Raw genomic sequence first — 57,671 nt, forward strand, 5'->3', positions numbered from 1 at the left:
TGCGACGGCGGGGAAGCTGCTGCTCCTGGTGGTGATCGGGGCCCAGCTGTTCTGCGGGATGGCGTCGGTGACGGCGAACTCCCGCATGATCTACGCGTTCTCGCGCGACGGGGCGCTGCCGTTCTCGCGCGTGTGGCACACGGTCAGCCCGCGCACCCGGACGCCGGTCGCGGCGGTGTGGCTCGCGGCGGCGGGCGCGCTGGTGCTCGGCCTGCCGTACCTGATCAATGTCACGGCGTACGCGGCCGTGACGTCGATCGCCGTGATCGGCCTGTACATCGCGTACGTGATCCCGACGCTGCTGCGACTCCGCAAGGGGGACGCGTTCGAGCGGGGGCCGTGGCACCTGGGCCGCTGGTCGACGGCGATCGGTGTGGTGGCCGTGGCCTGGGTCGGCGTCATCACGATCCTGTTCATGCTGCCGCAGGTCTCCCCGGTCACCTGGGAGACCTTCAACTACGCCCCGATCGCGGTCCTGGTGGTCCTCGGTTTCGCGGGCACGTGGTGGGGGGTGTCGGCCCGGCACTGGTTCCTGCGCTGACGCTCCGCCCGGCGCGCGGGACCCGGTATGCCGATACCCGATCGGCCTCCCGCCCTCCTCGGGCTATGCTCGGGGGTGCGTCGGCCCCCGGCCGGCGTGTGGACCCTTAGCTCAATTGGCAGAGCAGTGGACTTTTAATCCATTGGTTGTGGGTTCGAGTCCCACAGGGTCTACGGGAGACGGGCGGTGCCCGGACCGGCTGATGGTCGGTTCGGGCACCGCCTTTTTGTGTGTGCGGCCTCAGCCCAGGTCCGGCTGTGGGGCCTCGCCGATCAGGCTGGCGATCTGGGCGCGGGAGGAGAAGCCGAGTTTGGTCAGGATGTGTTCGACGTGGGCGTCGGCGGTGCGCTTGGAGATGACGAGGCGTTGGGCGATCTCTCGGTTGGAGAGGCCCTCGGCGACCAGTGCGGCGACCTCGCGTTCCCGGCGGGTGAGGACGCCGAGGGGGGTGACCTGTTCGTCGGGTTCGGTGACGGGGGCGGGGGGTTCGTCGCCGGTGGCGCGGGCCACGATCTGGTCGACCGTGGCGGTGGCGCCCGCCCGGTGCGCGGACTCGTACGCGGTGGGACCGAGGGTCGCGCGGGCCCGTTCCTCGGCGGCGTACTGGAGCTCCTGGAGCATGGGCACGCCGAACATGGGGGCGGCGCCGCACCTGCGGTAGAGGCCGGAGGCCGCGCCGAGCAGCCAGGCCGCGCGGCCGCACTGGGCGGGGTCATCGGCGGCGATCCACGCCAGCGGTTCCAGGCAGTACGCGATGCAGAGGTGGTCCTCGAGGTCGTACTTGCAGCGGGCCCCGATCCGGGCGAGCCGGGCGCACTCCTCGCGCTCGCCCGTGAGCCACAGCGCGACCGCCTTGTGGCCCGCGGCCCAGCCCCGGTTCCAGCGTTCCTCCGGGCCCGCGAGGGACAGCGTGATGTCGCAACTGGCGCAGGCGGCCTCGGGGTCGCCGAGCACCATGTGCAGGAAGGCCAGGTGGTAGGCGTACATGAGGATGCCGGTCGTGTCGCCGAGTTCGTGCAGCGTCACGTGCGCCTTCTCGTACGGGGCGACCGCGTCCTCTGGCCGCCCCGCCGCCATGTGGACGCAGCCGAGGATGGCCAGCGCGTGCGCGTGCAGCCGCTCGTCCCCGAGGCGTACGGCGATGTCGCAGGCCTCGTCCAGCATCAGCGGCAGCCGGGGGGAGTGGTCGCCCTGCACGGCGGCGTACCAGCCCGCGTAGCGCAGGGCCATGGACCGCTCGGCGACCGGTTCGGGCACGAGGTCGAGGCCCTTGTGCAGCCAGTACCGGCCCTCGGAGAGGCGGGCCGAGCAGAACCAGAACGCCCAGAGCGTGGTGGCGAGGGTCAGGCCGGTGTGTGCCTCCTGCGGTGTCGCGTAGGAGAACTCGAGGGCCGCCCGCAGGTTGGCGCGCTCGCGCAGCAGCCGGTGGAAGCGCGGCATCTGCTCGTCGCCCGCCCATTCGGCCTCGAACCAGCGGGCCAGCTCCAGGTAGTGGTCGCGGTGCCGGACGCGTACGGCGTGCCCGTCGGGGTGTTCGGCCAGTCGCTCGGCGCCGTATTCGCGCAGGGTGTCGAGGAGCCGGTATCGGACGCCTGCCGCGTCGTCGGCGCGCAGCACGACGGACTTGTCGACGAGCCCGATGAGCTGCTCGACGATCTCGTCGGCGGGCAGCACGTCGTCGGAGCAGACCTCCTCGACGGACGGCAGGTCGAAGTCGCCCGCGAAGACGGAGAGGCGTGCCCACAGCAGCCGTTCCTGCGGCGAGCACAGGTCGTGGCTCCAGTCGATGGCCGTGCGCAGGGTCTTGTGCCGGGGCAGGGCCACCTTGCTGCCGCCGGTCAGCACCCGGAAGCGGCTGCTGAGCCGGTCCACGATCTGGGTGAGGGAGAGGGCGCGCAGCCGCACCGCCGCGAGCTCGATGGCGAGCGGGATGCCGTCGAGCCGCCGGCACAGGGCGGCGACGGCCTGCCGGTTGTCGTCGTTCAGGACGAACCCGGGGGTCACGGCGGCGGCCCGGTCGGCGAAGAGCCGCATGGCGTCGGTGTCGGTCCGCGGTCCGTCGGGATTGTCCGCGGCGGCGGGCACGGTGAGCGGTGCGATGGGGAAGGTGTGCTCGCCGGGTACGTCGAGGGGTTCGCGGCTGGTCGCCAGGATCCGTACGGCGGGGGCGCTGCGCAGCAGGATGTCGGCGAGCATGCCGCAGGCGTCCACGATGTGTTCGCAGGTGTCGAGGACGAGCAGGAGCTCGCGGCTCTCCAGGTGGTCCACGAGCGCGTCGAGCTGTGAGCGGTTCTCCTGCTCGGGGAGGCCGAGCGCGGTGGAGACGGAGTGGGCCAGCAGGTCGGGGTCGGTGAGCGAGGAGAGGGCCACCATGCAGACGCCGTCGGGCAGTTCCGGGGCGAGGCGGGCGGCGACGCGCTGTGCGGTTCTGGTCTTTCCTACGCCGCCGGGGCCGAGGAAGGTCACGAGGCGTGCCCGGCCCAGGAGTTGGGTGGCGGTCGCGACCTCCTCGGTGCGGCCGACGAAGCTCGTCACCTCGACCGGCAGGTCACCGGGGCGTCGATCGGCCTTCACTGCGATCGCCTCTTCCCGGTGAGGAGGTCGTACGGGAGGTGCAGCACCGTAGTCCGGGCGGCGCGGCGCCGACCCCCGTAGTCCGAAAGCGTCCGAAAGAGTCGGGAAGAGTCGGGAAGAGTCCGAAGACGGCGGCAGAAGCCGACCGGCCGGTCGCACACGACCGGCGCAACAGATACTGCGCCGTCCTCACGGAGGCGTCAGGCTGCCAGTGATCCGACCGGAGGTGTTGCATGGCAGCGGGCGTACTGGTGCGACGCGTGGTTCCGGGGGCCCTGATCCCCCTGCTGATGATGGCCGCGACGGCCTGCGGCGCGTCCGCGGGGAGCGAGGCCGCCGTGGCGGCGAAGCCCGAACACCGGGCCGCCGACGGCGCGTTCGCCCATCCCGGCGTCCTGGTCGGCAAGGACCAGCTGGCGGCAGCCCGGGAGCACGTGCGGCGCAAGCAGGAGCCGTGGATCTCCGCGTACCGTGAGATGAGCCGCAGCAAGTACGCCGACCTCGACTACGAGGCGAAGCCGTACGCGACCGTGCGGTGCCCCTTCGACGCGGAGGCCGGGCAGGGCTGTGTCGAGGAGCGCGAGGACGCCATTGCCGCGTACACGCAGGCCCTGCTCTGGAACATCACCCGCGACCGGGCGCACGCCGCGAAGGCCGTCGAGATCATGAACGCCTGGTCGGACAAGGTCACCGGGCACACCGCCGACAACGCGGGGCTCCAGGCCGCCTGGGCCGGAGCGTCCTGGGCGAAGGCCGGCGAGCTGATGCAGTACACGTACGAGGACTGGCCGGACGGGCAGGAGCTGAAGTTCCAGCGGATGCTGCGCGAGGCGTACCTGCCCGAAGTGCGCGGCGGCTCCGCCGATTTCAACGGCAACTGGGACCTGGTGATGGCCGACGCCACCATGAGCATGGGCGTCTACCTCAACGACAGGTCCGCTTTCGACCAGGCCGTCGGGCACTTCCGCGCCCGCGTCCCCGCGTACTTCTATCTGGCGTCGGACGGGCCGCTGCCGGTGAGGCCGAAGGGCAGCGGCATCGACACCCCGGCGGAACTGCGCACGTACTGGTTCGGGCAGAAGACCTTCAAGGACGGGCTCTCCCAGGAGACATGCCGCAACTTCAAGCACGCCAGCTACTCCCTGGCCGCGACGTCCCACATGGCCGAGACCGCGTGGCACCAGGGCGTCGACCTGTACGGCGAGGTGAAGGACCGGCTCGCCGCGGCGCTCGAACTGCACTCCAAGTACCAGCTCGGCGCGAAGGCCCCGGCGTGGCTGTGCGGCGGGAAGGTGCAGCGCGACATGGGTCCCGACACGGAGGTGGGGCTCCAGCACCTCCAGGGGCGGCTGCGGATGGACCTCCCGCAGACCGAGCGGCTCACCCGCAAGGAGCGTCCGGAGGGGACGGACGACCTGTTCGTGGCGTGGGAGACGCTGACGCACGCCGCCGCGTGAGCCGTCGCGCGCAAGCGATTCGCGTTCACTCCCCCTGATGGCGTACTGTTGTTTTCACCGACGCGGGGTGGAGCAGCTCGGTAGCTCGCTGGGCTCATAACCCAGAGGTCGCAGGTTCAAATCCTGTCCCCGCTACTGAAGGCCGAGGCCGGAATCTCATCGAGATTCCGGCCTCGGTGCTTTTCCGGCGCTGTGGCGCCGATGTTGCGCCCGTCACGTTCCCCACCCGTACGGCCCACCCCTGCTCGCCGCGGCGTCCCCGTGCGGGAACTCTTGGTGAGACGCCGGAAGCGGGCAGGGACGCGGCAGGAGACGACTGGTGGGGCAGCGAGAAGGAGGCAGAGGGGGGAGACGGGGGCGGCGCGAGGCCGAGGCGGCCCCCACCCGGATCTTCGTCCGGCTGCTGCCCTTGCTGCTCGTGATCGGCGGCGCGGTCTACGAGTACTTCACGCCCGCCGGTTACTCCGGCGCCCCGCTGTTCAGCGCGGCCCCGCTGGTGGCCGCCCCGTTCTTCTCGCTCTGCACGACGATCCTGACCGGCGCGGTGTCGATCGGCGCGATCGTCGCGGTGCATCTGTACTTCTGGACCAACATGGGGGTCGCGTTCGTCACCGAGATCGTCACCGTGGCCACCGTCTGCCTGCTGGCCTGTCTGCTCAACCGGATCGTGCGGCGCAGCTACGAGCAGCTGGCCTCCGCCCGCGAGATCGCGCAGGCGGCCCAGCTCGCGGTGCTGCCCGAACCGCCCCGGCGGATCGGCGGGTTCGTGGTCGCGGCGCGCTACGAGGCGGCGCAGGCCGACGCGTTCATCGGCGGTGATCTGTACGCGGTCCAGGACACCCCGCACGGCATCCGGATCATCGTCGGCGACGTACGGGGCAAGGGCATGGGCGCGGTCGCCGCGGTCGCGGTGGTGATCGGAGCGTTCCGGGAGGCCGCCGAGCAGGAGGGCTCGCTGGAGGCGGTCGCACAGCGCCTCGAGCGGGCGCTGGCCAGGGAGGGCGGCCGGCGCAGGGGCATCGACGACTTCGAGGGCTTCACGACCGCGGTGCTGGCCGAGATCCCGCACGGCACCGAGCGGGTACGGGTCCTCAACCGCGGTCATCCGGCGCCGCTGCTGCTGCTCGGCGACGGCACCGTGCGCGAGCTGTACCCGTGTCAGGAGGCGCTGCCGCTCGGCATGAGCGAGCTCGGCAGCTGGCCCGACCGGGGGATCGAGGCGGAGTTCCCGTCCGCGGCGACGCTGCTGCTCTACACCGACGGGCTCTCGGAGGCGCGGGACCCGGGCGGCCGCTTCTACGATCCGGCGGACCGGCTGTCGGGGCGGCTCTTCCCGGGGCCCGACGAGCTGCTCGGGGCGCTCGTGACGGAGGTGCGGGCGCACACCGGGGGCGGTTCGACGGACGACATGGCGCTGCTCGCCGTTCGGCGTGCCTGACCGTCCATGATCGTTGTTACCAAAGGTAGCCGACCGTAGTCGAACGGCGCCGCTCCGCATAACAATTGACGCACTGTCAGAGGGTTGGGTGAGGCGGATGTGGGAACGACCCCCGTTCAACTCGCCCGGTTATGACCGTTCTTGATCCGATAAGTCCTGGCCAGAGTCGTGAACGATCAGTGGGAAGCGCTTGGAATTACTGTCTGCTGTCTATTAACGTTCGATAACGCAGCGCGGTCGTCCCAGCCGTCACAAGCGACGGCTCCGTGCGCACACGCTCAATCCCGAAAGGGAGCCGGGGAACCACCAACTTGGGGTGAATCGGGCGCTCTTCCTGTCCCAGGAGACGTTCGTAGGAGACCTTCCTGCTCCGAACCCGTCAGCTAACCCGGTAGGCGAGAAGGAAGGAAAGGAGAGCGCCCCCGTGGCGTCGAACCGGCCTGCCCCCGACTTCTTCTACGGCCCCGAAGACGACTTCACCGTCGAGCAGGAGCCCTGGGAGGAGTGGAACCCCACCGAGGAGTCCGTCGCTCCCGTCCGCGGCCGGCACCGGGTGGCCCGCCGCCGCGGCGGATTCGCCCGCAGCTCCACGGTCCTCGGCGTCGGTGTCGTCGCCGCAGTCGGCGCGGGCGGCATCGCCACCGCGCAGGGCGGCAAGCCGCCGGTCCACATCTCCATGCCCGACCTGTCGGCGGTCAAGGACTCGCTGCCCGCGGCGAAGTCGCTGCCGGGCGTGGGCTCGCTGATGTCCGACGGTTCGGACTCCGACTCCGGCTCCGGCGCCACGGCCTCCCCGCTGAGCGGCGCCGGTATCACTCAGGCCGACGCCGCCGAGGGGCAGACCGGCGCCGGAGAGGCGCTGCGCGCCCGCATCATGCAGCAGGCCGAGACGCAGCAGGACGCGGCCGACGCCACCGCGAAGCAGGAGGCCGAGGAGGCCGCGGCCCAGAAGGCCGCCGCCGAGGCCGCCGCCAAGCGGGAGGCCGCCGACGCCAAGGCCGCCGCCGAGAAGAAGAAGGCCGAGGAGGAGGCCCGCCGCAAGGCGGAGGAGGAGCGGCTGCGCAAGCTGGCCGCCAGCTTCAAGCTCCCGGTCGCCTCGTACACGCTCTCCGGCACCTTCGGCCAGCCCGGCTCCATGTGGTCCTCCGGGTACCACACGGGCCTCGACTTCGCGGCCTCCACGGGCACGCCGATCCGCGCCATCCACTCCGGTACGGTCACGGAGGCTGGCTGGGCGGGCGCGTACGGGTACCGCACGGTGCTCACCCTCGACGACGGCACCGAGCTGTGGTTCTGCCACCAGTCCTCGATCAACGTCAGCGCGGGCCAGAAGGTCTCCACCGGCGACGTCATCGGCCGCGTGGGCGCCACGGGCAATGTGACCGGGCCGCACCTCCACCTGGAGGTCCACCCCGACGGCCAGTCCACCGGCGTCGACCCGGCGGCCTGGCTGCGCGAAAAGGGCCTGACCCCCTGAACCGGTGAGCCCCGGCGGCCCTGGCGCTGACCCCCCGACGTCAGGGCTGCCGGTTTGCCCCTTCTTGGCGGGATTTCCGGCGTGATCGCGGAATACCGTATTCCGTACGGGTGTTGGAACAGGGCATGACTTCCTCTCGCTCTCTGCGCAAGCTCGGCACCTCCGACCTCGAGGTCTTCCCGCTCTCCCTCGGGGGCAACGTGTTCGGCTGGACCGCCGACGACGCCACGTCCTTCGAGGTGCTCGACGCGTACGTCGCCGCGGGCGGCAACTTCATCGACACCGCCGACGTGTACTCGGCGTGGGTGGACGGCAACAAGGGCGGCGAGTCGGAGACCGTCATCGGCAAGTGGCTCGCCTCGCGCGGCCGCCGCGACGACCTCGTCATCGCCACCAAGGGCGGCCAGCACCCCGAGTACCAGGGCCTGTCCGCGGCGAACATCAAGGCCGCCGTCGACGCCTCCCTCAAGCGCCTCGGCACCGACCACATCGACCTGTACTACACGCACTACGACCGCCCGGACGTGCCGGTCGAGGAGATCATCGGCGGGCTCGACGCGGTGGTGAAGGCCGGCAAGGTGCGGCACATCGCCGCGTCCAACATCTCCGCCGAGCGTCTCCAGGAGTCCCTCGACTTCTCCGAGCGCGAGGGCCTCGCCCGCTACGTCGCGCTCCAGCCGCACTACAACCTCGTCTCCCGCGACACGTACGAGGGCGCGCTCCAGGACGTCGCCGCCCGCGCGGGCCTCGGGGCCGTGCCGTACTACGCGCTCGCCGCCGGCTTCCTGACTGGCAAGTACCGGCCGGGCGTGACCGTCGACAGCGCGCGGGCCGCCGGTGCGGGCAAGCACCTGGAGACCGAGCGCGGGCGGAACGTCCTGGCGGCGCTCGACGACATCGCCCGCGCCCACGACGCCGAGATCGCCACGGTCGCCCTCGCCTGGCTGGCCGCGCAGCCCACGGTGGCCGCGCCGATCGCCTCCGCGCGGATCGTCGACCAGCTGCCCGCGCTGCTCGCGGTGGCGGACCTGGAGCTGACGCGGGCCGAGCTCGACCGCCTGACGGCCGCCTCCGCCTGAGCCCGCGGGACCGGCCGGTTCAGTACCGGTACGGGTTGTACGGCGTGTACGCGGGGCTGTGGGGCACCACGGGGCCCGCGTACATGGCGGGCAGCCACATCGGCGCCGCGATCTGCGAGCCGTACGCGAGCGCCGGCCGCGCGTAGTCCCGGCGCTCCCACAGCGCGTCGAGCAGCTCCCGCTCCCGTACGACGAAGTCCGCGCCCGCCCTGCCCCTGCGGCCGCGGTGGCGAAGGAGCGCGAGGGACGTCGCGTACGCCTCGTACTCGGCGACGGCGGTGGCGGCCGGCCTGCCGCCGTAGTGCGTGGCGAAGTCGCGGGCCAGGCGCCGCGCCTTCAGCGAGCCCAGTGCGAACGGCTCGGGCGGCGTCAGCCAGCCCGCGGCGACGTAGGCCGGCAGCTCCTGGCGGACCGTGCGCAGCTCGCGCTGGCGCAGATACACCGACAGCCAGGTGACCACGCCGAACACCGGCACCATGAACGCCGCGTACACCGCGAAGAAGCCGTACTCGCCGAACGACGACGAGCCGTTCCAGAACGCGTGCATGCCCATCGCGCCGAGCAGCCCGGCGAGCGGCAGCAGCATCCGGCGCAGCCGGCCGCGGCCCGGGGCCATGGCGGCGGCGATGCCGAAGCCGATGCCGGTGAGCACCGTGAACAAGGGGTGCGCGAACGGGGACATCACGACGCGCACGAAGAACGTGGCCGCGGTGACCGAGGTGAGCCCGGGGCCCGTGCCGGAGAGCTGGTCGGTGCCGAAGGCGTTGCCGAGATAGAGGATGTTCTCGGTGAACGCGAAGCCGGTCGCCGTGACCCCGGCGATCACGACGCCGTCGACGACCCCGGTGAAGTCGCGTCTGCGGAAGAGGAAGACGAGCAGCACGGCCGCCGCCTTCGCGGACTCCTCGACGATCGGGGCTATCACGGTGGCGCCGAGGGTGTCGGCACTGGACGGGTCGGCGGTCGCGGTCTCTATCCACCGCGTCGCGAAACTGTTGGCGACGATCGCTATCAGCGCCGCCGCGCACGCTCCCCAGGCGAACGAGAAGATCAGGTTCCGCCAGGGGCCCGGCTGCACGCGGTCCAGCCAGCGGAACGCGGATATGAGCAGCGGGACGGGCAGCACGGCGAGGCCGAGCCCGACCAGGAAGCCCTCCGTGCCGGTCTGCTCGCGGACCAGCGCCAGGATCACGGCGCCGGACACGGCGAGCAGCGTCGCCAGCGCGGCGGCCCGTACGCCCTTCCGCTCCCACCAGCGGGGATGCGGCACCGCACCGTGCGGGACCGCGCCGCCGGGCTGTGCGCCGACGACGTCGCCCTGGTGGTGCGGACGGACGGGATACGAGGCCACGAATTGACCCTAACGAGGGATGCGGGGCGCCGCGACGGGGCCGCGGTGATCAGGCCCTGGCCCGCCCGTCGGACTACCGGCGGCGGAACAGCAGGTCGTGCACCACGTGGCTCTTGTTCAGGCCCTTGCCCTCGAAACGGGTGAGCGGGCGGAAGTCGGGGCGCGGCGCGTAGCCCCCACCCTCGATCGTGTTCTCGTAGTCGGGGTGCGCGGTCAGGACCTCGAGCATCTGCTCCGCGTAGTCCTCCCAGTCGGTCGCGCAGTGCACGCTCGCGCCCGGCTTCAGCGGCCCGGCCACCAGCGTCAGGAAGTCGGCCTGAATCAGCCGCCGCTTGTTGTGCCGCTTCTTCGGCCAGGGGTCGGGGAAGTAGACGCGCAGCCCGTCGAGGCTGTCGTCCGGGAGCATGTCGCGCAGCAGCACGATCGCGTCCCCGTTCGCCACCCGTACGTTGTCGACGCCGGCCTTGTCCGCCAGGTTCAGCAGATTGCCCTGCCCTGGCGTGTGCACGTCGACGGCGAGGATGCCGGTCGACGGGTCGGCCTGTGCCATCTGCGCCGTGGCCTCGCCCATGCCGAAGCCGATCTCCAGGACGATGCGGTCGACGCCGGGGAACAGCGCCGGGAGGTCGAGCTTCCGCTTCCCGTCGATGTCCAGGCCCCACGTGGGCCACAGCCGCTTCAGGGCATCGGCCTGCGCGTCGGTGACCCGGCCGCGGCGGGGCTGGAAGCTCCGGATGCGGTGCTCGTAGTGCGACTGCGCGGGGTCGGGCCGGGGCCCGTCGGGGAACCGCGGCTCGTTGGGGCGGGCGGTGGGTGCGGGGGTTTCAGGCGACTCAGACACAGTGACCCCGATTTTACGGGCGGCCGGGAGGTGCGGTGCCGGGTGCGGTGTCGGGCCCGGCTGCGGCGCCGGGCCCGGCCTCACAGCTGGGCGAGGACGCGCCCCGCGATCTCCCGCCCGATCGGCAGCGAGGCCGTCGCGGCGGGCGACGGAGCGTTCAGCACATGGACCGCGCGCGGGCCCTCACGTATCAGGAAGTCGTCCACGAGCGTCCCGTCCCGCAGCACCGCCTGCGCCCGCACACCCGCAGCGACCGGCACCATGTCCGCCGCCTCGACCGCGGGCACCAGCCTGCGCACCGCCTCCGTGAACGCCGACTTCGACAGCGAGCGGTGGATCTCGCCCGCCCCGTACCGCCAGTGCCGCCGCGCCATCCGCCAGGCACCCGGCCAGGCCAGCGTGCCGCCGACCTCGCGGGGCCGTACGACACCCCATCCGTAGCCCTCGCGGGCGAGCGCCGGCACCGCGTTCGGCCCCACGTGCACGCCGCCGTCCATGCCGCGCGTCAGATGCACCCCGAGGAACGGGAACGCCGGGTCCGGCACCGGATAGACGAGCCCGCGCACCAGCTCGGGGCGCGAAAGCTCGAAGTACTCGCCGCGGAACGGCACGATCCGCATCTCCGGGTCGTCCCCCGCGAGCCGCGCCACCTCGTCGCAGCGCAGCCCCGCGCAGTTGACCAGCACGCGCCCGCGCACGATGTCCCCCGACCGCGTCCGCACCGCGACGCCGCGCTCGGGGCGGCGGTCGATCTGCACGACATCCGCCCCGTACCGGATCTCCGCCCCCGACGCCTCGGCGAACCGCTCGGCGACCGCGCGGTAGTCCACGATCCCCGTCGTCCCCACGTGGATCGCGGCGAGGCCGCGCACCTCCGGCTCGTACTCCTGGATCTGGGCGGGGCCCAGCTCGCGCACCGGTATCCCGTTCTCCCTGCCGCGCTGCACCAGCGCGTGCAGGCGGGGCAGCTCGTCGCGCTCGGTGGCGACGATCAGCTTTCCGGTGACCTCGTGGTCGATCCCGTACTCCGCGCAGAACTTGACCATCTCGGCGGCGCCGCGCACCGCGAACCGTGCCTTGAGCGAGCCGGGCCGGTAGTAGACCCCGCTGTGGATCACCCCGCTGTTCCGCCCCGTCTGGTGCCGGGCCGGGCCCTCCTCCTTCTCCAGGACGACGACCTTGGTCCCCGGCACCGCCCTCGACACGGCATACGCGGTGGAGAGTCCGACGATCCCCCCGCCGACCACCAGCACGTCCCCGTCCAACGCAGCCGCCCCCACGGGCCTCACCTCCACTCCCGACACACCCAGCATCTTGCCCGACCGCACTGACAATCAGGCCTACGCCGGCGCCATCAGCAGCGGCCGGGCCCGCTCGCGCAGCTCCACCACCCGCGGCTCGTCCCCGTACGGCTCCAGCCGGTGCAGCAGATCCTTCACGTACTCGGTGGTGCGCGCGGACGAGATCCGCCCGGCCACCTCGAGCGCCCGCGTCCCCTGCTCGCACGCCGCGTCCAGGTTCCCCGACTCCAGCTCGGCGACCGCCGACACCACGAGCCGCAGCCCGTGCGAGCGCACGAACTCCTCCGTGGGCTTCGACAGCGCCTGCTCCGTGAAGCGCCGCACCTGCCGGGGCGCCTTCAGATCGCGGTAGCACTCGGCCGCGTCCGCCGCGAACCGGTCGTAGGAGTAGAAGCCGAGCCAGGACGGGTCCGTGTCGCCGTCTCGCGCCCGCTCCAGCCAGCCCTCGGCGGCCCGCAGCGCGCCGCCGGCCGCGTGCGCGTCACCGGCGCGCGCGTGCGCGCGTGCCTCGATGAGCCGGAAGAAGCTCATGGTCCGCGCGGTCGCGAGGCCGCGGTTGCGCTCGATGGCGGCCTGCGCGAGGTCGACGCCCTCGTCGCCGAAGCCGCGGTAGGTGGCCTGGAGGGACATGGAGGCGAGCACATAGCCGCCCAGTGGCACGTCGGCCGCCGCGCGGGCGAGGCGCAGCGCCTGGATGTAGTACCGCTGCGCCGCCTCCTGCTGCCCGGTGTCGAACGCCATCCACCCGGCGAGCCGCGTCAGTTCGGCCGCGGCCCCGAACAGCGAGCGCCCCACTTCGTCGGAGTACGAGCCGAGCAGCAGCGGCGCCGCCTCGACCCGCAGGCACTCGGGCACCATCGACGAACGCCAGTCGCCGCCCCCGTACTTGGAGTCCCAGCGCCGCGCGTCCTCGGCGGCCTCGCGCAGCTTCTGCACATCGCTGTGGCCGACCTTCTGCGGGGCGCCCTCCTCCGCTCCGTCGGAGTGGTGCGGCTCGCGCGCCACCGAGGAGTCGGCGGGGGATATCAGCCAGCGCGAGGCGGGCGTCGCGTACGCGCTCACCGCGAACGAGCCGGCCAGCGACTGCCAGATCCCGCCGCTGCCGGCCCGCCGCCCGGCGAGGTCGAGCCGGTACAGCTCCGTCGCGGACTTCACCGCCGCCCGTACGTCGCGCGGGAAGGCGAGGCCCACCTCGGGCGCGGGGTCCGCGTCGGCGAGGCCGATCTCGTGCAGCGGTACGGGGCGGCCGAGCTTCTGGCCGATGGCGGCGGCGATGAGGTGCGGCGCCGCGCCCTGCGGCACCATGCCCTTCGACACCCAGCGCGCCACCGACGTCTTGTCGTAGCGCAGCGTCAGACCTCGTTGCGACCCGAGGTCGTTGACGCGGCGGGCCAGTCCCGCGTTGCTGATTCCCGCGAGGGCGAGAACGGCGCCGAGCTTTTCGTTCGGCCCGCGTTGCTCCCTGGACATGAGCCACCCCTCGACACAGACGGCTGCCGCGCCGGGCACCACACCGACTTTTCGGCCTGGCATAACCGCGCGGCATTCGTACACCCAGCGTAGTTCGCCGCATCCCAAGCGTTAAGGGTCGTCATTCCGGATGGCGGGATTGTTGTCCGTACTGAAGTACGGCGCAGGCCACGCCGTGTGACCGTGTGCTCCGGGCGTGGTGCCGTGCGCCCGTGCGTGCGCTCTTACCGGGAGGCCGTACCGGCGGTTGCATGGGACCTGCGTGGGTCGGCCCGCTGTACTGGATCCAGTGGGCTGGGGGACACCGCCGCCTACATCCCCGCGGGCGGCGGACCGGTCCGGGAGGCGAACCGCGCCTCCCGGACTGTGCGTTGCGCGCTGTGGTTGAAGCGGGGTGGTCAGCTCCGGCCAACGGCGGCCGATTTGGCTGATTCTCGCCCCTGTCATCCTGACTGGCCTGGGTTGTGCCACGGTTCAACCACGGCTCAAATGGGGCGCATTAGGGGGAGCGTACGCCATTTCCCGCTCCCCACTTGCACCCTCTTCGAGGCCTCCTTCGTGGCAGCATGGGTTTCCCTTGTGTTGTCCACAGTCTGTGGAGGCGGCGATGCGCTGGTTGGTGGGGTGGAGCAGTGCCGCCACCGGGCCCGTTGCGCTCGGCTCCGCGGGCGCCATGGGGTCGGAGGGCGAGACCGTCCACCCGGTGGGTTCCCAACTCCTGTGGGGCGACCCGGATCCGCTGTGGGCCGTCGGCGACTGGCGCCCCGACGAAGTGCGCATCGTGAAGGCGGACGAGCAGACCAGGATCGCGGTCCTCGGGGTGTGCGGCGCCACCGACGAACAACTGAGGGTGGGCCTCTTCGCGGCGCGCGGCGGCGCCCTGCGCCACCTCACGGCCTGGCCCGGCAGCTACACGGCGGTCGTCCAGGCGGGCCGCCGCGTCACCGTGGTCGGCGACCTCGCGGGCGCGCGCCCCGTCTTCCACACCCCGTGGGCGGGCGGCACCGCGTACGCGACGGCGGCGCTCCCGCTCGCCGACCTCATCGAGGCCAACCTGGACGTCGGGCACCTGGCCGCGCTCCTCGCCGCGCCCGACGTTCCCGAGGCGCTGCACGACTCGACGCCGTACCAGGGCGTCCACCGCATCCCGCCGGGCCACGCCCTCATCCTGCGCGCCGGGTCCCGCGAGATCGCCGGCTACGAGCCGGTGGCCTCGCTCGCCGTGGGCGCGGGCCCCGTCGACGAGGACCGGGCCGTGGACGAGGTCAGGGACGCCCTCGTGGACGCCGTGCGGACCCGCCTCGCCGCGCCCCGGCACGTGCCGGGCACCGACCTCGACCCGGGGCCCGTGCCCGGCATGGGCCCCGCAGAGCGCAGGGCCGCCCGCGGCATGCCCGTGCCCGGCATCGGGGCCGACGTCTCCGGGGGGCCCGCGTCCGGCACCCTCGCGCTGCTCGCGGCGGGCCTGCCCGGCATGCCCGGCACGGTCCTCGGGCACGGCACGGGCGCGGGCGAGCGCCTGCTGGCCGTCACCTTCAACGACCGCTCGTCCCGCGCCGACCAGCACGAGGCCGAGCTGGAGCGGGCGGGGGCGCTCGCCGCGAACCCGCGCCTGCACCACGTCGTGGTCGCGGCCGGCGAGGAGGCGCTCCCGTACGCCGAGCTGGACGGCCCGCTCACCGACGAGCCGAGCTCCTCCCTGGTCACGGCCGCCCGGCACCGCGCCCGCCTCGCCTCGGGCAGCGCCGACCACTTCACCGGATACGGGGCGCGGCAGGTCCTCGACGCCCACCCCGCGCGCCTGGCCGACCTGTTGATGGACCGGCGCAGACGCCACATGGTGCGCCCCGTCGCCGCCCTCACGAAGGCGGACGGCTCCCTCACGGTCCCGGCACGCGTCTACGGAGCGGCCCGAAAACTTGCCCGTACGCCCTACAAGGCGGGCCTCGAAGGGCTCTCCAGCCGACTCCTCCAGCGCAGCTTCGAGGAGCCGGGCGGCGCCGTCGGCGCGTCCCTCGCCGCCCTCGCGTGGGCCAGACCGGGGCCCGCCGCGCGCTGGCTGACCGGGGAGGCCCTCGCAGAAGTATCGGTTCGCCTGCACGACGGCACGACCCGTCCGGGGCCCGGGCCCGGACAGCGCCCCGGAGAGTTCAGGGCCCGCGCCGGCCTCGCCCGGCACGCCGCCGACCTGCGCATCCTCGAACAGGCCGCGGAGGTCCGCTTCCAGCGGCTGCACGCCCCGTTCCTCGACAACCAGGTGGTGCGCGCCTGCCGCGCCCTGCCCGAGGCGCTGCGCGTCCAGCCGGGCGCCCGCGCCGACATCCTGCGCCGCGTCCTCGAAGGCGCGGGCGTCAGCGAGCTGCCGCCCGGCTGGGGCGCCCCCTCGCACGCCTCCTCCTCGGCGGCCACGCGCGCGGGGCTCCGGCTCGCCGCCGACCACCTGATCGGGCTCTTCGAGACGCCCCTGCTCGCGCAGACCGGGCTCGTCGAGGCCCGCGTCGTCCGCAAGGCCCTGCGCGCGGCGGCCGACGGCGAGCCGCTGCCCCTCGACGGCCTCGCCGACCTCGTCGCCCTCGAACTGTGGCTGCGCCGCCTCCTCGCCCGCCGCGGCACCTGCTGGACCGGCACCCCCGCACGCGCGCGTGCCGTGCCGACCGGCAGCGTCGTCCCGGAGCGCGCCCTGGGGGCCGGGCCCAGGTAGGGCACCGCGCGGAAGGGGCAGCTCCGGGCAAAAAACTGGGCCCTCCCGTCGCCGTCCGGTGACAATGCCTCAGTGCAGTACAAGATCCTGGGAACCACACAGGCATACGACGACGGGGGCGCGCCCGTGCCCGTGGGCGGCGCACGCCTGCGCGCACTGCTCGCCTCCCTGGCGCTGCACACCCCGCACACCGCCCCGACGGACACGCTCATCGACGACGTGTGGGCCGACGACCCGCCCGCCGACGCCGCTGCCGCCCTCCAGGCGCTGGTCGGCAGGCTCCGCCGCGCGCTCGGCAAGGAGGCCGTCACCTCCGAGACCGGCGGCTACCGCCTCGCCGCGACCCGCGACGACGTGGACCTGCACGTCTTCGAGCGCCTGACCCGCGAGGGCACCGCGGCCCTCGCCGCCGACGACCCGGTGACCGCCGCCGACACCCTGCGCGACGCGCTCGCCCTGTGGCGCGGCCCCGCCCTCGCCGACCTCCCCGACCGCACCGCCGCCACCCGCCACGAGGCCCGCCGCCAGGACGCCACCCGCGCGCGCGTGGCGGCGGACCTGCGCCTGGGCCGCGCCGCCGAGCTCGTACCGGAGCTGCGGGAGCTGACCGCCGCCCATCCGTACGACGAGCCGCTGCACGCCCTGCTGATCCGGGCGCTGCGCGACGCGGGCCGCGGCGCGGACGCCCTCGCCGCCTACGAGTCGGCGCGCCGGGAACTGGCGGACGGCCTCGGAGCGGACCCCGGGCCCGAACTCACGGCCCTGCACGCCGAATTGCTGGCGCCGCGGGCCGGGGCGGCGCCCGGGGAACCCGCATCGCAGGTCCTCGACATGCCCACGCCGCGCCCGGCGCCCCGAACCGGCAACCTCCGTCCCCGACTTAACTCCTTCGTGGGCCGGGAACCCGAACTCGCCGCCATCCGTTCCCACTTGCGAGGAGCACGCCTGGTCACCCTCACGGGCCCCGGCGGCTCCGGCAAGACCCGCCTGGCGGAGGAGGCAGCGGCCCCTCTCCCGCACGCCTGGCTGGTCGAGCTGGCGCCGCTCGACGACCCGGAAGCGGTGCCCGGCGCGGTCGTCAGCGCCCTGGACCTGCGCGAGACGGTCCTCAAGACGAACGAGCTGTCGGGCCCGCAGACCGACCCGACCAGCCTCCTCGTAGAGCACTGCGCACACCGCAGCCTGCTCCTGATCCTTGACAACTGCGAACACGTGATCGGCGCGGCCGCCCGGCTCGCCGAGACCCTCCTCACGCGCTGCCCCGGCCTCACGATCCTCGCCACCAGCCGCGAACCCCTCGGAGTACCGGGGGAGTCCGTCCGCCCCGTCGAGCCGCTGCCACCGGACCCCGCCCACCGCCTGTTCGCCGAACGGGCCGCCGCGGTCCGCCCCGGTTTCGACCCCAGCCAGGATCAGCGGGCCGTCGCCGAGATCTGCCGCCGCCTCGACGGGCTGCCGCTCGCCATCGAGCTGGCCGCCGCCCGCCTGAGACTCCTCACGCCCCGCCAGATCGCGGACCGCCTAGACGACCGCTTCCGCCTGCTGACCGGCGGCAGCCGCACCGTACTGCCCCGCCAGCAGACCCTCCGCGCGGTCGTCGACTGGTCCTGGGACCTGCTCGACGAGCGGGAGCGCGGCACCCTGCGCGAGCTGTCGGTGTTCGCCGGCGGCTGGGACCTGGAGGCGGCGGAGGCCGTCTGCTCCACCGAAGAGGTCGCCGACGTCATCGGCTCCCTCCTCGACAAGTCCCTGATCGTCGCCGCGTCCCACGAGGAGCGGCGCGGCGACGGCATGCGCTACCGAATGCTGGAGACCATCCACGAGTACGCCACCGAGCGCGCGGCCGAGACCCCCGAAACCCTGGAGGCGGCCGAGCGGCGGCACATCGCGCACGTACGCGCGCTGGTCGAGGCCGCCGACCCCCGGCTGCGCTCCGCCGAGCAGCTGCCGTGGATCCAGCGTCTGGAGACGGATCTCGACAACATCAGGGCGGCGCTGACCCGCGTCACCTCCGGGAGCACCGCGGACGAGGAGGCGGCGATCGACCTCGCCCTGCACCTCGGCTGGTTCTGGTGGCTGCGCAACTACCGCACGGAGGGCACCGCCTGGGTCGAGCGGGTCGTGGCGCTGCTGCCGGACAGATCGGCGCCCGAAGACCCCGAGGACCCGCTGCACTGGCCCCGGATGAACGTGCGGCTGCTCGCCCTGTTCCTCCAGTCCGAGGTGTACCCGCACAGCACCGTCGCCGCCGAGGAGGACCGGGCGTACGCGCAGCGCGTGCAGGCGGCGTTCGCGCCGCCCAGCCCGCAGGGCGCCCGCTTCCCCGGCATCATCTGGCCGTTCATGCTCTTCCTCCTGGGCGACGAGAGCGGCGAGGACGTGCGCGCCTCCCTGGACGCCGCCGTCGCCAACTGCCGCCGCTTCGGAGGCGACTGGGAGCTCGGCGTCACCCTCATGTTCCGCGCGCACATGGCGGTCGACATGCCGGGCAACATGAGCGGCGTCGACGACGACCTCGCCGAGCTGCGGGGCCTGAGTCGTCGCGTCGGCGACCGCTGGATGCGGGCCCAGGTGTGCAGCGCGGCGGGCGAGGCCGCCATGGGGCGCGGCCGGTTCGAGGACGCCAAGGGCGAGTACGAGGAGGCACTGCTGCTCGCCTACGAGGTGGGGGCGTACGCCGAGTCGCCCTTCCTCATGGCGCGCCTCGCCGAGATCGCGTTCCGCGCGGGCGACCCCGAGACCGCGCGCAAGACGCTCGACATGGCGACCGAGGAGGCCGAGCGGTACGGGGTGGTGGACACGGCGGCGTTCGCCCGGCTGCTGCGCGCGTACCTCGCCCTGTCGGAGGGCGACGTGGCCCGCGCGCGCGAGCACTGCGACGCGTCCCGCGCGGTGGCCGAGGGCGGCACCCCGCCGCCGCAGTTCGTGGCGGCGCTCGGCGTGGTCGAGGCCCGCGTCACGGCGGCCGAGTCGGGCCCGGAGGCGGGTCTGGAGAAGGTGGTCGGGCTGCTGCGCGACGACGTCCTGGGGCAGACCGCCGAGTCGGTGACGGCGGGCCTCGTCGACGTGGGCGCCGAACTGCACGTGCGGGCGGGCGACATGGCGCGCGCGGTGCGCCTGTTCGCCGCCGCCGACGCGCTGCGCGCCGGGCTGCCGAGGTCGATGCCGGAGCGCGAGGAGTACGCGGACGCCGAGGCACGCGCGCGTGCGGAGCTCGGCGAGGCACGGTACGCGGCCGAGCGCGCGGCGGGCGGCGCGCTCACGCACGAGGGGCTGCTCGCGGACCTGGCGGGCGCGACCGGCGTCGACTGAACCGGCGGCGACTGGCCGGCCGCCGCCGCGCGCTCGGCCACGTACCGGTCAGGTGCAGGTGAAGCGGGACTCCGCCCAGTCGGCGACCGCCACCGAGTCCGCCGGGCTGTTCGGCTCGGTGACCAGCCGGATCGACTTCGCCCCCGACACGTTCACATGCACCGGCACCGCCGGCTGGCGGCCCTTGACCACGGAGGAGCTCCAGGCCCGCGCCCCGTCGACGTAGACGGAGAACCGGACCGCGCCGAGGCCCAGCGTCATGTCGTCGATCCCGGCATACGCGTCGTACGTCGTGCAGCTGCGGTTGAGGTCGATGGTGACGGAGGACTTCGAGTGCACCGAGACGCCCTTCGCGTACTGCTTGTCGGCGATCGACATGCCGGAGCGCTGCCACACCCAGCTGGACTCGCCGAGGCGGATCTCCGGCTGCGAGCCGTCGCCCGTGGTGTCGTACCGCAGTTCGTTCACCGGGTAGACCTTCGGGGCCGGCGGGGGCGTCGGCTTCGGGGTCGGCTTGGGCGGCGTCGGCTTGGGGGCAGGGGGCTTCGGCTTCGGGGGCTTCGGCTTGGGCGTCGGGGTCGGTGTCGGCTTCGGGGCAGGGGGCTTCGGCTTCGGAGGCGTCGGCTTGGGCGCCGGGGGCTTGGGCTCCGGCGCAGGCGGCTTCGGCTTCGGCTCGGGCTTCTTCGGCTCGACCGGCTGCGAGGCGGGCGGCGGCGCCTTCTCGTGCGCCTCCGTCTTCGGCTTCGGGTCACCGGCGAGCGCGATCGCCAGCGCGACCGCGGTCCCCGCCGCCACCACACCGGCCGCGATACCGGCCTTCGCGGGCGCCCCGAGTCCCTCGGAGGCCGCGCCGCCCGCGGCGCCGCCCGTGGACCCGCTGCCCGTCGCCGCGGCCGCACCGGCCCCGGCCGCGCCCGCGGCTCCCGCCGCGCCGCCCCCGATGAACGCGGCGGCCTTCGCGTACCCGGCGGCGCCGAACCAACCGATGACCGCGATCGGCACGACGCCCGGGATGCCGCTGGCGACTTCCTTGAGCTGCCCGGCCGCGAGGCGGCACTTGGCGCACTCCTCCATGTGCTTGCGCAGACCCCGCTCCGCCCGGGTGCGCAGGCTGCCCCGCGCGTAGGCGCCGAGCCGGTCCGCGTAGCGGGCGCACTCCTCGGACTGGGTGAGCGTGGTCGAGACGTGGGCCTGGAGGTAGGCCTCCTTCAGGCCCTCGCGGGCCCGCTTGGCGAGCACGCGCGTGCCGTTGGCGTCGAGCCCGAAGAGCGTCGCGACCTCGCTCGGCGACTCCTCCTCGACCTCGGTGTGCCACAGCACGGCCTGCCAGCGCTCGGGCAGCGAGCGGAAGGCCTGCATGGCCATCGACTGCTCGGCCTCGTGCATCGCCCGGACGTCGGCGCCCAGGTCGAGGGTGTCGTCGTCGCTGGCCTCCCGGGAGCGGGCGTCCTGCGTGGCGAACACGGCGAAATCGTCGACGAGGTGCTCGCGCTTGGCCGACTTCGTCCAGCCCGCGGCCACACGGCGCACCGTGGTCAGCAGATAGGCGCGGACGGCGTGCTCGGGGCCGCTGCCGCTGCGGACTGCCTGCAGGGTGCGGGCGAAGACCTCGGCCGTCAGGTCGTCGGCGGTGTGCCCGTCGCGGCAGCAGGTGCGCGCGTAGCGGCGGACGGCGGCGGAGTGGCGGCGGTACAGCTCCTCGTAGGCACTGTCGTCGCCCGCGCGCATACGGCCGATGAGGTCGGCGTCGGACGAGGGCGGCGCCTCGTCGGCACCCGGCGCGGAACCGACCGCGGCGCCCGCGGCGGCCCCCGGAGCCGAGCCGCTCTCGCGCTGGGGCGGCACCGATGCCTGCGTGTCCGGATGCTCGGCCGGCGTCCTTCCCGGACCGCCCTGGCTCGGCACCTGCTGCGGGGGAGGAGTCCCGGCGCTCGTCCCGGCGCCCTCCGGCCGCTGCTCGTCCCGACCGTCAACGCTCATTGCGGAATGCCCCCGACCGCCCACTCTGACCCGATCACCGGGAAAGAGTGCCACACGGGGCGGCCCACGAAGGAGTTGCTGCACGGCAACCACTCATCCGTGGAGATTTCGCGTACTCAACCCCTAAGGATCACCCGTTCGGGGAAGGCTCAACCACCCTGTCGACACCGCGAGTTGACCGCCCGTGACGGCGCGGTCAACCCACGGTTAACGGGTGCGCTTCCGTGAGGATCCCGGAGACCCCGCGAGGGCCCGGCAGGTCACGCGGGACGCGAGCGCAGCCCCTCGAGCAGGATGTCGAGCAGCCGGGCCGAGGCCGCCGCCTGCTGCGCGGCGTCCGGCAGCGAGGGCGCCGCCGTCGCGATCACGAGCAGCACGTCCGACACCGTGACGTCGGTCCGCAGCTCACCGGCCTCCCGCGCGCGGTCCACGAGCCGGCCCACGACCTCCAGGAGCGCCGCGGCTCCCGCGTCGTCCGCGGGCAGCGCCTCCTGCTCGGCCGGCGGCCGCTGCTCGACGAGCCGCAGCTCCGGAGTCGCGGCCCGCTGCTCCGGCACCCGCACCTCCTCGTGCGCCCCGTCGTCGGAGTCGGCGACGCCGACCCGCAGCACCTGCGGAGGCAGCAGCCGGCCGGCCCCGGAGGCCACCGAGGTCCGCAGGAAGCGCGAGAGCGCCGACCACGGCTCGTCCTCCTGACCGAGCGCCGTGCGCGCCTGGTCGGTCAGCCGGGCCGTCTCCTCCTCGGCTATCCGCCGCACCAGTACGTCCTTGCTGGGGAAGCGCCGGTACACCGTGCCCACCCCGACGCGGGCGCGCCGCGCCACGTCCTCCATGGGCGCCCCGTACCCCAGCTCGCCGAAGACCTCCCTGGCCGCACGCAGCACGTGCTCCAGGTTGCGCTGCGCGTCCACGCGCAGCGGCGTGGAACGCGAACCGTCGCCGGCGCCACGCCCGTTGGCACCCGCGGGCGCCACGGCAGAGGCCGAGGTCCAATGAGAGTCCTGAATGTGCATATGTGTTCCCCCGGTAATGACGTCTCCCCCCGGAGACACTCCCCGCCATTGTCTGTCGGAGCCGGAGGAACAGACAGCGATTTCCGGGACCGCGTCCCGGCCCCGCCCGCGTATCCCCCCAGACACCCCGACAGGAGACGAACATAGTTGAGCCGGGAGCAATTCAGAAGAGGCAGGTTCCGCACCGGGGGCCCCTCGAAAGGAGGATGTGCGGGATTCCGCCATGACCGCCGGCCGGCCCGCCACCCCGGCCCACGGCCCCGCTTCGGACGCTGACCTGCATTCCTTGCGCGTACATCGGTCGACAAGCGGTCCAGGACGGGCACTTCTGGTCGTCATACAAATGGTCGGGACTGTGGACAAACGCATGGGCCCGATGCGTCATGGGAGGGTGAGGGAACCTGCGCGCATTCTTGTAGTCGGCGGCGGTTACGTCGGGATGTACACGGCTCTGCGTCTCCAGAAGAAGCTCAAACCGGAGCTCAAGAGCGGGGCCGTGGAGATCGTCGTGATCACCCCCGACCCGTACATGACCTATCAGCCTTTCCTGCCCGAGGCCGCCGCCGGGTCCATCTCTCCGCGCCACGTCGTGGTCTCGCTGCGCCGCGCGCTCGACCAGTGCCAGGTGATCGTCGGCGAGGCGCAGTCCGTCGACCACGCCAAGCGCACGGTCACGTACACCACGCTGGCCAGCGACGAGGAGGGCACGGGCGCGGCCACCCTCACGTACGACGAACTCGTCCTCGCGCCCGGCTCGATCTCCCGCACGCTCCCGGTCCCCGGGCTCGCCGACCACGGCATCGGGTTCAAGACCGTCGAAGAGGCCATCGGCCTGCGCAACCACGTCATCGAACAGCTCGACATCGCCTCCTCCACCCGCGACCCCGCGGTCCGCGACGCGGCGCTGACCTTCGTCTTCGTAGGAGGCGGATACGCGGGCGTGGAGGCGCTCGGCGAGCTGGAGGACATGGCCCGGTACGCGGCGAAGTACTACCACAACGTCAAGGCGGAGGACCTGAAGTGGATCCTCGTGGAGGCGTCCGACCGGATCCTGCCCGAAGTGGGCCCCGAAATGGGCCAGTACACGATCCGTGAACTGCGCGGACGCAATATCGACGTGCGCCTGGAGACCCGCCTCGAATCCTGCGAGCACCGTGTCGCCGTGCTCAGCGACGGCTCCCGCTTCCCCACCCGCACCGTCGTGTGGACCGCGGGCGTCAAACCCAGTCCGCTGCTCGCCGCCACAGACCTGCCGCTGACCGGACGCGGCCGCCTCAAGTGCGCCGCCACCCTCGCCGTCGACGGCGCCCCGCACGCCTGGGGCGCGGGCGACGCCGCCGCCGTCCCCGACATCACGGACCCCGGCAAGGGGTGCGCGCCCAACGCCCAGCACGCGGTTCGCCAGGCCCGCACCCTCGGCGACAACATCGCGGCCTCCCTGCGCGGCGAACCCCTCACCGACTACGAGCACGCGTACGTGGGTTCGGTCGCCTCGCTCGGCCTGCACAAAGGCGTCGCGCACGTCTACGGACGCAAACTGAAGGGCTACCCTGCCTGGTTCATGCACCGCGTCTACCACCTCAGCAGGGTGCCCACCGTGAACCGCAAGGCCCGCGTCCTCACCGAATGGACGCTCACCGGCCTGTTCAAGCGAGAGATCGTCTCGCTGGGCTCGCTGGAACGGCCCCGCGCCGAGTTCGAACTCGCGGCCGGAGCGGTCCCTCCTACGGACCCATCTGGAGGACCCTCGCGCGACACCCCGCACGGGCCGCCGCAGAACCCGAAGGGGTAGCCCTGAGCGCGTTGTTGACGCCCACGGAGCGGCACAGCTGACCGGAGCGCGGAACTCCCGCTCACGGACCGGCGTCTGACGTTTGTCAGTACGGTCCGCCAGACTGGTCCACGACCCTGGGCGGGCCCCTCGCCCGCCCTCGACCCCACGAGGCTTTTCCCCTGTGAACTTCACGCGCTGGAGCGCCCGGCTCCCCGGAACGCAGCGCCGCGCCGCGGCGCGGGCCGACCACGGCGGACCCCAGCGGGGCGACGGCGCGGTCCCCGCGGCCCGCGCCGAGCAGCTGTCCGACGACCCGCCGCGCGAGGACGGCGCCGTCGGCTGCGTCGACGACCTGCCCGTGCGCGAGGTCCTCGACCGCATCCCCGGGCTCGTCGCCCTCGTGCACGGCCCCGAGCACCGCATCGCGTACGTCAACGACGCCTACGTCGCGGCCTTCGGCGAGCGGCAGGCCGGCGAGCCCGCCCACGAGGCGCTGCCCGAGCTGGACGAGCTCAGCCTGCTCCCGCTCCTCGACCAGGTGCTGCGCTCCACCAAGCCCCGCACGGTCAAGTCCCGCAAGACGTCCGGCGGCCGCTCGTACACCGTCACCTGCACCCCGCTGGAGACCGCCGAGGGCCCCGGCGTCCTCGTCTTCGCCGCCGACGTCACCGACCACGCGGAGGCCGCCGAGCGGCTGCGCACCAGCGAACGCGAACAGCGCGAGACCGCCGTCACGCTCCAACGCTCGCTCCTGCCCCAGGAGTTGGAGGAGCCCGACGACCTGCGCATCGCCGCCACCTACCTGCCAGGCGGCACCGAGGCCGCCGTCGGCGGCGACTGGTACGACGTGATCACCCTCGGCGGCGGCCGCACCGCCCTCGTCATCGGCGACGTCATGGGCCGCGGCGTGCGCGCGGCCGCCGTCATGGGCCAGCTCCGCACGGCGGTCCGCGCCTACGCGCGCCTGGACCTGCCCCCGCACGAAGTACTGCAACTGCTGGACGGCCTGGCCACCGAGATCGACCCGCACCAGATCGCCACCTGCGTCTACGCCGTCCACGACCCGAACGAGGGCCGCCTCGTCTACGCGTCCGCCGGCCATCTGCCGATCCTCGTACGCGACGAGAACGGCACGATCCACCGCGCCGACGAACCCACCGGGCCGCCGCTCGGCACCGGCGGCTGGCTGCACACCTCGGGATCGGTGCCGCTCGGCTCGGGCTCCACGGCCGTCCTCTACACCGACGGACTGGTCGAGCGGCGCGACGAGGACATCGACGAGGGGGTGGCCGCGCTCGAGAACGCGCTGGCGGGCGCCACCGGCACCCCCCAGGTGATCTGCGACCGCCTGATCCGCGCGGCGGGCGTCACCGCCGACCACGACGACGACGTCGCCGTCCTCGTCCTCCAGCACCCGGCCCGCAAGGGCACCGACGGCGAGCGCTTCCGCAACGCCGCGCTCGAACTCCTCGGCGGCGTGGAAGCGGCACCACGCGCGCGTGCCTTCGCGTCCGGCGTCCTCACCAGCTGGCGCTTCGCCGACGAACTCCACGACCTCGGCGTCCTCGCCGCCAGCGAACTCGTCGCGAACTCGCTCCAGCACGGCACCCCGCCGATGCGCCTGCGACTGCGCCGCACGGACCGCCGACTGATCATCGAGGTGACCGACGGGGACGACCACCTGCCGCGCCGCCGCCGCGCGGAACCCGCCGACGAGGCGGGACGCGGCATCGCGATCGTCGCCACCATCGCCGCGAACTGGGGATCGCGGCGCACACCGGGCGGCGGCAAGGCGGTCTGGTGCGAGTTCGTCCTGTCGGAGGACGTGGACTGACCTGGGCCGACGAAAGCAGCGAGGCGTGGGCGGGACCCCAGGGCCCACCCACGCCTCACGCCACTTCCGTCGCGCCTACGCCTCAGCGGTCGCCGGCTCCGGCGCACTGCGCATCACCACACGGCTCCCGGCCGTCGCCGGCCGCTCCTGCTCCGGAGTGAGCCGCTTGCCGAGCCGCAGCGCCAGCACCGTGATCGCCAGCGAGAACAGCACGAACGTCACGATGTACGGACCGTGCAGCGCGGCGCCCATCGGCCCGCCCACGGCCGGACCGACCGCCAGGGCCAGCTGCTTCACCAGCGCGAACGCCGAGTTGTACGAGCCGACCATGCCCGCCGGAGCGAGATCGGCGACCAGCGGGGCCACGGTCGGCGACAGCATCGCCTCACCGAGCCCGAACAGCGCGTACGTGGAGATGAACGCGGCCGTCGCCATCGCCTGGCTTCCGTTCCCGAGCCCCGCGTACCCGGCGATCAGCCACGCGACCGTCCAGATGAGGCCCACCGCGGCGATGACCCGCGTACGGTTGCGCCGCTCGACCAGCTTCAGCACCGCGAACTGGGCGACGACGATCATCGCCGTGTTGGCCGCGAGCGCGATGCCGAGCGTGGACGCCGAGATCCCGGCCGCCTCGACGCCGTACGCGCTGAGGCCCGACTCGAACTGCCCGTAGCAGGCGAAGAACAGCACGAACCCGAGCACGCACAGCTGCACCATCGCCCGGTGCCCGAGCAGCGCCCGCATGCCGCCGCCCGCGGCACCGTCCTTGGGAACGGACTCGCCGAGCACGGGGGAGTGCGGCATCCGCACGGTCAGCACGATCCCCGCGAGCACCAGGAACATCACGGCCTCGATGGAGAACAGCAGCAGGAAGCTGTCGGGACGCGACTCGTCGACGAGCTGACCGCCGATGAGCCCGCCGATACCGAGCCCCAGGTTCTGCAGGAAGAACTGCGTCGCGAACGAACGGGTCCGGGTCTCAGGCGCCGAGCACCACACGATCATCGTGGCGAGCGCCGGCTGAAGCACCGCCGTACCGGCTCCGAGCACCGCGGCGGCCACGATCGCGGCCGACTCGACGGTCGCCACCCCGAGACCGACCGCGCCCACGGCCGCCACGACCGAGGCCGCGACCAGTACGGGGAGCGGGCCGCGCCGGTCGATGGCGCGCCCGGTGAAGGGCAGGACGACGAGGGCGGCCATGGCGAACGCGGCCAGCACGATGCCCGCCGCACCGGCCCCGAGACCACGGACCTCCGCCACGTACACATAGAGGAACGGAACCGTGAAGCCGATCCCGAACGCGCTCAGCGCGCTGCCCACCTGAATCCGGCGCATCGCCGCGCCCATCGCCCTGGTCACTTTCACCTGCCCTTTCACGGGCCCGGTCACCGACCGGGCCTTAGCACTGAAGACTTAGAAGCTAAAGTTCGAAGCTAAAGAGTACACAGGCAAGGACTTCAACGCCAATCACACCCGTGCCATACTTCGCGCCATGGCGGACACCCAAGGCGCGCCGGCCGCCGAGCCGACGCTCGAAGAGCAGATCGCCGCGTACCAGCGCGAGTTCCAGGCCCTCGACCCCCAGGTCGAGCAGATCGTCTCGGCGCTCGGCAGACTCAACCGCCGCATGAACGTGGCGTACGGCCGCCAGACGGCGGAGATCGGGATCAGCAACACCGACTGGGAGGTCCTCAAGGCCCTCGTCCTCTCCGGCACCCCGTACCGCCTGGGCCCCGGCGACCTCGCCAAGCGCCTCGGCCTCACGCCCGCCGCGATGACCCACCGGATCGACCGCATGGTCCAGGAAGGTCTGGTCACCCGTGACCGGGACGAGAACAACCGCGTCCGCGTCATCGTCGAGCTGACCGAGGAGGGCCGCGAGAAGTGGATGGAAGCGATGCGCCTCGCCACGGTCTTCGAGGAGGACCTCCTCCAGGACCTCTCCCCGGCGGAGCGCGGCGCCCTGGGCGAGGTCCTCACCCGTCTTCTACGTCGGGTGGAAGACGCCCAGCCGGACGCCGGCGGCCGCCTCACGGACCTCGACGGATGACCTTGCCGGGCGGGGTTGACACGGGCCCGCCCGATCCGTAAAGTTCTTCGGGTTGCCACGGAGCCGTAACGGTTCTGCGACAGCACTTTCGCCGCTCGAAGCGGCACCCAACCTCAGCACGATCTCCCAACCGGGATTCTATTCGGCATGCCCGAATTCAATTCCGAACCCCCGATTAGCTCGGGGGCCGGGAATCCGCTAAAGTCTGGGACGTCGGAACGGCCCAACAGCCGCGAGGACAAGCCCCCCTGACTGGGAATCAGGCCCGAAAGGATCTGATAGAGTCGGAACCGCCGGAAGGTCGAAAGGCCGGAAAGCACCGAGGAAATCGGACCGGAAACGATCTGATAGAGTCGGAAACACGAAATACCGAAGGGAAGCGCCCGGAGGAAAGCCCGAGAGGGTGAGTACGAAGGAAGCGTCCGTTCCTTGAGAACTCAACAGCGTGCCAAAAATCAACGCCAGATATGTTGATACCCCGTCTCCAGCATCCGCTGGGACGAGGTTCCTTTGAAAAAGTCCATCCCTTTGGGATGGCGCACAGCGAGGACGCTGTGAACGGTCGGATTATTCCTCCGACTGTTCCGCTCTCGTGGTGTCACCCCGATTACGGGGAAGCATTCACGGAGAGTTTGATCCTGGCTCAGGACGAACGCTGGCGGCGTGCTTAACACATGCAAGTCGAACGATGAAGCCCTTCGGGGTGGATTAGTGGCGAACGGGTGAGTAACACGTGGGCAATCTGCCCTGCACTCTGGGACAAGCCCTGGAAACGGGGTCTAATACCGGATGACACTCCTTCAGGCATCTGGAGGGGTTGAAAGCTCCGGCGGTGCAGGATGAGCCCGCGGCCTATCAGCTTGTTGGTGAGGTAGTGGCTCACCAAGGCGACGACGGGTAGCCGGCCTGAGAGGGCGACCGGCCACACTGGGACTGAGACACGGCCCAGACTCCTACGGGAGGCAGCAGTGGGGAATATTGCACAATGGGCGCAAGCCTGATGCAGCGACGCCGCGTGAGGGATGACGGCCTTCGGGTTGTAAACCTCTTTCAGCAGGGAAGAAGCGAAAGTGACGGTACCTGCAGAAGAAGCGCCGGCTAACTACGTGCCAGCAGCCGCGGTAATACGTAGGGCGCAAGCGTTGTCCGGAATTATTGGGCGTAAAGAGCTCGTAGGCGGCTTGTCGCGTCGGTTGTGAAAGCCCGGGGCTTAACCCCGGGTCTGCAGTCGATACGGGCAGGCTAGAGTTCGGTAGGGGAGATCGGAATTCCTGGTGTAGCGGTGAAATGCGCAGATATCAGGAGGAACACCGGTGGCGAAGGCGGATCTCTGGGCCGATACTGACGCTGAGGAGCGAAAGCGTGGGGAGCGAACAGGATTAGATACCCTGGTAGTCCACGCCGTAAACGGTGGGCACTAGGTGTGGGCAACATTCCACGTTGTCCGTGCCGCAGCTAACGCATTAAGTGCCCCGCCTGGGGAGTACGGCCGCAAGGCTAAAACTCAAAGGAATTGACGGGGGCCCGCACAAGCAGCGGAGCATGTGGCTTAATTCGACGCAACGCGAAGAACCTTACCAAGGCTTGACATACACCGGAAACGTCCAGAGATGGGCGCCCCCTTGTGGTCGGTGTACAGGTGGTGCATGGCTGTCGTCAGCTCGTGTCGTGAGATGTTGGGTTAAGTCCCGCAACGAGCGCAACCCTTGTTCTGTGTTGCCAGCATGCCCTTCGGGGTGATGGGGACTCACAGGAGACCGCCGGGGTCAACTCGGAGGAAGGTGGGGACGACGTCAAGTCATCATGCCCCTTATGTCTTGGGCTGCACACGTGCTACAATGGCCGATACAATGAGCTGCGATACCGCAAGGTGGAGCGAATCTCAAAAAGTCGGTCTCAGTTCGGATTGGGGTCTGCAACTCGACCCCATGAAGTTGGAGTTGCTAGTAATCGCAGATCAGCATTGCTGCGGTGAATACGTTCCCGGGCCTTGTACACACCGCCCGTCACGTCACGAAAGTCGGTAACACCCGAAGCCGGTGGCCCAACCCCTTGTGGGAGGGAGCTGTCGAAGGTGGGACTGGCGATTGGGACGAAGTCGTAACAAGGTAGCCGTACCGGAAGGTGCGGCTGGATCACCTCCTTTCTAAGGAGCACTTCTAAGCCAAGCTTGCTTGGTTCAGAGGCCAGCATGCGAGCGAACGTCTCGCACTGGTTGCTCATGGGTGGAACGTTGATTATTCGGCACGCTCAGGATGAGGGCTGTTAGTACTGCTTCGGCGTGGAACGCAGATCGTCAACTGGGCGTGTTGGGCACGTTGTTGGGTGTCTGAGGGTACGGACTTGTTCCCGACCTCAATGCCGGCCCCAGTGCACTCGAGCCGTATGGCTTGGGGTGATGGGTGGTTGGTCGTTGTTTGAGAACTGCACAGTGGACGCGAGCATCTGTGGCCAAGTTTTTAAGGGCGCACGGTGGATGCCTTGGCACCAGGAACCGATGAAGGACGTGGGAGGCCACGATAGTCCCCGGGGAGTCGTCAACCAGGCTTTGATCCGGGGGTTTCCGAATGGGGAAACCCGGCAGTCGTCATGGGCTGTCACCCGCTGCTGAATATATAGGCAGTGTGGAGGGAACGCGGGGAAGTGAAACATCTCAGTACCCGCAGGAAGAGAAAACAACCGTGATTCCGGGAGTAGTGGCGAGCGAAACTGGATGAGGCCAAACCGTATACGTGTGAGACCCGGCAGGGGTTGCGTGTGCGGGGTTGTGGGATCTCTCTTCCATCGTCTGCCGGCGATGGGACGAGTGAGAAACCGTTGATGTAGGCGAAGGACATGCGAAAGGTCCGGCGTAGAGGGTAAGACCCCCGTAGCTGAAACGTTAGCGGCTCGTTTGAGAGACACCCAAGTAGCACGGGGCCCGAGAAATCCTGTGTGAATCTGGCGGGACCACCCGTTAAGCCTAAATATTCCCTGGTGACCGATAGCGGATAGTACCGTGAGGGAATGGTGAAAAGTACCGCGGGAGCGGAGTGAAATAGTACCTGAAACCGTGTGCCTACAAGCCGTGGGAGCGTCGGAACCAAGCTTGCTTGGTTCTCGTGACTGCGTGCCTTTTGAAGAATGAGCCTGCGAGTTTGCGGTGTGTTGCGAGGTTAACCCGTGTGGGGAAGCCGTAGCGAAAGCGAGTCCGAATAGGGCGATGTAGTAGCGCGCTCAAGACCCGAAGCGGAGTGATCTAGCCATGGGCAGGTTGAAGCGGAGGTAAGACTTCGTGGAGGACCGAACCCACCAGGGTTGAAAACCTGGGGGATGACCTGTGGTTAGGGGTGAAAGGCCAATCAAACTCCGTGATAGCTGGTTCTCCCCGAAATGCATTTAGGTGCAGCGTCGTGTGTTTCTTGCCGGAGGTAGAGCACTGGATAGGCGATGGGCCCTACCGGGTTACTGACCTTAGCCAAACTCCGAATGCCGGTAAGTGAGAGCGCGGCAGTGAGACTGTGGGGGATAAGCTCCATGGTCGAGAGGGAAACAGCCCAGAGCATCGACTAAGGCCCCTAAGCGTACGCTAAGTGGGAAAGGATGTGGAGTCGCAGAGACAACCAGGAGGTTGGCTTAGAAGCAGCCACCCTTGAAAGAGTGCGTAATAGCTCACTGGTCAAGTGATTCCGCGCCGACAATGTAGCGGGGCTCAAGCGTACCGCCGAAGTCGTGTCATTGCAGCATTACGCCCAACGGCGGCTGTGATGGGTAGGGGAGCGTCGTGTGCCGGGTGAAGCAGCGCCGGAAGGTAGTTGTGGACGGTTCACGAGTGAGAATGCAGGCATGAGTAGCGATTCACACGTGAGAAACGTGTGCGCCGATTGACTAAGGGTTCCTGGGTCAAGCTGATCTGCCCAGGGTAAGTCGGGACCTAAGGCGAGGCCGACAGGCGTAGTCGATGGATAACCGGTTGATATTCCGGTACCCGCTGTGACGCGAAAGACATCGAATCCAGTGATGCTAAGGCCGTGAAGCCGTTCCGGACCCTTCGGGGAAAGGAAAGTGGTGGAGCCGCTGACCCAAGTTGGTAGTAGGTGAGTGATGGGGTGACGCAGGAAGGTAGTCCAGCCCGGGCGGTGGTTGTCCCGGGGTAAGGGTGTAGCCCGTCATCTAGGTAAATCCGGATGACATTGAGGGTGAGACCTGATGCCGAGCCGATTGTGGTGAAGTGGATGATCCTATGCTGTCGAGAAAAGCCTCTAGCGAGTTTCATGGCGGCCCGTACCCTAAACCGACTCAGGTGGTCAGGTAGAGAATACCGAGGCGTTCGGGTGAACTATGGTTAAGGAACTCGGCAAAATGCCCCCGTAACTTCGGGAGAAGGGGGGCCACTTCTGGTGATCACTCTTGCAGTGTGAGCTGGGGGTGGCCGCAGAGACCAGCGAGAAGCGACTGTTTACTAAAAACACAGGTCCGTGCGAAGCCGTAAGGCGATGTATACGGACTGACGCCTGCCCGGTGCTGGAACGTTAAGGGGACCGGTTAGTCACATTTCGGTGTGGCGAAGCTGAGAACTTAAGCGCCAGTAAACGGCGGTGGTAACTATAACCATCCTAAGGTAGCGAAATTCCTTGTCGGGTAAGTTCCGACCTGCACGAATGGCGTAACGACTTCTCGACTGTCTCAACCATAGGCCCGGTGAAATTGCACTACGAGTAAAGATGCTCGTTTCGCGCAGAAGGACGGAAAGACCCCGGGACCTTTACTACAGTTTGATATTGGTGTTCGGTTCGGCTTGTGTAGGATAGGTGGGAGACTTTGAACCCGGTACGCCAGTATCGGGGGAGTCGTCGTTGAAATACCACTCTGGTCGTGCTGGATGTCTAACCTGGGTCCGTGATCCGGATCAGGGACAGTGTCTGATGGGTAGTTTAACTGGGGCGGTTGCCTCCCAAAGGGTAACGGAGGCGCCCAAAGGTTCCCTCAGCCTGGTTGGTAATCAGGTGTTGAGTGTAAGTGCACAAGGGAGCTTGACTGTGAGACCGACGGGTCGAGCAGGGACGAAAGTCGGGACTAGTGATCCGGCGGTGGCTTGTGGAAGCGCCGTCGCTCAACGGATAAAAGGTACCCCGGGGATAACAGGCTGATCTTCCCCAAGAGTCCATATCGACGGGATGGTTTGGCACCTCGATGTCGGCTCGTCGCATCCTGGGGCTGGAGTCGGTCCCAAGGGTTGGGCTGTTCGCCCATTAAAGCGGTACGCGAGCTGGGTTTAGAACGTCGTGAGACAGTTCGGTCCCTATCCTCTGTGCGCGTAGGAATATTGAGAAGGGCTGTCCCTAGTACGAGAGGACCGGGACGGACGAACCTCTGGTGTGCCAGTTGTTCTGCCAAGGGCATGGCTGGTTGGCTACGTTCGGGAGGGATAACCGCTGAAAGCATCTAAGCGGGAAGCCTGCTTCGAGATGAATATTCCCACCCCCTTTGAGGGGTTAAGGCTCCCAGTAGACGACTGGGTTGATAGGCCGGATCTGGAAGCACCGTGAGGTGTGGAGGTGACCGGTACTAATAGGCCGAGGGCTTGTCCTCAGTTGCTCGCGTCCACTGTGTTGGTTCTGAAACCACGAACAACCGTCGAAGCCGTCAAAGGCTGCGGCTCCGGTTGTCAGTTTCATAGTGTTTCGGTGGTCATAGCGTGAGGGAAACGCCCGGTTACATTCCGAACCCGGAAGCTAAGCCTCACAGCGCCGATGGTACTGCAGGGGGGACCCTGTGGGAGAGTAGGACGCCGCCGAACTCATATTGAAGAAAACCCCCGTGCCATTCGGCACGGGGGTTTTCTGCGTTCTGGCTGCGTTTCTACGACGGTTTCACCAGACGCGTGTCGTACGCCAGGATCACCGCCTGCACCCGGTCCCGTACCCCCGTCTTCGCCAGGATGCGGCCCACGTGGGTCTTCACGGTCGACTCCGCGAGGTGGAGGCGTTCCGCGATCTCCGTGTTGGTCCAGCCCTGGCCGATGACCGTGAGGATCTCCCGTTCGCGTTCGGTGAGTTGGGCGAGGCGGGGGTCGTGGGCCGGGTCCGTGGATTCGCCGGGGGCCGGGAGCCGGTCGGCGTACGTGTCGAGGAGGCGGCGGGTGAGGCTCGGGGCGACCACCGCGTCTCCCGAGGCCACGGCCCTGATGCCGGCGAGGAGCTCCTCCGGCTGGGCGTCCTTGACCAGGAAACCGGAGGCTCCTGCGCGTAGACCCGCGTACGCGTACTCGTCGAGGTCGAACGTCGTGAGGATGAGGACCTTGGTGCGGTCGCCCGCGGCGATGATGCGGCGGGTCGCCTCGATGCCGTCCATGCCGGGCATGCGGATGTCCATGAGGGCGACGTCGGGGGCGAGTTCGGCGGTCAGACGGACGGCGTCCGTGCCGGTACCGGCCTCGCCCGCGACCCGTAGGTCGTCCTGGCTCTCCAGGAGCATGCGGAAGCCGAAGCGCTGCATCGGCTGGTCGTCGATGATCAGGACGCTCGTCACGGGGTGGTGGGCCCTTCCGGGATCGGGATGCGGAGGCGTACCCGCCAGCCGCCGGCCGGTCGTGGGCCGGCCTCAAGTGTGCCTCGGTAGAGGGCGGTTCGCTCGCGCATGCCGGCGAGGCCGCGGCCGGTCGGGTCGGGAGGAGCCGGGGAGCCGGTGCCGGTGTCCGTGATCGTGGCGGCCACGCCGTCGGCCGCGTACGCGATCAGCACCTCGGAGGTCGCCGAAGGGCCGCCGTGCTTCAGGGTGTTGGTGAGGGCCTCCTGGATCACGCGGTACACGGTGAGTTCGAGGCCCGGCGGCAGCGGTACCGGTTCGCCCTCCACCGTCGTACGGACCGGGAGTCCCGCCGCACGTACGCCGTCGATCAGGGAGTCGAGGTCGGCGAGGGCGGGGGCCGGGGCGAGGTCCGCGGTGGCGGTGTCCTCGCCCAGCACGTCCAGGAGGCGGCGGAGTTCCGTGAGGGCCTGGCGGCTGGTGGTGGCGATGGCGGTGAGGGCCTGGGCCGCGCGGTCGGGGTTCTTGCGCGCGGCGTAGGCGCCGCCGTCCGCGAGGCCCGTGATGACGGAGAGGTTGTGGCCGATGATGTCGTGCATCTCGCGGGCGATGCGGGCGCGTTCGGCGGCCGCGGCGAGGCGGGCCTGCTGGTCGCGTTCGACCTCGAGCCTGCGGGCGCGTTCGACGAGGGCGCCGGTGTAGTCCTGGCGGGAGCGGACCGCGATGCCCGCGAGGACGGCGAGGGCGAGGGACCACAACTGCGGCACGATGAGCTGGTCCCAACTGCCGTGCGGGAACCGGAAGAAGCTCACGAACATCGGCAGTACGGTCAGGGCCGCCGCCCCGCCGAGCGTCCGCAGGGACCGGCGCAGCGCGATGTTGAACACCACGACGAACTGGGCGAAGGCGATCTGGAGCCAGGCGCCCGTCCAGTTGCTGACCAGCGCCGTCGCCGTCATGACCGCGAGGGCGGGGAGCGGGTGGCCGCGGCGCCACAGCAAGGGGAAGGACAGGCCGAGGCTCAGGACCAGGACCAGGCCCTCCGCGACCCGCGGGTCGGCGGCCGTGGTGCGCCAACCGCCGGCGCCGTCGGTGAGGGCGGCCGTCACGAAGACCGCCGTCACCAGGGCGTCCCAGACCAGCGGGTGGCGCCTGTCATAGGCACGCACCCGCTGGGTGCCGCGGTGCAGGAACCGGCTCGTACGGGGCTGGGGTGGCGTCACGTGGTCATCCTGGTCATACGTCGCGGCGCTTGAGAAGCAGACCGGCGGCGGCGAGGACCAGGGCGGCCCACACGATCAGGGAGACGAGGCCGGTGGCCGCCGAGTTGTGGTCGGCGACCGGGATGATCGAGCCGAGGGACTCCGCCGACTTGGAGGGGAAGTACGCGACGGCGCTCCGCACGGTGTCGTTGTCGATCATCTGGAGCACCTCGGGGAGGATCATCACGGTGCCGACGAAGGCGCCGATCGCGGCCGGCACGGAGCGGCACAGGGCGCCGAGGCCGAGGGCGATGAGGCTGAGCAGGGTGATGCCCGCGGCGTTCCCCGCGAGGGCGCCGAGGACGCCGGAGTCCGTGAGGGTGAGGGCCTTGTCGGTGTCCGAAAGCCAGATCTGGGCGAGCAGGAACGTGACGACGTTCGTGGCGAAGGTGACCGTGAAGGCGGACGCGGTGAAGACGGCGGCCTTGGCCCAGAGGACCGGGAGGCGGCGTGGCACCGCCGTCATCGTGGCGCGGACCAGGCCCGTCGAGTACTCGCTCGCCGTGATCAGGATGCCGAGGACGGCGACGCAGATCTGGGAGAGCTGGGTGCCGAAGAGGGTGAACACGACCGTGTCGATGTTCGCGTCGTCGCCGTCGTAGGTCGAGCCCATCATCAGGCCCACGCCGACGACCAGGGCGATCGAGAGGCCGAGCGTCCACCAGGTGCTGCGCAGGGTGCGGAGCTTGTGCCATTCGGCGTGCAGGACGCGGGCGGGGGTCAGGCCGGGGGATGCGGTGGGAATTGCGGTGGTCGTGGTCATGCTGCGGCTCCTGCCTCTGCCTTGTACTCGACGGCGTCGTGGGTGAGGTCCATGAAGGCCTGCTCGAGGGACGCGGTGCGCGGGGTGAGTTCGAAGAGGGGGAGGGCCTCGGCCGCGGCGATGCGGCCGATGGCGGGGGCGTCCAGGCCGCGTACGTGGAGGGTGTCGGGGGTCTCCCCGGCCGTGACGTCGACGTCGGGGGCGGTCAGGAGGGCGCGCAGGCGGGGCGCCTCCGGCGTCGTCACGTGGACGTAGGCCGCGCCCGATTCCCGTACGAGGTCGGCGACCGTGGTGTCCGCGAGGAGACGGCCGCGGCCGATGACGACGAGGTGGTCGGCGGTCAGGGCCATCTCGCTCATCAGGTGCGAGGACACCAGGACCGTGCGGCCCTGCTGGGCGAGGGACTTGAGGAGGGTGCGGATCCAGAGGACGCCCTCGGGGTCGAGGCCGTTGACCGGCTCGTCGAGGATGATCGTGGCCGGGTCGCCGAGGAGGGCGGCGGCGATGCCGAGGCGTTGGCCCATGCCGAGGGAGAAGCCCTTGACGCGTTTGCCCGCCACGTCCGTGAGGCCGGCGAGGTCGAGGACGTGGTCGACGCGGGAGCGGGGGATGCCGTGGGTGAGGGCGAGCGCCGTGAGGTGGTGGAAGGCCGTTCGGCCCGGGTGCACGGCCTTCGCCTCCAGGAGGGCGCCGACCTCGGTGAGGGGCGCGGGGTGGGTGGCGTAGGCGCGGCCGCCGATCGTGGCGCGGCCGGAGGTGGGGGTGTCCAGCCCCAGCAGCATGCGCATGGTGGTGGACTTGCCCGCGCCGTTGGGGCCGAGGAAGCCGGTGACGGTGCCGGGTTCGACGACGAAGCTGAGGTCGTCGACGACGGTCTTCCGCGTCCTGGCTCCGCCGTAGGTCTTGGTGAGTCCGTGAGCTCGGATGGTCATGCGGCTACGGTGCCGTGGGCGGGGGTGCGGGGGCGTCGGGCCGGGGGACCGACCTGTGGAAACGCGCTAGTACCCGGGTACTACGGGCACCTAGGGTGCGGGTGCATGGACTACGTGATCAGGGCCGTCCGGGGCGACGAGTGGCGGGCTGTGAAGGAGTTGCGGCTCGCCGCGCTGCGGGACCCGGCGGCGCCCCTCGCGTTCCAGGAGACCTACGAGGACGTGGCGGCGCGGCCCGACGCGTTCTGGCAGGCGCGGACCGAGCGCTCCGTGCGTGGGACGACGGCCAGGCAGTTCGTGGCGGAGGCCGTACCGAGCGGCCGTTGGGACGGCGGTGTCGTGGTGCTCGTGGAGGAGGCCGGTGCCGAGGACTTCACCGGAGCGGTCGTGGAGCGGCGGCAGGCGCAGCTCGTGGCCGTGTTCGTACGGCCCGAGGCGCGGGGGACCGGGGTCGCTCGGGCGATGTTCTCGGCGGCAGTGGAGTGGGCCTTCGGCCTGGACGGTGTGACCCGGGTGCGGTTGTACGTCCACGAGGACAACCGACGGGCCGAGAGCTTCTACCGGAAGTTCGGCTTCGCGCACACGGGAGGGGCCGCCCCGAAACCGGGCGACCCCTCCAAGGTGGAGCGCGAGATGGAGCTCAAGCCGCCTCAGGAGTAGGGGCGTTCGGCGCGGGCCGTGCGCAGGGCGTGGGCCCACCATGTGAGTTGGTCGAGCATCACCTTCGTCGCGCCGGCCGCGCCCTCCTCGTCGTGGGCGGGGCCGTCCTCGACGAAGAGGCCGCCGTGTGCCTGGTGGAAGCTCACGCCGTCGCGGATTGTGGCGCAGTGGAGTTCCGCGAAGACGAGGCGGAGTTGTTCCACTGCGCGCAGGCCGCCGCCCACGCCGCCGTACGACACGAAGCCGACCGGCTTGGCCTTCCACTCGTCGCGGTGCAGGTCGATGAAGTGCTTCAGGTGGGCGGGGAAGCTGTGGTTGTACTCGGGGGTGATCACCACGTAGGCGTCCGCCGCGTCCACGCGGGACGACAACTCGGCCTGCGCCGTGGTCGGTTCGTGGCCCCACGCGGGGTGGGTCTCCGGGAGGTCCAGGTCCGTGAGGTCGATGACGTCGAAGTGGGAGTCGGGGGCGTGGCGCGTGGCCTGGGTCATGAACCAGGTGCTCACCGTGGGGGCGAGGCGGCCGTCGCGGGTCGAGCCGACGATGACGGCGATGCGGAGCGGGGTCGTGGTCATGGTGTGGTCCTCCGTGGGTGGGATTGATGGGGGTCAGGTCGTCTTGATGGGTGTTGCCGTTTCGGTGCGCTGCGCAGGGGGCTGTGACCGCCTGCCCACAGCCGTGAGGAGCGCGTACGTCAGGGCGGCCAGGGCTGTCAGCAGGGCCGTCACCGACCAGAGCGTCACCCGCCACGCCTCCGTGAACTGCGGGGCGTGGCCGCCCAGGCCAGCCGTGACGTGGGCCGCCACCGTCGAGGAGGCGACGCGGGGTTCGAGGGCCGCGAGGAGCAGCGCCCCGAAGAGGGTGAGGATCACCGCGCCCGTGCCGCCCCGCACCGTGTTCAGGAAGCCGGAGGCCATGCCGACCTCGGACGGGGCGACCATCGACATGGCCTGCGCGTCGACGAGGCCGATGGAGAGGCCCTGGCCCGTGCCGATCGTGAGCAGCGGGCCCGCGAGGCCCAGGACGTCGATGCCGGGGTGGAGCGTCGTCAGCCACGCGTTGCCCGCGGCCAGCAGGAGCAGCGAGAGGACGAGGAGGTGGCGGGCGGGCACGCCCCGGTTGACGAGGCGGGCGCCGAGCGGGGGCAGGGCCAGGACCGGCACCGTCATCAGGAGGAGCGTGAGCCCGGCGGCGCGGGCCGACGTGCCGCCCGCGCCCTGGAGGTAGGTCGGCAGGAAGGTCAGGACGCCGGTCGTGCCTGAGCCGAGGCCGAAGGAGCCGACCGCCCAGCCGAAGAACGCCGGGTTGCGGGCGAGGCGCAGGTCGAGGATCGGTCGGCCGGAACCGGTGCGGACGAGGCGGCGTTCGGTGCGTACGAAGGTGTGGAGGAGGGCGATCGACAGGGCCGCCGGGAGCAGGGTGCCGGGGGACGTCCAGCCGGACTTCGAGCCCTGGGTGATCGCGTAGAGGGCGAGGGCCAGGCCGCCGATGAACGTCGCCGCGCCCGTCTTGTCGACGCTCGGCCGGGTGTCCGCCCGGGACTCCGCCATCAGCCGGGTGCCGGCGAGGATGACCGCGCCCACGGCGACGTACGACAGGAAGGTGGCGCGCCAGCCGACCGCGTCGACCAGCCAGCCGGAGAAGGTCGGGCCGAAGGCGAGGCCTAGGCCCGCGGTCGTACCGAGCGAGGCGAAGACGCGGGTGCGGGCGGGGCCCGTGAACGTCGCCGCGAGCAGGGAGCTGCCGCTGGCCATCACGCCCGCCGCGCCGATGCCGGACAGGATCCGGGCCGCGTCGAGAAGCAGGATGTTCTGCGCGAGGGCCGAGGCGAGCGTGCCGGCCGTGTAGAGCGCGGCGCCCGCCGTGAGGATCCGGCGGCGGCCGTAGAGGTCGCCGAGCGAGCCCGCGACCAGCATGAACGAGGACGCGGCCAGGAAGTAGCCGACGACCACCCACTGGAGCGCGGCGCCGGAGGCGTCGAGATCGGCGCCGATGCGGGGGAGCGCGACCGTGGTGCCGGACATGGCCATCGGCAGCGTGAGCATGCCGAGGAGGACGACGAGAAGGGTGAACGTGGAGCGGCTGCCGCCGACTTCGCGGGCCGCCGAAGCCTGGGGTTCGGTTGCCATGCCGGTAAAGTACAACGGTGGTTGTAAGAAGTGCAACCGTCGTTGTACCTAGGTCTTCGTGCCTAGGCTGTACGTGAGCGGAGGAGAGCGGGCATGGCGCAGCAGCAACGGCAGCAGCAAGAGGTGCGGCGGGAACGCAAGGGCACCGTCGAGAAGCGGCAGGCGCTGTTGCGCGGCGCGCGGACGGTGTTCGGGCGCGAGGGGTACGCGCGCGCGGGCATCGACGAGATCGCCGCCGAGGCGGGCGTCTCCACCCGCACGCTCTACAACCACTTCGGCGGCAAGGAGAACCTCTTCCGCGAGGTGCTGATGGACAGCGCGCGGCAGGTGACGGACGCGCACATCGCGCTGATCGAGCGCCACTTGGGCAAGGTCACCGACGTCGAGAAGGACCTGCTCGCGCTCGCCCGCGAGTGGATGGGGCGGCGCGGCGACCACGAGCCCCACATGCTCCTCGTACGGCACATCATCTCGGAGGGGGCGCATCTGCCCGCCGACGTCATCGAGGAGTGGCAGCGGATCGGGCCGCGGGCGACCGCCGACGCCGTGCGCACGGCGTTGCTCGGCCTCGGCGAGCGGGGGCTCCTCGCGGTCGACGCCGACAACTCCGCCGAGGCCGCGCGCCACTTCCTGCTGCTGATCCCGGGGTCCGTCACCGTGGACACGTTCTTCGGCGTCGTGCCGATGGCGGCCGACGAGGTCGACGCGCGGGTGGCCGGCGGTCTCTCGGTGTTCCTGAAGCTGTACGGGCGGTAGGGCGCGGAGGCGTCAGGGCAGCGGCAGTTCGGCGTCGGGCCAGCGGGTGCGGCCCTGTTCCCTGGACCGGAGCAGGGCCAGGGTGACCAGGCCCCGGTCCGCTCCGGTGGACAGCAGCTCCGGCAGCTGGGGAAGCGGAGCGACCGCCGCGACGTCGTCGAGGACGAACGTCATTGGTGGGTCGAGCCGGCCGGCAGGTGACCGTTCGGCCACGCGGCGGCCGTGCTCGACCACGCTCGAGGCGAGGGCCGTGAGCAGGGGCATCGCGCCGGGCTGCCCCTTCGGGTCCTCGATGGGTTCACCCACCACATACAGCGTGCCCCCTTCGTTCACGAAGGAATCCAGGGTGAGCGCATCCGTTCGGTTCGGCGTGCAGGCCTCCCGGATGTGCACCGAGAACAGGGCGGACAGGGCGCGCGCCGTCAGCTCCTGCGCCATGTCGCGGCGCTCCGGGTGTGAGGTGAGCGCCGCCTCCAGCTCGCCGCCGGTGCCGGAGGCCGCCTTCGGGTTCGTACGGAGGATGCGTACGGCGTCCTGGACCTGGCTGCCCTGGGCCCAGCGGTGGACGTGGCGGAACGGTTTTCCGTCGACGGCGGCGGCGTGCAGGTAGCTGCGCAGCAGGGTGTCGGCGGTCTCGGCGAGGGCCGAGTCCAGTTTCGCCGTGGGCCGTATCGGGGCGAGGAGGGCCTGGGCGCGTTGGGCGGCGACGTCCTTGTCGGTGCAGCCGGCGGCCGGGTTCCAGTGCATGCGGGCGGGGGTGTCGCAGCGGTGCGTGGGGTCGTAGAGGAGGACGGGGCCGAGCTTGGCGCGGGCGTCCTTGGTCTCCTCCCACACGTCGGGGGACGACGTGATCACGAGGACCGGGCCCTCGGCGTCCTGGATCGCCTCTATGGCGACGGGGTGGCGGTCGGCCGGGGGGCCGAGGTGGACGGGGCCGCGTTGCGCGGGAACGGGTGTGGTTGCGGGTACCGGTTCCGTTGCGGGCACCGGGGTCGCGGCCTCGGTGCTCTGCCCCGGACCCCGCGCCTCCATCGCCGGCGGGGCTTGAAATACCGGCACTTCGTGCTCGACAGGCGGAGGGGCTTGATCTGCCGACACCTCCGGTTCGACGCGCCGCTTCCTGACCGCCCGCCACCGGGCGACCGTTCCCGCCACGAAGACCGTGAGGACCACCAGGACCATCAGCTGGCCGATGACCAGGCCCCAGACGAGGCCGTAGCCCGAGAGTTCGGCGGCGGGGGTGTTCGGCCAGGCGCCGGGGATGTCGTGCGGGCGGGTGATCAAGGAGCGCAGGGCCAGCGGCGTATGACCGAACGTCACGCCGGTCGGCCACGCGCCCTTCGCGAAGAGCCCCGCGAGGCCCGTCGCCGTCCACACCAGGATCGTCATGCCGAGCAGGAACGCCAGGACCCCGACGAGCAGCCCGTCCGGTACCCCCCGACCGCGCTCCTGCCCCTGCTCCCGGTAACCCCGCTCCATCCGGCGCCCCCGCTCGTCCCGCATCTCCGTCATGCCACCGTTCACGCCACCGTGGACTCGGACCCGCCGAGGCGCTGCTCGACGAACGCCGCCGCCCGCTCCTCGGCCTCCAGCTCCGCCGCGTGCAGCGCGTCGTCCACGAACGGCTCCGCCGAGGACTCCGTCATGGCGCGGTCCGTGAAGACCAGCGGCCGTTCGGTCTCGGTGACGAGGTGCTTGACCACCTGTACGTTGCCGTTGACGTCCCAGACGGCGATGCCCGGCGAGAGCGTGGGGATGATCTCGACCGCCCAGCGGGGCAGACCGAGCACCCGGCCCGTGGCTCTCGCCTCGTCGGCCTTCTGGGCGTAGATCGTTCTCGTGGAGGCCATCTTGAGGATGGCCGCCGCCTCCTTCGCCGCCGCGCCGTCGACCACGTCCGACAGGTGGTGCACGACCGCCACGAAGGACAGGCCGAGCCGCCGGCCGAACTTCAGCAGGCGCTGGAACAGCTGGGCCACGAAGGGGCTGTTGATGATGTGCCAGGCCTCCTCGACCAGGAAGATGCGCTTCTTCCGGTCGGGGCGGATCCAGGTGTGCTCCAGCCACACGCCGACGATCGCCATCAGGATCGGCATCGCGATCGAGTTCCGGTCGATGTGGGAGAGGTCGAAGACGATCAGCGGGGCGTCCAGGTCGATGCCGACCGTCGTCGGGCCGTCGAACATGCCGCGCAGGTCGCCGTCGACGAGCCGGTCGAGGACGAGCGCCACGTCGAGGCCCCAGGCGCGGACGTCCTCCAGGGCCACGTTCATGGCCTCCGCCGACTCCGGCTCCGGGTGGCGGAGCTGCTCGACGATGTCGGTGAGCACCGGCTGCCGCTCGACGATGGTCTCGTTGACGTAGGCGTGCGCGACCTTCAGCGCGAAGCCGGAGCGCTCGTCGAGGCCGTGCCCGAGCGCCACCTCGATGATGGTGCGCAGCAGCGCCAGCTGGCCGGTCGAGGTGATCGCCGGGTCCAGCGGGTTCAGCCTGATGCCCATGTCGAGGGCGGCCGTCGGGTCGAGGCGGATGGGAGTTATGCCCAGCTCCTCGGCGATGAGGTTCCACTCGCCGACGCCGTCCTCGCCCTGCGCGTCGAGGACGACGACCTGGCGGTCCTTGAACCGCAACTGCCGCAGCACGTACGTCTTCTCGAGCGCGGACTTGCCGTTCCCGGACTCGCCGAGCACCAGCCAGTGGGGGGCCGGGAGCTGCTGGCCGTAGAGCTGGAACGGGTCGTAGATGTAGCCCTTGCCGGAGTAGACCTCGCGGCCGATGATCACGCCGGAGTCGCCGAGGCCGGGCGCGGCCGTCGGGAGGTAGACGGCCTGCGCCTGCCCCGTCGACGTACGCACCGGAAGCCGGGTCGTCTCCACCTTCCCGAACAGGAACGCGGTGAAGGCATCGGTGAGAGCGGACAGCGGATCCCGCATAGTGCAGCGCCTACCTTCCGGCCGTGTCGGCGGACATCAGGAACATCGGGATCATCGGAGTCGTCGGGACGGTCGGGGTCATCGGCGGATGCCGGTGGCGAACGGCAGGGTGTTCACGAACGCCCGGTGGTGCTCGCGGTCGCACCACTCCAGCTTCAGGTACGACTTGCCCGCCGAGGCGCGGATCGTGCGCTTGTCGCGGGCGAGCGCGTCCGGATTGCGGGAGGAGACCGTGATGTAGCCGACGAGGTTCACGCCCGCCGCGCCGCTCGCCAGGTCCTCGCCGCGCTGGTCGAGGCGGCCGTGGGCGGCGATGTCGCGGGGGTCGACGGTCCGGTTCATCTTGGCGGCGCGCGACGCCTCCGCCTCGTCGTTCGTCTTCTCCGTCAGCATCCGCTCGATGGCGACCTCGGTGGGTTCGAGGTCCATCGTGACGGCGACGGTCCTGATCACGTCGGGGGTGTGGACGAGGAGCGGCGCCAGGAAGTTCACGCCGACCGGCGTCATCGGCCACTCCTTCACCCAGGCCGTGGCGTGGCACCAGGGCGCGCGGGTCGCCGACTCGCGGGTCTTCGCCTGGAGGAACGTCGGCTCCATGGCGTCGAGCTCGGCCGGCCAGGCGTTCCGCTTCGACATCGCCTGGATGTGGTCGATGGGGTGGTCCGGGTCGTACATGGAGTGGATGAGGGAGGCGAGCCGGCCCTGGCCGAGCGGCTGCCGCACCCGGATGTCCGCCTCCTGCAGGCGGGAGCAGATGTCGGTCAGTTCGCGCGCCATGACGACCGCGAGACCGGCGTCCCTGTCGACCTTCTTGCCGCCCTTGGGGCGGGTGGCGCGGGCCATCGCGTTGGCCTCCGCGGCCAGGTCGCGGGTGTAGTGCATGCAGGCCACGAGGTACGCGCGGTGCTGCTCGCTGCTCGTCGACACCATCGACTGGAGCTGGTCGTACGACTTCTGCAGCCAGCCGAGCGAGCGGTCGTCGCCGCGCACCGCGACGTCCTTGGCGTGCGCGTCTGGGTCGGCGGGCAGGGTGCGGGCGAGCATCTGGAGCCGGGTCACGAACCCGTCGCCGTTCGCCACGTGCTTGAGGAGCGTGCCGAACCGGTCGACCAGCGCTTCCTGGTCCTCCGAGTCCCGCAGGCCGACACCGGGGCCCTCGATCTCGATGGCGGCGGTGACGGTGCGCCGGTCGGCGTGCAGCAGGACCGCGATCTCGTCGGGCCCGAACGGCGCGGCGAGCCACGTCAGCCGGCCGATGCCGGGCGGCGGGCCGATCTCGACCTCGCGCCCGTCGAGCCGGGTGCCGGCCTCCATGGTGGAGGAGCGGTAGGTGGTGCCGCGCTTGAGCTGACGCTTGTAGCTGCGGTTGATCTCAAACCATTTGTAGAAGGTGCGGCCCTTGTACGGGACGTAGACCGCGGCCAGCGCGAGCATCGGGAAGCCCGTAAGGAGCACGATGCGCAGCGAGAGCACGGGGACGAGCAGTCCGCACATCATGCCGAGGAACGCGCCGACGACGATCATCGCGATCTCGCCGGACTCGCGGTTCTTGCCGACGATCGCGTTCGGCCGGGCCCGGCCGATCAGATATGTACGGCGGGGCGTGACCGGAGGGGACACGTGGGACTGGGTCGTCAACGCCCTGCACCTCCTTGCCAGTTGCCGTTCTTGCCGGTGTTACCGCTGTTGCTCCCGCGATCGTTGCTCGCGTGCGGGGTCTTCGTGGGGCTCGTACGAGGCGGGGGTGCGGCGGAGGGGACAGTTCCGCCGCCTCCCCCTGACGCGGCCGAGCGCGTGCTGTGCGCGGCCACACCGCCGGACGCGGGGTTGGCGGGCCGGGCCTGGGAGGCCCCGCCGCCCGCCGAACCACCGCTGTCCTGGCGGCTGCTGTGGGTCTTGATGCCCTGCGAGACGAGCGCGGCGGGCGAGGAGATGACGGCGGCGGCCTTGCCCTCCGCGCCCTGCATCAGCCGGTTCTTCCGTACGTTGGCCATCTCGTCGCCGAAGCCGGGCACGAAGCGGTAGATCATGCCGCTCGCGAAGATGGCGAGCAGGACGATGGCGAGGCCGGAGACCACGGCGGCGAGCGAGTCCGGGCCCTTGTCGCTGCTCGACAGGGCGCCGGCGAGGCCCAGCACTATGACGATGACCGGCTTCACGAGGATGACCGCGACCATGATCCCGGCCCAGCGGCGGACGTGGCCCCACAGGTTCTTGTCCACGAGCCCGGCGTAGACGACGACGCCGAGCAGCGCGCCGACGTACAGCAGGACGGCGCGCAGATACAGCTCCAGGTAGAGCACGCCCGCGGCGACGATCGACACGAGCGAGACGACGATCAGCATGATCGGGCCGCCGCCGATGCCGTCGCCCTTCTTCAGGGCCTCGGAGAACGTCCCGAAGAACGTGTCGGTCTGATTCCCCGTCGCTTTCGCCAGCACGTCGCTGACGCCGTCGGCGGCCGACACCACGGTGTAGAGGATCAGCGGCGTGAACGCGGACGCGAGGACGGTCAGCCACAGGAAGCCGACGGCCTCCGAGATCGCGGTCATCAGCGGTACGCCGCGGACGGCGCGCTTGGCGACGGCGAGCAGCCACAGCAGCAGCGTGAGGATCGTCGACGCGGCGAACACCACGGCGTACTGCTGGAGGAACTTCGGGTTCGTGAAGTCGACGTTGGCCGTCTTCTGCACGGCGTCACTGAGCTGATCCACGGTCCAGGAGGCAGCCTCGGCACACCCCTTGGCGAGACTGGAGAGGGGGTCGAGCGGGTTGGTGACGTCGCCGCCGCCCCCGGTTCCGCCTGTGGTGCCGGCCTTGTCGTCGCCGCGTTCGCAGATGTCCTTGGCGCGCCCGACGATCAGGTCGCAGGGGTTGCTGGTCGGCTCGGGGGCCGCGAAGGCACGGCCGGCCGCGAGGACGACCGTGGTCTGGACGGCGGCGACGAGACCGGTGAGCTTGAGCGCACGGCGCGGGCTACCGGGCATACGAGAACCCTCCGTACTCCTCGATGGCCTTGCTGATGTCGTCGGAGTTGGAGGCACGGTCGTCACCCGGGACGGGGGTCGGTCCGTTCTTCTGCGAGTCCGAGGAGATCTTCCAGTCGCCGTCGGTCCACTGCAGCTGGAACGTCCAGGTCTGCCACGACGTGGCGACCGGGTTGGTCGAGTGCGTGCCGGAGATGCCGAGCAGCCCCATGTACCAGACCGACACCTTGGCGGAGTCGTCCTTGTACTGGACCGTCTTGGTGCCGACCGGCACGGTCCGGGAGACGAAGGTGCTGCCCTTGGGCGCGTTCCCGTCCGCGTCGAGGCCCAGCTTGCCCAGGAACTCCGTGGAGTAGGCGTCGTCCATCGGCGCCTTGAGCCTGGCGGCCGCCGCGGACGTGTAGAGCTCGTCCACGATGTCGTGCCGCCGGTCGGCGTTGAACATGTCCGCCCCACCCAGCCGCACCGCATAATTCGCCGCCGCGGACTGCGCGCCCTGTTCGTCGTGGGCGAAGCCCGAGGAGACCGGCTTCGTCCCGGAGGGAGCCGTGGGGGCCGCCTCCGGTTTCGCGCCGCCGCTCCCGCTCCCGCCGGAGGCATCGCCCCCGCGGTTCGCGAACGCGATCGCCGCGATGAGCAGCACCACCACGCCGACCACGGTCACGAGCGACCGGGACGGCGAACGTCCCGGTCTGCGGGCGCCCCCGTAGACGTCGGGCCCCTCGGGGAGCCGCGTCCGGGTCTGCCCGGTGCCCCCGTAGAGCTCGTCGTCCTGCGGACCGTCCGGACTCATTGCGCGCACGCCCCCTCAACCTTTCGCCGAACCACCGCATATGACGGTAGCCGTGCTGGTTCCCGCGCGGGCGCGGTGTGGTGACTCGACATCAGGGAGACGCAACCTCAGCCGGGAGCTAGACAGCCATGCCGTACACGATGGTGAAGAGCGTGCCTAGTGAGCCGATGATGAACACTCCGGTCAGGCCCGCGATGATGAGGCCCTTGCCTTGTTCGGCGCTGAAGGTGTCGCGCAGGGCCGTCGCCCCGATCCGTTGCTTGGCGGCGCCCCAGATCGCGATCCCGAGGCACAACAGGATGGCGACCGCCATCACGACCTCGATCATCACGCGTGCCTCGTTGCCCAGGCTCCCGAACGGGCCCCAGTCCGGGGCGATCCCGCCGATGATGGTCGAGATGTCGCCCTTTTCGGCTGCCAGCAGCATGTGTAACTCACCGCCCCATGTGGGTAGTTCTGTCGCCCCTGCCGCAGCGCAGAGGTCAGACCCATTCTTGCCCAGATTGGCTCCGATGCCTGCACGCTTGGCGCCATTCCTTGGCCGAGTTCCTACGCTCCCATGCCTGAGGAGCCGCCCCGAGAGGCGGTTCCGGATGCGCAGGAACGTATGGTCACTCTGTGTATCATGCCTGGTCACGCCGGGCAATGACGCTCCGTCGCGGATAGTTCGGCGCAGTCGCCGACGGGGCGGCGGGGGCGCCCGTAAACTGGGCGCTCGTGTGTCCGGCCAGTGGTCGTGCCCGGACTTCCCCGTGGCGAAGGGCGGTTGACGGTGCGTAAGGCATGGATGCTCGCGGGTTCGGCCGTCGCCGGGGGCACCGCCTTCGTGGCGCTGCTCGTCGTCGGCACGTACATGGCGGCCGGGAGCCTGAGCAGCGGGGTCGGGCAGGGGGCCGTGGGGCTCGCCAAGGGCGCCGTGCCGGCCGCGTACCAGCCGCTCGTGCAGAAGTGGGGCAATCTCTGCCCCGCCATCAATCCGGCGCTGCTCGCCGCACAGCTCTACCAGGAGAGCGGCTTCAACCCGAAGGCCTCGTCGCCGGCGAAGGCGTACGGCATCGCGCAGTTCATCAGCGGGACGTGGGCGGCGCACGGGGTGGACGGGGACGGTGACGGGGACAAGGACATCTGGGACCCGAACGACGCGATCCCCTCGGCCGCCTCGTACGACTGCAAGCTCGCCTCGTACGTGAAGGACGCGCCGGGCGATCCGACGAAGAACATGCTCGCCGCCTACAACGCGGGGGCGTACGCCGTCATCAAGTACGGGGGAGTGCCGCCGTACCGCGAGACGCAGAACTACGTGAAGGTCATCACGACCCTGGAGAAGTCCTTCGCCAAGCCGGTCGGCCGGGTGCAGCCCTCGCAGCAGGCGGCGGGCGCGATCTACTTCGCGCAGAAGAAGCTCGGCACCCCTTATCTGTGGGGCGGCAACGGTACGCCGGAGCAAGATGGCCGATTTGATTGCTCCGGTCTGACCAAGGCGGCGTACGAGACGGTGGGCATCGAGCTGCCGCGCGTGGCCAACGACCAGTACAACGCGGGGCCGCATCCGAAGCGGGACGAGCTGCTGCCGGGGGACCTCGTGTTCTTCTCGCACGACCTCAGCAACAGCCGGGCCATCCACCACGTGGGCATTTACGTGGGCGGCGGGTACATGATCGACGCGCCGCGGACCGGAGCCGTCATCCGCTTCGACCCGATCGACACCGCCGACTACTTCGGGGCGACCCGGGTCACCGAGGACGGCGCGAAGGCGCTGCCGACGAAGTCCCCGGAGGTCTGAGTCCGGCCGAACGCGCCGCGGGTTGGCTGGAACTCTCTGTTATTCCATGGCCCTGAGCTGCGGGTTTGTATCTCTCTTCGATAACGTCTGGGTGATCGTTCGGTGGATTGTGGAACGTGGACGGTGGGACCGTGCGTTCCTCTACCTGAATCGAAAACAACCACGGGGGTGGCTGAAGACGAAGGGGCCGCTGAACTATGGCTGGACTCGTGGCACTGGAAGCGCCCGCGACATCCGGGTCCAACCCCGACGTCTCGCTGCTCTACGACATCAACGGGCTCGCTGACGACGCCCCGCGCTGGTTCGACAGGACCATGGAGTTCGTCGGCGAGTACGGGATCCTGCTGGCGCTGGTGCTCGTCGTGCTGTGGTGCTGGTGGGGCGCGCGCAAGCGCGGCTCGCTCGACGACGCGGCGTCCTCCGTGGCCGCCGTCGTGTGGGCGCCGCTCGCGGCCGGCGTCGCCGTCCTCGTCAATGTGCCGATCCGCTCCTTCGTGGAGCGGCCGCGGCCCTTCATGGACCACGACGGGCTCGAGGTCCTGGTCAAGGGCAAGACCGACTTCTCGTTCGTCAGCGACCACGCGACGCTGGCGATGGCCATCGGGGCGGCCCTCTTCATCGCCCACCGCAAGCTGGGGCTCGCCGCCATAGGGCTCGCGGTCCTGGAGGGCTTCTGCCGGGTCTTCATGGGCGTGCACTACCCGACGGACGTCGTCGGCGGGTTCGCGCTCGGCACGGCCGTGGCGCTGCTCCTGTCGCCGCTGGCCGCCGCGCTCCTGACGCCGCTGACGCGGGCGATCGGCCGCTCGTCGGGCTGGGTGGCGCGCCTCGTGTGGGCGCCGAAGTCGGTGCCGTCGGCCGTGGAGTTCCCGGAGTCGCAGGACCCGGCCGAGCAGAACGAGGAGCGGGACCTGGCGGCCTAGCCGGTCCTTCGGGTGACCCGGCGGCCCGTCAGGAGGCCTACAGGGCCTGCGGGAAGGCGAAGAACCCCGTCGGGTCGTACGTGCGCTTCACCTTCGTCAGACGGGCCGTGGCGGGCCCGTAGTAGGCCTGCTTCCAGTTCTTCAGGGTGGCGTCCGCGTAGTTCTGGTACGCCGCGCCCGACGCGTACGGGCGCATCGCCGCGTGGGCCGAAGAGAGCCAGCGGCGGGCGCTCGCGCCCGAGGTGCCGGGGCGCCACGACACGATGTACTGCGCGAGCATCCGCGAGCGGCGGTGGACGAACGCGGTCGCGGTCGGGTCCACGCGGTTTATGGCGCCGCCGAGCGCCGTGAGCGCCACCGAACCGGCCCCCGCCGTGATGCCTTCCATCTGCTTGAGCAGCGCCCGCACGCCCGCGTCCGAGAGGTCCCGGTCGAAGAAGTCGGAGGCCGCCGCGTACGTCTCGCGCTGGAGCGCGCCCTGCCCGGAGCGGCCCGGCACGGCGCCCGGCAGATGGCACTGGGCGTCCTCCGCGAAGGCCGAGCAGCCCGCGTACACCTCCATGGACTCCTCGTACGAGCGGCGCTTGAGGGAGACCGAGGCGGCGGGTCCCGGGCCGCCGGGGCCGTCGGCGAGACGGTCCACCGCGTTCTGGAGCTCGGTGTACGTGCCGAGCGAGAAGGCCGCGACCGAGATCGTCGGCGCGGCGCCGGGAGCCCCGGCGATGTGCAGCGACGACCAGATCTCGTCGGGCTGGTCCGGGCCCCACTTCTGCCACGCCTTGAGCACCGTCGCCGCCTTGGACCACGGCCAGGTCATGTACGCGGAGACGCCCTGCGGCGCCGGGTGCGTCCGGTAGCGCAGCTCCGTCACGACGCCGAACTGGCCGTTGCCCGCGCCCCGCAGCGCCCAGAAGAGGTCCTTGTGCGTGTCGGCGTCCGCGGTGATCTCCTTGCCGTCCGCCGTGATCAGCGTCGCCTGCGTGAGGCTGTCGCACGTGAGGCCGTACGCCCGCGAGACGACGCCGTGGCCGCCGCCGAGGGTGAGGCCCGAGACGCCGACGGTGGGGCAGGAGCCCGCCGGGATCGTGACGCCCTTGGCGGCGAGGCCCCGGTAGACGTCGATGAGCTTGGCGCCCGCGCCGACCACCGCCCCGTTCCCCGAGGCGCGGACGGACTTCATGCGGGAGACGTCGAGTATCAGGTGGCCGTCGCCCGAGGACCAACCGGCGTACGAGTGGCCGCCGTTGCGTATCGACAGCGGGACCTTGCGGGCGCGGGCGTACGCGAGGGTGGTGCGGATGTCGTCGGCGCCCGCCACGTACGCGACGGCGCGCGGCTTCAGGGAGTCGTAGCGGGTGTTGTAGAGCTGCCGTGCGGCGGCCCAGGAGGACTGTCCCGGGCGCACGAGGGAGCCGTCGAGGTCCTTCGCGAGGCCGTCGAGGTCCGCCGCGGCCCGCACCGCGGAGGACGCGCTCGCGCTCGTGGACCGGATCGGGGCCGAGGAGCCGGACGACGCCGAGGGGTCGCCGCCCGCCGAGCCCCCGCCGGAGCAGGCACTCAGCACGCCCGTCGTGAGCGCGGCGGCCGATGCCGTGATGAACGTGCGCCGTTCCATGCGGTCGTCTCCCTCGGCCACCAGTTCGCTTCCCGAGGTACGAGACGTCGTCAGGGGGCCGCGGGTTCCGTCAGGCCGCCGTGCCCGCGGAGCCGATGTGTTCGTCCGCGTCGGAACGGGCCTTGCTGCGGGCGCGCCGGGCCGGTCCCCGCCAGCCGCAGGTGCAGCGGGCCAGGCAGAAGCGGCCCTGTTCCACGACGGTCGTCGAATGCGCGTGCTGTTGTGCCACCCGGCCACCGTAGCGACCCGATGTAAACCCCCCGTTCGCGTGACGGTCGACCCTACTCGTCGTTAACCCCGTCGACAGCGGCCGCACACGCACGGAAAGGCTTGGGGGCGGACCAGCGATGGTGGTGCAGCAGCACGGGAGCACGTCGGGTCCTCGGGTGCGGGCGGCGGTGGTGTCGGTTGCTGTGGCCACGGTGGTGACCGGCGTCGGCGGCTGCGGGGGCGGCGCGGCCGGCGGGGAGCGGAACGGGGATCCGACGCAGTCCGTGCGCGGCGCCGCCGAGCGGTTGGTCCGCGAGGGCAGTTCACGGGCGCGTACGTCGATGGAGATGGCCAGCGGCGGGACCCGCGTCACCATCCACGGCGACGGGGGCTACGACTACCGCGAGGGCGTGGGCGAGCTACGGGTGCGGCTCCCGCAGGACGCGGCGGGCGACGAGGAGCACCGGCCGATCACCGAACTGCTCGCGCCCGGCGCGCTCTACATGAAGAACCGGGGCGCCGGAGTGCCGGCCGACAAGTGGGTCCGCGTCGACGTCACGGCGTTGACGGACGGGAACCTGGTCACCGGCGGCGCCACCGATCCGCTCGCGGCGGCGGAACTGCTGCGGGGCGCGCGGGAGGTGACGGAGCGGCCGGAGACCGAGGTCGCGGGCGTGCCCACCCGGCACTTCGAGGGGGTGGTGGACCTCGCCGCCGCCGCGAAGGCCGCGTCGCCGGAGCAGAAGGGGGCGCTCGCCGCGGCGGCGAAAGGGTTCCGCAAGCGGCAGGTGCCGTTCGACGTCTACCTCGACGAGGCCGGCCTGATCCGCAAGGTCGTGCACCGCTTCAGCTTCGCCAACGGGGAGCGGAAGAAGGACGTGGCCGTGACGTCGACCACGCTGTACCGGGCGTTCGGGAAGCCGGTCGAGGTCCGGCTGCCCGCCAAGCGGGACATCTTCGCGGGGAAGGTCGCCGAGACCCGTCCGTAGGCCCCTCGGGGGCCGGAAATGGTTCTTCCGTGCCATGCGCGGGGCGTGAGCCGGTCCCTACTCTAGGAAGTCGGCCATCGGCTGTAGGTCACGCGGCAGGAAGAGGTGATGGACGTGGCTCCCGTGGGTGGTACGGCGGTGCAGGACCACGTCGCCCTCGACGAGATCGAGCTGTGCGGTGAGTTGATCATCGCGGCGTCCGCCGTCTCCGAGGGGCGGCTCAGCGTGGACCGGATCGACGAGGTGCTGCGGGTCGCCGAGACGTCGCCGGGCGGCCCGGACGACGACCGGGACTGAGACGACGAGAAGGTGGTGCGCCCCCGCTGGGGCGCACCACCTTCTCGTAGCGGCGTCGGGGCGATCAGGTGCGCAGCAGGCGCGCGATCGCCTTCGTGGCCTCCTCGACCTTCTCGTCGATCTCGTCCCCGCCCTTGAGCGCGGCGTCGGCGACGCAGTGCCGCAGGTGCTCCTCCAGGAGTTGCAGCGCGAAGGACTGGAGGCCCTTCGTGGAGGCCGACACCTGCGTGAGTATGTCGATGCAGTAGACGTCCTCCTCCACCATCCGCTGGAGGCCGCGGATCTGCCCCTCGATCCGGCGCAGCCGCTTGAGGTGCTCGTCCTTCTGATGGTGGTACCCGTGGATGCCGCGGTCGTGGTCGGTCACGATCTCGGCCGTTTCCGGCACAGCAGGCTTTTCCGTCTGTGTCGCGTCAGTCGTCATCGCGTCCGTCCTCCCGTGGCTTCCTATACCCCCTGCGGGTATATGGTACCGGATTTTCCGTGGATCGACCCGGTTCGTCCCGGCTCGGCAGGGCCCAGTGCTGATCACTGTGCCCGATGGGCGACACTGGGGAGACGCCGGTTAGCCGTGGCCGGATGATGCGCCTAGCATCAGCCTGACCCAATCCAGAGCACCCCGAGGACCCCACGTGCGTTTTCGTCTGACCCCCAGGGAGACGAGCTTCTACGACATGTTCGCCGCGTCCGCGGACAACATCGTCACGGGCTCGAAGCTCCTGATGGAACTGCTCGGGGCGGATTCCTCCGCCCGGGCCGAGATCGCGGAGCGGATGCGGGCAGCCGAACACGCCGGTGACGACGCCACCCACGCGATCTTCCACCAGCTCAACTCCTCGTTCATCACGCCGTTCGACCGCGAGGACATCTACAACCTCGCGTCGTCCCTGGACGACATCATGGACTTCATGGAGGAGGCCGTCGACCTCGTCGTGCTGTACCAGGTCGAGGAGCTCCCCAAGGGCGTGGAGCAGCAGATCGAGGTGCTGTCCCGGGCGGCCGAGCTGACCGCCGAGGCCATGCCCAATCTGCGCACCATGGACAACCTCACCGAGTACTGGATCGAGGTCAACCGTCTGGAGAACCAGGCCGACCAGATCCACCGCAAGCTGCTCGCGACGCTCTTCAACGGCAAGTACGACGCCATCGAGGTGCTGAAGCTCAAGCAGATCGTCGATGTGCTGGAAGAGGCGGCCGACGCCTTCGAGCACGTGGCCAACACGGTGGAGACCATCGCCGTGAAGGAGTCCTGAGGCCGGCTCATGGACACGTTCTCCCTGATCGTGACGATCGGCGTCGCGCTTGGATTCACGTATACGAACGGTTTCCACGACTCCGCGAACGCCATCGCCACTTCCGTCTCCACGCGCGCCCTCACGCCCCGTGCGGCGCTCGCCATGGCCGCCGTCATGAACCTCGCCGGTGCCTTCCTGGGCAGCGGCGTGGCCAAGACGGTGAGCGAGGGGATCATCGCGACCCCCGTCGGCGACAAGGGGATGGGCATTCTCTTCGCCGCGCTCGCGGGCGCGATCGTCTGGAACCTCATCACCTGGTACTTCGGGCTTCCCTCCTCGTCCTCGCACGCCCTGTTCGGTGGAATGGTCGGTGCCGCCCTCGCGGGCGGCACCTCCGTCTACTGGTCCGGGGTGTGGGAGAAGATCGTCATCCCGATGTTCACCTCGCCGGTGATCGGCCTCGTCGTCGGCTACCTGGTGATGACGATCATCATGTGGATCTTCCGGCGCGCCAACCCGCACAAGGCCAAGCGCGGCTTCCGGATCGCGCAGACCGTCTCGGCGGCCGGCATGGCGCTCGGGCACGGCCTCCAGGACGCGCAGAAGACCATGGGCATCGTGGTCATGGCGCTCGTCATCGGCGGCCACGAGTCGTTCGACGACCCGATCCCGGTCTGGGTGAAGATCGTCTGTGCCGTGATGCTGTCGGCCGGTACGTACGCCGGTGGGTGGCGGATCATGCGGACGCTCGGGCGCAAGATCATCGAGCTGGATCCGCCGCAGGGCTTCGCGGCCGAGACCACGGGTGCGTCGATCATGTTCGGTTCGGCGTTCCTGTTCCACGCGCCGATCTCGACGACGCATGTGATCACCTCGGCGATCATGGGTGTGGGCGCCACGAAGCGGGTCAACGCGGTTCGCTGGGGTGTCGCCAAGAACATCGTCGTGGGCTGGTTCATCACGATGCCGGCCGCGGCGCTTGTCGCTGCCGCGGCGTACGGGGTGGTGTGGCTGGCGTTCGGCTAGGCGGTGGTGCCGGTGGCGGTCGTCGCCGGGTTTCGCTCCGCCGTGGCTGAGGTTGCGCAGTTACCCGCGCCCCCGAAGAACATGAAAGGGCCCGCCCCCCAACCGGGGGGCGGGCCCTTTCCGGTCCCCGTGGTGGCACCGCCATGCAGCACCGCGGGGAGATCGGATGTCAGCCGAAGCGGCCGGAGATGTAGTCCTCCGTGGCCTGGACGGACGGGTTGGAGAAGATGCGCTCCGTCTCGTCGATCTCGACCAGCTTTCCGGGCTGGCCGACCGCGGCGAGGTTGAAGAACGCGGTGCGGTCGGAGACGCGCGCCGCCTGCTGCATGTTGTGCGTCACGATGACGATCGTGAAGCGCTCCTTCAGCTCCCCGATCAGGTCCTCGATGGCGAGGGTCGAGATCGGGTCGAGGGCGGAGCAGGGCTCGTCCATGAGCAGGACGTCCGGCTCGACCGCGATGGCGCGGGCGATGCACAGGCGCTGCTGCTGACCGCCGGAGAGGCCGGAGCCGGGCTTGTTGAGGCGGTCCTTGACCTCGTTCCAGAGGTTGGCGCCCTTGAGGGACTTCTCGACGATGTCGGCCAGCTCGGACTTCTTGTAGCTGCCGTTGAGCCGCAGGCCCGCCGCCACATTGTCGAAGATCGACATGGTGGGGAACGGGTTGGGGCGCTGGAACACCATGCCGACCGTGCGGCGCACGGCGACCGGGTCCACGTGGGAGCCGTACAGGTCCTCGTCGTCCAGGAGCACCTTGCCCTCGACGCGGCCGCCGGGGGTGACCTCGTGCATCCGGTTGAGGGTGCGCAGGAACGTCGACTTGCCGCAGCCGGAGGGGCCGATGAAGGCCGTCACCGAGCGGGGCTCGACGGTCATCGAGATGTCTTCGATCGCCTTGTGGGCGCTGTAGTAGGCGGTGAGTCCGCTTACGTCGATTCGCTTGGCCATGACTAGTACTTCACTTCCGATACGTCGCTGAGTTGGTGGGGGCCGCGTCAGCGACCGGCCTTCGGGGCCTTCCAGCGGGCTACGCCGCGGGCCGCGAGGTTGAGGATCATGATGAAGGCGATCAGCACCAGGGCCGCGGCCCAGGCGCGGTCGTACGCCGCCTGGCTGCCGCCGCTGCTCGCGTACTGCTGGTAGATGTACAGCGGCAGCGAGGCCTGCGGGCCTTCGAAGGGGTTCCCGTTGATCAGCGGGTTGCCGAAGACCAGGAGCAGGACCGGGGCGGTCTCTCCCGCGATACGGGCGATGGCCAGCATCACGCCGGTCGTGATGCCGCCGATCGACGTCGGCAGGACGACCTTGAGGATCGTGCGCCACTTCGGGACGCCGAGGGCGAGGGAGGCCTCGCGCAGCTCGTTCGGGACGAGCTTGAGCATCTCCTCGGTGGAGCGGACCACGACCGGGATCATCAGGATGGACAGCGCCATCGAGCCTGCGAAGCCGGAGAAGCCGAAGCCGAGGATCAGGATCCAGAAGGACAGGATGAACAGGCCCGCGACGATCGACGGGATGCCGGTCATCACGTCGACGAAGAACGTGACGGCCTTCGCGAGCTTCCCGCGGCCGTACTCGACCAGGTAGATCGCCGTGAGGATGCCGATCGGCACCGAGATCACGGTGGCGATGCCGACCTGCTCGAGCGTGCCGAGGATGGCGTGGTAGATGCCGCCG

General features: G+C 70.6%; 43 protein-coding genes, 2 tRNA genes, 3 rRNA genes and 1 riboswitch (2 of these 49 running past the window's edge). Of the genes, 23 read left to right on the forward strand and 25 right to left on the reverse strand.

The annotated features are described in order from the left end of the window. Both ACTWJ8_RS21015 and ACTWJ8_RS21020 read left to right on the forward strand, forming a co-directional pair. Nucleotides 1–541, forward strand: the final stretch of a protein-coding gene (locus ACTWJ8_RS21015; RefSeq protein WP_356389783.1) for an amino acid permease. 956 nt of this gene lie to the left of the window's left edge; the window shows 541 of its 1,497 coding nt (coding positions 957–1,497); its start codon lies beyond the left edge, outside the window; it ends in the stop codon at nt 539–541. 100 nt (nt 542–641) lie between these two features. Further along, nucleotides 642–714: transfer RNA gene (locus tag ACTWJ8_RS21020), tRNA-Lys, on the forward strand. Between the two features lie 67 nt (nt 715–781). Here the strand turns inward: ACTWJ8_RS21020 and ACTWJ8_RS21025 are convergent. After that, nucleotides 782–3,115: a LuxR C-terminal-related transcriptional regulator gene (locus ACTWJ8_RS21025; protein ID WP_443260004.1), complete on the reverse strand. Its 2,334-nt coding sequence runs from the start codon at nt 3,113–3,115 to the stop codon at nt 782–784. Between the two features lie 233 nt (nt 3,116–3,348). On the opposite strand from ACTWJ8_RS21025, the gene ACTWJ8_RS21030 reads away from it, so the two are divergent. The 5 genes from ACTWJ8_RS21030 (at nt 3,349) to ACTWJ8_RS21050 (ending at nt 8,566) form a co-directional block, all read left to right on the forward strand. Beyond that, on the forward strand, nt 3,349–4,572 hold the full coding sequence (locus ACTWJ8_RS21030; RefSeq protein WP_443260005.1) for an alginate lyase family protein: 1,224 nt from the start codon (nt 3,349–3,351) through the stop codon (nt 4,570–4,572). A gap of 61 nt (nt 4,573–4,633) precedes the next feature. Then, nucleotides 4,634–4,707 (forward strand) — tRNA-Met (locus ACTWJ8_RS21035). 184 nt (nt 4,708–4,891) lie between these two features. After that, the gene (locus ACTWJ8_RS21040) at nt 4,892–6,010 is read left to right on the forward strand and encodes a PP2C family protein-serine/threonine phosphatase (RefSeq protein ID WP_356389789.1); all 1,119 of its coding nucleotides are present in this window, start codon (nt 4,892–4,894) and stop codon (nt 6,008–6,010) included. A gap of 265 nt (nt 6,011–6,275) precedes the next feature. Then, a riboswitch (cyclic di-AMP (ydaO/yuaA leader) is annotated at nt 6,276–6,423 on the forward strand. A gap of 11 nt (nt 6,424–6,434) precedes the next feature. Next, nucleotides 6,435–7,487 carry a M23 family metallopeptidase gene (locus ACTWJ8_RS21045; protein WP_356389791.1) on the forward strand — a complete coding sequence of 351 codons (1,053 nt, stop codon included), beginning with the start codon at nt 6,435–6,437 and terminating at the stop codon, nt 7,485–7,487. 125 nt (nt 7,488–7,612) lie between these two features. Then, nucleotides 7,613–8,566, forward strand: a complete 954-nt coding sequence (locus ACTWJ8_RS21050; RefSeq protein WP_356389793.1) for an aldo/keto reductase — start codon at nt 7,613–7,615, stop codon at nt 8,564–8,566. Nucleotides 8,567–8,585: 19 nt separating this feature from the next. Here ACTWJ8_RS21050 and ACTWJ8_RS21055 read toward each other — a convergent pair whose 3' ends face one another. The 4 genes from ACTWJ8_RS21055 to ACTWJ8_RS21070 all read right to left on the reverse strand — a co-directional run bounded on the left by ACTWJ8_RS21055 (nt 8,586) and on the right by ACTWJ8_RS21070 (nt 13,529). Then, on the reverse strand, nt 8,586–9,917 hold the full coding sequence (locus tag ACTWJ8_RS21055; protein WP_443260006.1) for a PrsW family intramembrane metalloprotease: 1,332 nt from the start codon (nt 9,915–9,917) through the stop codon (nt 8,586–8,588). Nucleotides 9,918–9,990: 73 nt separating this feature from the next. Further along, nucleotides 9,991–10,758, reverse strand: coding sequence for a tRNA (guanosine(46)-N7)-methyltransferase TrmB (gene trmB / locus ACTWJ8_RS21060; RefSeq protein ID WP_443260007.1), 768 nt, complete (start codon nt 10,756–10,758; stop codon nt 9,991–9,993). A gap of 80 nt (nt 10,759–10,838) precedes the next feature. Next, nucleotides 10,839–12,071 carry an L-2-hydroxyglutarate oxidase gene (gene lhgO, locus ACTWJ8_RS21065; protein WP_443260008.1) on the reverse strand — a complete coding sequence of 411 codons (1,233 nt, stop codon included), beginning with the start codon at nt 12,069–12,071 and terminating at the stop codon, nt 10,839–10,841. A 27-nt stretch (nt 12,072–12,098) separates the two neighbouring features. Then, nucleotides 12,099–13,529 (reverse strand): MFS transporter, encoded by a 1,431-nt coding sequence (locus ACTWJ8_RS21070; protein ID WP_356389799.1) that lies wholly within the window; start codon nt 13,527–13,529, stop codon nt 12,099–12,101. 607 nt (nt 13,530–14,136) lie between these two features. Here ACTWJ8_RS21070 and ACTWJ8_RS21075 point away from each other — a divergent pair. Continuing rightward, nucleotides 14,137–16,230, forward strand: a complete 2,094-nt coding sequence (locus ACTWJ8_RS21075; RefSeq protein ID WP_356389801.1) for an asparagine synthase-related protein — start codon at nt 14,137–14,139, stop codon at nt 16,228–16,230. A gap of 72 nt (nt 16,231–16,302) precedes the next feature. Beyond that, nucleotides 16,303–19,542 (forward strand): ATP-binding protein, encoded by a 3,240-nt coding sequence (locus tag ACTWJ8_RS21080; RefSeq protein ID WP_443260009.1) that lies wholly within the window; start codon nt 16,303–16,305, stop codon nt 19,540–19,542. A gap of 48 nt (nt 19,543–19,590) precedes the next feature. Here ACTWJ8_RS21080 and ACTWJ8_RS21085 read toward each other — a convergent pair whose 3' ends face one another. Then, the gene (locus ACTWJ8_RS21085) at nt 19,591–21,522 is read right to left on the reverse strand and encodes a sigma-70 family RNA polymerase sigma factor (RefSeq protein WP_443260010.1); all 1,932 of its coding nucleotides are present in this window, start codon (nt 21,520–21,522) and stop codon (nt 19,591–19,593) included. Between the two features lie 260 nt (nt 21,523–21,782). Next, nucleotides 21,783–22,535 (reverse strand): TetR/AcrR family transcriptional regulator, encoded by a 753-nt coding sequence (locus ACTWJ8_RS21090; protein WP_356389807.1) that lies wholly within the window; start codon nt 22,533–22,535, stop codon nt 21,783–21,785. 376 nt (nt 22,536–22,911) lie between these two features. Here ACTWJ8_RS21090 and ACTWJ8_RS21095 point away from each other — a divergent pair, with 376 nt between their 5' ends. Together ACTWJ8_RS21095 and ACTWJ8_RS21100 are read left to right on the forward strand one after the other, a co-directional pair. Then, nucleotides 22,912–24,327 carry an NAD(P)/FAD-dependent oxidoreductase gene (locus ACTWJ8_RS21095; protein ID WP_443264950.1) on the forward strand — a complete coding sequence of 472 codons (1,416 nt, stop codon included), beginning with the start codon at nt 22,912–22,914 and terminating at the stop codon, nt 24,325–24,327. Nucleotides 24,328–24,490: 163 nt separating this feature from the next. After that, nucleotides 24,491–26,143 (forward strand): ATP-binding SpoIIE family protein phosphatase, encoded by a 1,653-nt coding sequence (locus tag ACTWJ8_RS21100; RefSeq protein WP_443260011.1) that lies wholly within the window; start codon nt 24,491–24,493, stop codon nt 26,141–26,143. A gap of 75 nt (nt 26,144–26,218) precedes the next feature. Here ACTWJ8_RS21100 and ACTWJ8_RS21105 read toward each other — a convergent pair whose 3' ends face one another. Beyond that, entirely contained in the window at nt 26,219–27,493 is a 1,275-nt protein-coding gene (locus ACTWJ8_RS21105; protein WP_443264952.1) for an MFS transporter, read from the reverse strand. Nucleotides 27,494–27,638: 145 nt separating this feature from the next. Here ACTWJ8_RS21105 and ACTWJ8_RS21110 point away from each other — a divergent pair, with 145 nt between their 5' ends. The 4 genes from ACTWJ8_RS21110 to rrf all read left to right on the forward strand — a co-directional run bounded on the left by ACTWJ8_RS21110 (nt 27,639) and on the right by rrf (nt 33,975). Next, nucleotides 27,639–28,196 carry a MarR family winged helix-turn-helix transcriptional regulator gene (locus ACTWJ8_RS21110; RefSeq protein WP_356389811.1) on the forward strand — a complete coding sequence of 186 codons (558 nt, stop codon included), beginning with the start codon at nt 27,639–27,641 and terminating at the stop codon, nt 28,194–28,196. Between the two features lie 620 nt (nt 28,197–28,816). Further along, nucleotides 28,817–30,342 (forward strand): 16S ribosomal RNA (locus ACTWJ8_RS21115). Nucleotides 30,343–30,645: 303 nt separating this feature from the next. Continuing rightward, nucleotides 30,646–33,767, forward strand: a 23S ribosomal RNA gene (locus ACTWJ8_RS21120). A 91-nt stretch (nt 33,768–33,858) separates the two neighbouring features. Next, nucleotides 33,859–33,975: ribosomal RNA gene (rrf, locus tag ACTWJ8_RS21125) — 5S ribosomal RNA — on the forward strand. Together the 16S, 23S and 5S rRNA genes form the textbook arrangement of a ribosomal RNA operon. Nucleotides 33,976–34,037: 62 nt before the next feature. Here rrf and ACTWJ8_RS21130 read toward each other — a convergent pair. The 4 genes from ACTWJ8_RS21130 to ACTWJ8_RS21145 are packed head-to-tail and all read right to left on the reverse strand — an operon-like array spanning nt 34,038 to nt 37,660. Further along, complete coding sequence (locus ACTWJ8_RS21130; protein WP_443260012.1) at nt 34,038–34,706, reverse strand: response regulator; 669 nt, start codon at nt 34,704–34,706, stop codon at nt 34,038–34,040. Beyond that, nucleotides 34,703–35,926 carry a sensor histidine kinase gene (locus ACTWJ8_RS21135; protein WP_443260013.1) on the reverse strand — a complete coding sequence of 408 codons (1,224 nt, stop codon included), beginning with the start codon at nt 35,924–35,926 and terminating at the stop codon, nt 34,703–34,705. Before ACTWJ8_RS21135 ends, ACTWJ8_RS21130 begins: the two co-directional genes overlap by 4 nt. A 13-nt stretch (nt 35,927–35,939) precedes the next feature. Further along, complete coding sequence (locus ACTWJ8_RS21140) at nt 35,940–36,728, reverse strand: ABC transporter permease (protein ID WP_443260014.1); 789 nt, start codon at nt 36,726–36,728, stop codon at nt 35,940–35,942. Beyond that, complete coding sequence (locus tag ACTWJ8_RS21145; RefSeq protein ID WP_356389905.1) at nt 36,725–37,660, reverse strand: ABC transporter ATP-binding protein; 936 nt, start codon at nt 37,658–37,660, stop codon at nt 36,725–36,727. The genes ACTWJ8_RS21140 and ACTWJ8_RS21145 overlap by 4 nt, the downstream gene beginning before the upstream one ends. Before the next feature lie 105 nt (nt 37,661–37,765). Between ACTWJ8_RS21145 and ACTWJ8_RS21150 the strand changes: the two genes are divergently transcribed. Further along, nucleotides 37,766–38,320, forward strand: a complete 555-nt coding sequence (locus ACTWJ8_RS21150) for a GNAT family N-acetyltransferase (RefSeq protein WP_443260015.1) — start codon at nt 37,766–37,768, stop codon at nt 38,318–38,320. Here the strand turns inward: ACTWJ8_RS21150 and ACTWJ8_RS21155 are convergent. Together ACTWJ8_RS21155 and ACTWJ8_RS21160 are read right to left on the reverse strand one after the other, a co-directional pair. Continuing rightward, nucleotides 38,311–38,895, reverse strand: coding sequence for an NADPH-dependent FMN reductase (locus ACTWJ8_RS21155; protein WP_443260016.1), 585 nt, complete (start codon nt 38,893–38,895; stop codon nt 38,311–38,313). The two genes, ACTWJ8_RS21150 and ACTWJ8_RS21155, sit on opposite strands and share 10 nt — an antisense overlap. A 33-nt stretch (nt 38,896–38,928) precedes the next feature. Next, nucleotides 38,929–40,449 carry an MFS transporter gene (locus tag ACTWJ8_RS21160; protein WP_356389911.1) on the reverse strand — a complete coding sequence of 507 codons (1,521 nt, stop codon included), beginning with the start codon at nt 40,447–40,449 and terminating at the stop codon, nt 38,929–38,931. Between the two features lie 93 nt (nt 40,450–40,542). Here ACTWJ8_RS21160 and ACTWJ8_RS21165 point away from each other — a divergent pair, with 93 nt between their 5' ends. Continuing rightward, a complete protein-coding gene (locus tag ACTWJ8_RS21165) occupies nt 40,543–41,205 on the forward strand; it encodes a TetR/AcrR family transcriptional regulator (RefSeq protein ID WP_356389913.1) in 663 nt (220 codons plus the stop codon). A 12-nt stretch (nt 41,206–41,217) separates the two neighbouring features. Here ACTWJ8_RS21165 and ACTWJ8_RS21170 read toward each other — a convergent pair whose 3' ends face one another. From ACTWJ8_RS21170 to ACTWJ8_RS21195, 6 genes are all read right to left on the reverse strand, one after another. Then, the gene (locus tag ACTWJ8_RS21170) at nt 41,218–42,708 is read right to left on the reverse strand and encodes a TraM recognition domain-containing protein (RefSeq protein WP_443264954.1); all 1,491 of its coding nucleotides are present in this window, start codon (nt 42,706–42,708) and stop codon (nt 41,218–41,220) included. Nucleotides 42,709–42,725: 17 nt separating this feature from the next. Continuing rightward, a complete protein-coding gene (locus ACTWJ8_RS21175; RefSeq protein ID WP_356389915.1) occupies nt 42,726–44,138 on the reverse strand; it encodes an ATP-binding protein in 1,413 nt (470 codons plus the stop codon). A 78-nt stretch (nt 44,139–44,216) separates the two neighbouring features. Continuing rightward, complete coding sequence (locus ACTWJ8_RS21180; protein WP_356389917.1) at nt 44,217–45,776, reverse strand: SCO6880 family protein; 1,560 nt, start codon at nt 45,774–45,776, stop codon at nt 44,217–44,219. Further along, complete coding sequence (locus tag ACTWJ8_RS21185) at nt 45,773–47,125, reverse strand: hypothetical protein (RefSeq protein WP_443260017.1); 1,353 nt, start codon at nt 47,123–47,125, stop codon at nt 45,773–45,775. Before ACTWJ8_RS21185 ends, ACTWJ8_RS21180 begins: the two co-directional genes overlap by 4 nt. Continuing rightward, nucleotides 47,115–47,918 (reverse strand): hypothetical protein, encoded by an 804-nt coding sequence (locus ACTWJ8_RS21190; RefSeq protein WP_443264955.1) that lies wholly within the window; start codon nt 47,916–47,918, stop codon nt 47,115–47,117. The genes ACTWJ8_RS21185 and ACTWJ8_RS21190 overlap by 11 nt, the downstream gene beginning before the upstream one ends. Before the next feature lie 118 nt (nt 47,919–48,036). Next, nucleotides 48,037–48,345, reverse strand: coding sequence for a hypothetical protein (locus ACTWJ8_RS21195; protein WP_327662290.1), 309 nt, complete (start codon nt 48,343–48,345; stop codon nt 48,037–48,039). Between the two features lie 339 nt (nt 48,346–48,684). On the opposite strand from ACTWJ8_RS21195, the gene ACTWJ8_RS21200 reads away from it, so the two are divergent. Both ACTWJ8_RS21200 and ACTWJ8_RS21205 read left to right on the forward strand, forming a co-directional pair. Next, nucleotides 48,685–49,701, forward strand: a complete 1,017-nt coding sequence (locus ACTWJ8_RS21200) for a C40 family peptidase (RefSeq protein WP_356389921.1) — start codon at nt 48,685–48,687, stop codon at nt 49,699–49,701. Between the two features lie 197 nt (nt 49,702–49,898). Beyond that, the gene (locus ACTWJ8_RS21205; RefSeq protein ID WP_356389923.1) at nt 49,899–50,624 is read left to right on the forward strand and encodes a phosphatase PAP2 family protein; all 726 of its coding nucleotides are present in this window, start codon (nt 49,899–49,901) and stop codon (nt 50,622–50,624) included. Nucleotides 50,625–50,661: 37 nt separating this feature from the next. On the opposite strand, the gene ACTWJ8_RS21210 is transcribed toward ACTWJ8_RS21205, so the two are convergent. Both ACTWJ8_RS21210 and ACTWJ8_RS21215 read right to left on the reverse strand, forming a co-directional pair. Next, nucleotides 50,662–52,239, reverse strand: a complete 1,578-nt coding sequence (locus ACTWJ8_RS21210; protein WP_443260018.1) for an FAD-binding oxidoreductase — start codon at nt 52,237–52,239, stop codon at nt 50,662–50,664. Nucleotides 52,240–52,309: 70 nt separating this feature from the next. Next, entirely contained in the window at nt 52,310–52,468 is a 159-nt protein-coding gene (locus tag ACTWJ8_RS21215) for a hypothetical protein (protein WP_356389927.1), read from the reverse strand. 118 nt (nt 52,469–52,586) lie between these two features. On the opposite strand from ACTWJ8_RS21215, the gene ACTWJ8_RS21220 reads away from it, so the two are divergent. Further along, nucleotides 52,587–53,438, forward strand: coding sequence for a hypothetical protein (locus ACTWJ8_RS21220; protein ID WP_443260019.1), 852 nt, complete (start codon nt 52,587–52,589; stop codon nt 53,436–53,438). A 108-nt stretch (nt 53,439–53,546) separates the two neighbouring features. Next, complete coding sequence (locus ACTWJ8_RS21225) at nt 53,547–53,735, forward strand: hypothetical protein (protein ID WP_356389931.1); 189 nt, start codon at nt 53,547–53,549, stop codon at nt 53,733–53,735. 64 nt (nt 53,736–53,799) lie between these two features. On the opposite strand, the gene ACTWJ8_RS21230 is transcribed toward ACTWJ8_RS21225, so the two are convergent. Beyond that, the gene (locus ACTWJ8_RS21230; protein WP_356375840.1) at nt 53,800–54,159 is read right to left on the reverse strand and encodes a metal-sensitive transcriptional regulator; all 360 of its coding nucleotides are present in this window, start codon (nt 54,157–54,159) and stop codon (nt 53,800–53,802) included. A 208-nt stretch (nt 54,160–54,367) separates the two neighbouring features. Between ACTWJ8_RS21230 and ACTWJ8_RS21235 the strand changes: the two genes are divergently transcribed. Together ACTWJ8_RS21235 and ACTWJ8_RS21240 are read left to right on the forward strand one after the other, a co-directional pair. After that, entirely contained in the window at nt 54,368–54,988 is a 621-nt protein-coding gene (locus ACTWJ8_RS21235; RefSeq protein WP_356375837.1) for a DUF47 domain-containing protein, read from the forward strand. A 9-nt stretch (nt 54,989–54,997) separates the two neighbouring features. Continuing rightward, nucleotides 54,998–55,996 carry an inorganic phosphate transporter gene (locus ACTWJ8_RS21240; protein WP_356375834.1) on the forward strand — a complete coding sequence of 333 codons (999 nt, stop codon included), beginning with the start codon at nt 54,998–55,000 and terminating at the stop codon, nt 55,994–55,996. 169 nt (nt 55,997–56,165) lie between these two features. Here the strand turns inward: ACTWJ8_RS21240 and pstB are convergent, their stop codons facing one another. Together pstB and pstA are read right to left on the reverse strand one after the other, a co-directional pair. Continuing rightward, nucleotides 56,166–56,942 (reverse strand): phosphate ABC transporter ATP-binding protein PstB, encoded by a 777-nt coding sequence (gene pstB, locus ACTWJ8_RS21245; protein ID WP_356375832.1) that lies wholly within the window; start codon nt 56,940–56,942, stop codon nt 56,166–56,168. A gap of 47 nt (nt 56,943–56,989) precedes the next feature. Next, a protein-coding gene (gene pstA / locus ACTWJ8_RS21250; RefSeq protein WP_356375829.1) for a phosphate ABC transporter permease PstA crosses the window boundary here: on the reverse strand, nt 56,990–57,671 show its 3' portion. The gene runs 401 nt beyond the window's last position; only the last 682 of its 1,083 coding nucleotides appear in the window; its start codon lies beyond the right edge, outside the window — the gene reads right to left on this strand; it ends in the stop codon at nt 56,990–56,992.

This window comes from Streptomyces sp. SDT5-1 (assembly GCF_052245995.1).
GTDB lineage: Bacteria > Actinomycetota > Actinomycetes > Streptomycetales > Streptomycetaceae > Streptomyces.

Bases quoted from the DNA above. Each gene is read 5' to 3' on its own strand.
- ACTWJ8_RS21030 (WP_443260005.1), top strand. From the start codon at position 3,349: ATGGCAGCGGGCGTACTGGTGCGACGCGTGGTTCCGGGGGCCCTGATC.
- ACTWJ8_RS21050 (WP_356389793.1), top strand. From the start codon at position 7,613: ATGACTTCCTCTCGCTCTCTGCGCAAGCTCGGCACCTCCGACCTCGAG.
- lhgO (WP_443260008.1), bottom strand. From the start codon at position 12,071: ATGCTGGGTGTGTCGGGAGTGGAGGTGAGGCCCGTGGGGGCGGCTGCG.
- ACTWJ8_RS21070 (WP_356389799.1), bottom strand. From the start codon at position 13,529: ATGTCCAGGGAGCAACGCGGGCCGAACGAAAAGCTCGGCGCCGTTCTC.
- ACTWJ8_RS21075 (WP_356389801.1), top strand. From the start codon at position 14,137: ATGCGCTGGTTGGTGGGGTGGAGCAGTGCCGCCACCGGGCCCGTTGCG.
- ACTWJ8_RS21085 (WP_443260010.1), bottom strand. From the start codon at position 21,522: ATGAGCGTTGACGGTCGGGACGAGCAGCGGCCGGAGGGCGCCGGGACG.
- ACTWJ8_RS21090 (WP_356389807.1), bottom strand. From the start codon at position 22,535: ATGCACATTCAGGACTCTCATTGGACCTCGGCCTCTGCCGTGGCGCCC.
- ACTWJ8_RS21095 (WP_443264950.1), top strand. From the start codon at position 22,912: ATGCGTCATGGGAGGGTGAGGGAACCTGCGCGCATTCTTGTAGTCGGC.
- ACTWJ8_RS21105 (WP_443264952.1), bottom strand. From the start codon at position 27,493: ATGGGCGCGGCGATGCGCCGGATTCAGGTGGGCAGCGCGCTGAGCGCG.
- ACTWJ8_RS21110 (WP_356389811.1), top strand. From the start codon at position 27,639: ATGGCGGACACCCAAGGCGCGCCGGCCGCCGAGCCGACGCTCGAAGAG.
- ACTWJ8_RS21140 (WP_443260014.1), bottom strand. From the start codon at position 36,728: ATGACCACGACCACCGCAATTCCCACCGCATCCCCCGGCCTGACCCCC.
- ACTWJ8_RS21145 (WP_356389905.1), bottom strand. From the start codon at position 37,660: ATGACCATCCGAGCTCACGGACTCACCAAGACCTACGGCGGAGCCAGG.
- ACTWJ8_RS21150 (WP_443260015.1), top strand. From the start codon at position 37,766: ATGGACTACGTGATCAGGGCCGTCCGGGGCGACGAGTGGCGGGCTGTG.
- ACTWJ8_RS21155 (WP_443260016.1), bottom strand. From the start codon at position 38,895: ATGACCACGACCCCGCTCCGCATCGCCGTCATCGTCGGCTCGACCCGC.
- ACTWJ8_RS21160 (WP_356389911.1), bottom strand. From the start codon at position 40,449: ATGGCAACCGAACCCCAGGCTTCGGCGGCCCGCGAAGTCGGCGGCAGC.
- ACTWJ8_RS21165 (WP_356389913.1), top strand. From the start codon at position 40,543: ATGGCGCAGCAGCAACGGCAGCAGCAAGAGGTGCGGCGGGAACGCAAG.
- ACTWJ8_RS21170 (WP_443264954.1), bottom strand. From the start codon at position 42,708: ATGCGGGACGAGCGGGGGCGCCGGATGGAGCGGGGTTACCGGGAGCAG.
- ACTWJ8_RS21175 (WP_356389915.1), bottom strand. From the start codon at position 44,138: ATGCGGGATCCGCTGTCCGCTCTCACCGATGCCTTCACCGCGTTCCTG.
- ACTWJ8_RS21185 (WP_443260017.1), bottom strand. From the start codon at position 47,125: ATGCCCGGTAGCCCGCGCCGTGCGCTCAAGCTCACCGGTCTCGTCGCC.
- ACTWJ8_RS21190 (WP_443264955.1), bottom strand. From the start codon at position 47,918: ATGAGTCCGGACGGTCCGCAGGACGACGAGCTCTACGGGGGCACCGGG.
- ACTWJ8_RS21195 (WP_327662290.1), bottom strand. From the start codon at position 48,345: ATGCTGCTGGCAGCCGAAAAGGGCGACATCTCGACCATCATCGGCGGG.
- ACTWJ8_RS21205 (WP_356389923.1), top strand. From the start codon at position 49,899: ATGGCTGGACTCGTGGCACTGGAAGCGCCCGCGACATCCGGGTCCAAC.
- ACTWJ8_RS21210 (WP_443260018.1), bottom strand. From the start codon at position 52,239: ATGGAACGGCGCACGTTCATCACGGCATCGGCCGCCGCGCTCACGACG.
- ACTWJ8_RS21220 (WP_443260019.1), top strand. From the start codon at position 52,587: ATGGTGGTGCAGCAGCACGGGAGCACGTCGGGTCCTCGGGTGCGGGCG.
- ACTWJ8_RS21225 (WP_356389931.1), top strand. From the start codon at position 53,547: ATGGACGTGGCTCCCGTGGGTGGTACGGCGGTGCAGGACCACGTCGCC.
- ACTWJ8_RS21230 (WP_356375840.1), bottom strand. From the start codon at position 54,159: ATGACGACTGACGCGACACAGACGGAAAAGCCTGCTGTGCCGGAAACG.
- ACTWJ8_RS21240 (WP_356375834.1), top strand. From the start codon at position 54,998: ATGGACACGTTCTCCCTGATCGTGACGATCGGCGTCGCGCTTGGATTC.
- pstB (WP_356375832.1), bottom strand. From the start codon at position 56,942: ATGGCCAAGCGAATCGACGTAAGCGGACTCACCGCCTACTACAGCGCC.